Here is a 57671-nt window from a genome sequence, read left to right as displayed (position 1 = left end):
ATACTACCTGCACTTCATCACTGGCAATCCACGCCGAAACCTGCGCGCGTATGGCGTAGCAGTTCTCTTTGACAATCGCTTTATCGATGATCTGATGTCCCGCTTCCTGCGCGGCATCACGCAGGAAATGGCCGGAGGTATCGTCCTCTTCGCCACGACGATTCGATACCGTCAAAATAGCAATGCGGGTCGGGATAAATTCAGCGCTTACCTGACTCATGGCAAACTCCTTGTTCAAAGCGGTGTTAACCGCCTATGTATGAGAGGTTCTGGGTAATACCCGTATTGTTCTGGTGCAGGAAATGGGTCTGCTTTTTCTCACGCAACGCCAGCGAGATACGCTCTTCCAGCGCGTCTTGCTGCGCATCGTCTTCCAGCAGATCGCGCAGGCTGACGCCACCTTCACCGAACAGGCAGAGATGAAGTTTACCCACGGAGGAGACGCGCAGACGGTTGCAGGTGGCGCAGAAGTCTTTTTCATACGGCATGATGAGGCCGATCTCACCCTCATAATCGGGGTGGCAGAAGACCTGCGCCGGGCCATCGCTGCGCTGGCGTAGCTGGTGGATCCAGCCGCGACGCAGCAGTTCATCACGCAGCACCTGACCGGAGATATGGTGTTTACGGAACAGCTCGCTGCCCTCGCCCGTCTCCATCAGTTCAATGAAGCGCAGTTGAATGGGACGCGTCTGGATCCAGTCGAGAAAAGTATCGAGCTGATGGTGGTTCACATCGCGCATCAGCACGGTGTTCACTTTGACCTTTTTAAAGCCGGCATCAAACGCAGCGTCAATACCCGCCATCACCTGCTGGAATTTATCCTGCCCGGTAATCGCGTGGAATTGACGCGCATCGAGGCTGTCGACGCTAACGTTAATGCCGGTCAGGCCAGCATCGCGCCAGTGGGCAGCATCACGCGCCAGACGGTAGCCGTTCGTGGTCACCGCCAGCTGACGAATCGCGTCGTTTTCACGCACGGCGGCAATGATGTCAGTAAAGTCGCGACGCAGGGAGGGTTCGCCACCGGTCAGGCGCACTTTTTCAGTGCCCAGGTTGGCAAAGGCGCGTGTCACCCGACGAATTTCATCGACGGTGAGAAAACCTTTATTAGTGACGCCGCCGGGCTTGTAGCCATCCGGCAAGCAGTATGTGCAACGAAAGTTACACACGTCGGTAATCGACAGACGCAAGTAGTAAAACTTGCGCGCGAAAGCATCGGTCAGTTGTGAGGCCATGTACACCTTTCCAAATATGGGAGGCGAAGTCATTTCTTCCTGCGCCCTGGTGGCAATGCGTTTGCATTGTCACGGCCAAAGCACCGTATCATTTGACCCAGGTGCAGAGGCTAGAGTGTTTACTGTGGTTATGCCGATACTAGCGTGTAAACGCGCATTATGCCATTCACACTTAACGCTGTATAATCATGTATATAGCGTCATGATCGTGCTATTTCGCTACAGAATAAGCGAAAATAGCACTTTTGCATTGATGTACATCATTTCGCTGTCAGGCGCGCATCACCATAAAGAGGTAGTGTGGCAGAATTTATTTTCTCAACTCGCCGCTGGCGAATTGCTGAAAAGCCCCTGTTTGCGCTACTGTAGCGCGGTAAATCTGACTTCAGGAATTTTTATGCGCAATCGTACGCTGGCTGACCTGGATCGTGTCGTTGCTCTCGGCGGAGGGCATGGATTAGGACGCGTTCTCTCTTCCCTCTCTCCCCTGGGTTCGCGCCTTACCGGTATCGTGACTACCACCGATAACGGCGGCTCGACGGGCCGTATTCGCCGTTCAGAAGGGGGAATCGCCTGGGGCGATATGCGCAACTGTCTTAATCAACTGATTACCGAACCGAGCGTCGCCTCCGCCATGTTTGAATACCGTTTTGGCGGTAATGGCGAACTTTCCGGCCATAACCTCGGAAATCTGATGTTAAAGGCGCTCGATCACCTGAGCGTGCGGCCTCTGGAAGCCATCAATTTAATTCGTAATCTGCTGAAGGTAGATGCACATTTAATCCCCATGTCGGAGTTGCCTGTTGACCTGATGGCGATCGACGATCAGGGGCATGAAGTGTACGGTGAAGTGAATATCGATCAACTCACCTCACCGTTGCAGGAGCTGATGCTGTCGCCGAAGGTACCGACCACCCGGGAAGCGGTGCAGGCGATTAACGACGCCGATCTGATTATTATCGGCCCGGGCAGCTTTTACACCAGCCTGATGCCGATCCTGCTGCTGGATGATCTTGCGCAGGCGCTACGGCGCACACAGGCGCCCATGGTCTATATCGGTAATCTGGGTCGGGAACTGAGCATCCCCGCCGCGAGCCTCACGCTTCTCGATAAGCTAACCATTATGGAGCAGTATGTTGGCAAGAAAGTCGTTGATGCGGTGATCGTGGGGCCGAAAGTGGATATCTCTGCGGTCAGTGATCGGGTGGTGATTCAGGAAGTGCTGGAGGCCAGCGATATTCCCTATCGCCATGACCGCCAGTTATTACACAGCGCGCTGGAGAAAGCAGTGCAAACTTTGGGATGAGTATTTTATTGCCGGATGGCGCTTCGCTTATCCGGCCTACAAAGCCTGGCCTGGACTACGACGCGGCGATAAACAGTTCACGCAGCTGATGCAGTTGATCGCGGATCTGCGCGGCCTCTTCGAACTCCAGGTTCTGCGCATGCTGCATCATCTGCCCTTCCAGCTCGTGAATCTTCTGCTGCAGCGCTTTTGGCGTCATGTCCAGTTCGACCACATCCGACTTCGCCGCGGAACGCGACTTGCCTCTGCCCTTCGCCTTGGTTTTCGCGATGTTCTGCCCCAGCGCCAGAATATCGACCACTTTTTTATTCAGGCCCTGCGGGATAATGCCGTGCTCTTCGTTGTACTGCTGCTGTTTCTCGCGACGGCGTTCGGTTTCGCTAATCGCCTTCGCCATTGAGGCCGTGATTTTGTCGCCGTAGAGAATCGCCTTCCCGTTGATGTTACGCGCCGCACGACCGATGGTCTGAATCAGCGAACGTTCGGAACGCAGGAACCCTTCCTTGTCGGCGTCGAGAATCGCCACCAGCGACACCTCAGGCATATCGAGACCTTCGCGCAACAGGTTGATCCCCACCAGCACGTCAAACTCGCCCAGACGCAGGTCACGAATGATTTCCATACGCTCCACGGTATCGATGTCCGAGTGCAGATAGCGCACCCGCTCGCCGTGCTCTTCCAGATATTCGGTAAGATCTTCCGCCATCCGTTTGGTCAGCGTGGTCACTAGCACACGCTCGTTGATCTGCGCGCGCTTGCGGATCTCAGAAAGCAGATCGTCCACCTGCGTTGCCACCGGACGCACTTCAATCACCGGATCCAGTAACCCTGTCGGACGCACCACCTGATCAACCACATCGCCGCCGGATTTCTCCAGTTCGTAATTGCCCGGCGTCGCAGAAACGTAGATGGTCTGCGGTGCCAGCGCTTCAAACTCTTCGAACTTTAACGGCCGGTTATCCAGCGCCGACGGCAGACGGAAACCGTACTCCACCAGCGTCTCTTTACGCGCGCGGTCGCCACGATACATCCCACCAATCTGCGGGATAGTCACGTGGGATTCATCCACCACCAGCAAACCGTCGGCGGGCAGATAGTCAAACAACGTCGGCGGCGGCTCACCCGGCCCGCGTCCTGAGAGAAAGCGCGAGTAGTTTTCAATCCCCGAGCAGTAGCCCAGCTCGTTCATCATCTCCAGGTCAAACTGGGTACGTTGGCTCAGACGCTGCTCTTCCAGCAGTTTGTCATTAGCGAGCAGGACTTTACGTCGTTCAGCCAGTTCGACTTTGATCTCTTCCATCGCCTGCACAATGCGCTCACGCGGGGTCACGTAGTGCGTTTTCGGGTAGATGGTGTAGCGCGAAATGGTGGACTCCACCTGCCCGGTCAGCGGGTCAAACAGCGACAAACGCTCCACCTCTTCGTCAAACAGCTCAACGCGCAGCGCAATGTCGTCGGATTCCGCCGGGAAGATGTCGATCACTTCACCGCGCACGCGGAAGGTCCCGCGCTGGAAAGCCTGATCGTTGCGGGTATATTGCAGTTCGGCCAGTCGACGCAGAATGGCGCGCTGATCGATGATCATCCCTACCGTCATATGCAGCATCATCTTCAGGTATAAATCCGGATCACCCAGACCATAGATGGCAGAAACGGATGCCACGACGATCACGTCACGGCGCTCCAGCAATGCTTTGGTGGCAGACAAACGCATTTGCTCAATGTGTTCGTTCACCGACGCATCCTTTTCGATGAAGGTATCAGAGCTGGGAACGTACGCTTCCGGCTGATAGTAGTCGTAGTAGGAGACGAAATACTCGACGGCGTTATCCGGGAAAAACTCTTTCATTTCGCCATAAAGCTGCGCCGCCAGCGTTTTGTTGGGTGCCAGCACCATCGTCGGGCGCTGTAGATCGGCAATCACATTGGCGATGGTGAAGGTTTTCCCTGACCCCGTTACGCCAAGCAGCGTCTGATGCGCCAGGCCGTCCTCCAGTCCCTCTTCCAGACGTCGTATCGCCTCGGGCTGATCGCCGGAAGGTTTAAATGCGGAATTCAGTTTGAACGGTTTACTCATGAGCAGCTACCTGAAGGAATGGGCGGGCAGGTGTGTAATTTTACTCGCAGAGGATAATATTGCCAGTAAAATATACTGGATGAAAAAACAGTAACGCCTCATAATATTTGTGTTACGCGTGATAAAATCGGTTCGCAGGCGGCTAAAATTTCATCGCAGACAAGATATTATACCAGGAAGCGGGTTTATCCCCAGACCAATGACTTCGTTAACATTGTCAAGATGTGTTATGAAAGTTTTATTGCATTCAATGACCGCAATATGACAGCCATTGATTTTATCTAACGAGCTGTAAAACAACGACTATTTCGTAAAGCCGTCTTTCGCGCCAATTCAGCTGGAAGCCGCGTATTCTCTCGCTTGCCTTGTGTTTTCTAACTCTAATACACAAGGTTATCCACAGGAATAGTGGATAACTGCCTGCAGGCCGTATGGCCTGCCGCCTGGCAAATTCCCGGTCCGGCCCACCAGGACGCACATAAAAAAAAATTATCGCTAAATTTTGATTTTTATCAGCTAACGAAGCGCCCCTGGCAGGCGAGATCTTGCTCGCAATTTCGCCTCTTACTCGTCCACGAGCAAAGCGAGATCCAGATATTGTCCTGTGACCGCGTTTTCGGCTCCACCGTCAAGCCACGGGATTTCGCCCAACAGCGGCGCAGGGATGACCCGCTGAAGCGTCGTCATATACTCGTGGTGGCGTTTCCCCGGCGGCGTGACGTCATTCGCCACCCATCCGGCAAGCCGGAGTCCTGCCTGCTGTACCGCCTGCGCTGTCAGCATGGCATGGTTAATACATCCCAACTTTACGCCGACGACCAGGATAACCGGCAACCGCTCGCGCTGCACCCAGTCGGCGAAGGTCAAATCCTCCGCAAGCGGGGTAAACCAGCCGCCTGCGCCTTCGACCAACAGCCACTCCGCCTGTGCATCCAGCGCGCGTAATCCCTCTGACATCACGTCAGCATGAATCGGCCTCCCTTCATCGGCGCTGATGATATGCGGTGAGGTGGGTTCCGCGAAGGTGTAAGGATTCACCGCCGCATAGTCCAGCGCCAGACTGCTGTTGCGCTGAAGCGCCAGGGCATCGCTGTTGCGCAGTCCTTCTGGCGTCATTTCACTGCCTGAGGCGACGGGTTTATAGCCAGCCGTCCGGTAGCCCAGACTGCGCGCCGCCTGTAGCAGTGCACAGCTGGCGACGGTTTTACCGACTTCCGTGTCGGTGCCGGTGACAAAATAACGTTTAGTCACGTGTAATCACTCCTGCAAAAAGATGGTAGGTCAGAGGATATTTCCCCTGCCGCTGGGGCCAGGCCAGTTGAAGCTGCTGCAACTGCGAGCGGGTTAAGACGCGCGACGTGCGCCCCTCGTGCAAATGGGTCGCGCCGATACCTTTCAGCGAGCGCATGGCGCTCAGAGCGTCATCAAATTCCAGCGTCAGGGAGATCGATTGATGATGCCCCTGCCAGCCGCGCATCGCGTCACACAGCGCCTCACGGGATAAAAACCGGTTGCCATGCGCCCGGTCATCCACCGCGCGCCAGGCCTGATGAAGCTCCGGCAGCGAGTCCTGGGCCAGCGTGGTGAAGGCCACACGCCCGCCGGGACGCACGACCCGGTAAAGCTCGCTTAGCGCATGATGCAGACTGTCACACCACTGCACGGCCAGATTGCTCCAGGCCAGGTCGAACGACGCGGTGGCTAACGGCAGCGATTCGATGTCTCCGGCGAGATAGTGATGCGCCACATTCTGGCGACGCGCCTCGTCCAGCATCCGGGCAGAGAGATCCAGCGCGGTAACCTGGCTGCCCTGCTCGCGCCAGTAGCGACTCAGACGACCCGGCCCGCAGCCGGCATCCAGCACCTGCGAAAACGGGCGTTGCGGCAGTTGCGCCAGCAAGGCGTCTGCGCTCAGACGCTGCAATGTGGCGTGCTGTTCATAGTGCGCTGCCGCACGGCCAAACGCCGCTGCGACAGCCTGCTTATTCACTTGCCCCATGCAGCACCTCCAGCAAACGATCGATGTCCTCGGGCTCATGCGCCTGGGTTAACGTCAGGCGCAGACGGGCCGTCCCGGCGGGCACGGTCGGTGGACGGATAGCCGTGACCCAGCATCCCTGACGGCGCAGGGTGTCCGCCAGCCGTAACGCGCGTGCATTTTCGCCGACAATCAGCGGCTGGATGGCACTGTGCGACTGCGCCAGGGTGAAATCGGCGTGATTGACTGATGAACGAAAGCGCTGGATAAGCGCAGCCAGTTTCTCCCTGCGCGCGTCACCTTCCTGACTGCGAATCACCGAAAGCGACGCCTGTAGCGCCATCGCCTGCGCGGGCGGCATGCTGGTGCTGTATATCAGATGACGGGCGAACTGCAGCAGATAATCGGCAACGCTTTCGGAGCACAGGATCGCCGCACCGCTGACGCCAAACCCTTTGCCAAACGTCACCACCAACAGCGCCGGTTTTACCCGCTGCTGCCAGCAGCTCCCACGCCCCTCGTCCCCGCACACGCCAACACCGTGGGCGTCATCCACCAGCAGCCAGGCCTTTCGCGTCTGGGCAGCGCGCTGAATTTCCGCAAGCGGCGCGCTGTCGCCATCCATGCTGAACACCCCCTCGGTCACCACCAGCTGTCGCCCCGAACAGGGGACATCAAGCAGGCGCGTGAGATGCGACGCGTCGTTATGGGTAAAGCGGCGAAGCTGCGCCGGGCTTAGACTGGCCGCTTCCAGTAGCGAAGCATGGCTGAGGCGGTCAGCGACAATCCGGTCATCCTTTTCCATCAGCGCGGTAATCACCGCCTGGTTTGCGGCGAAACCGGAGATAAACAGCAGCGCGCGCGGATAGCCCAGCCAGTCGGCCAGTTCTTCTTCCAGTTGCTGATGGGCGATGGAATAACCGCTGACGTGACCCGAGCCGCCGCTGCCGACGCCAAACCGTTCCGATCCCTGCTGCCAGGCGCGAACGATGCGTGGATGGTGGCTTAAGCCCAGATAATCATTGCTGGAGAAATTGAGATAGCGCTGGTCGTTCGCCTCCAGCCAGCGACCGGCCCCCTGCACGACCGCGTAACGGCGGCGCAGAGTATCCGCCGAACGACGCGCCGTCAGCGCATCGTCGATTTTCCGTTGCCAGATCATACGGCAGCCGCGTTGTAGTAATTGTCGGTATCCGGCGTCAGCAGCGCCTGCTCCAGACGCGCACGCTGCTCGTTATCCCCCGCAAGCACCGACGTCTGCTGTGGATTCAGTCCCAGCTTATGGAAGAGCTGGAGATCTTTGTCCTCTTCCGGGTTTGGCGTGGTGAGCAGTTTGCAGCCGTAGAAAATGGAGTTGGCCCCGGCCATAAAGCACATGGCCTGCGTTTGCTCATTCATCTGCTCGCGACCGGCGGACAGACGAACATAAGAGGTCGGCATCATGATGCGCGCCACGGCAATGGTGCGAATAAAATCAAACGCGTCAACGTCATCGTTATCCGCCAGCGGCGTGCCCTTCACCTTCACCAACATGTTGATCGGCACGCTTTCCGGCGGGGTCGGCAGATTTGCCAGTTGCAGGAGCAGCCCGGCGCGGTCTGTCACCGTCTCGCCCAGACCGACGATGCCGCCAGAACAGACTTTGATCCCGGCTTCGCGCACTTTGTCCAGCGTATCGAGACGCTCCTGGTAGGAACGGGTGGTGATGATGTTGCCGTAGAATTCCGGCGACGTATCGAGGTTGTGGTTGTAATAGTCCAGCCCCGCCTCCGCCAGTCGCTGTGCCTGCGATTCATCGAGCGTGCCGAGCGTCATGCAGGCTTCCAGCCCCAGCGCTTTCACCCCCTGAACCATTTGCTGCAAATACGGCATATCACGCTCGTGCGGGTTCTTCCACGCCGCCCCCATGCAGAAACGGGTGGAACCCGCGTTTTTCGCTTTGCGCGCCGACTCCAGCACCTGCTCGACTTCCATCAGCCGCTCAGATTCAAGGCCCGTTTTATAGCGCGAACTTTGCGGGCAATATTTGCAGTCTTCCGGGCAGGCACCGGTCTTGATCGACAACAGCGTGCTGACCTGTACCTGACGAGGGTCAAAATGCTGACGGTGAATTTGCTGTGCCTCGAACAACAGATCCAGCAGCGGTTTTTCAAATAATTCGGTGACTTGCGACAGCGTCCAGCGAGAATGAGTGGTCATAATTTTATACTTTTTGTGGTGATAAGGGTGTAGACTTGTAAACCTAAAACTTTTTAATTTGGTTTACAAGTCGATTATGACAACGGACGATATCACTTTTGATCAGCGCCACATTTGGCACCCCTACACCTCGATGACGTCCCCGCTGCCGGTCTATCCCGTTGAACGGGCTGAAGGCTGCGAACTGATTTTATCCAGCGGTGAGCGCCTGATTGATGGCATGTCGTCATGGTGGGCCGCGATTCACGGCTACAATCACCCACAGCTCAATGCGGCGATGAAAACGCAGATTGACGCCATGTCACACGTGATGTTCGGTGGGATCACGCATGCCCCCGCCGTCAACCTGTGCCGTAAACTGGTCGCCATGACGCCCGCGACGCTTGAGTGCGTATTTCTCGCCGATTCCGGTTCCGTCGCGGTGGAAGTCGCGATGAAAATGGCGCTGCAATACTGGCAGGCGTTGGGTGAATCACGTCAGCGCTTCCTGACGTTCCGTAACGGCTATCACGGCGATACTTTCGGCGCGATGTCGGTCTGCGATCCGGACAACTCTATGCACAGCCTGTGGAAGGGCTATCTGCCGGAAAACCTGTTTGCCCCTGCGCCGCAAAGCCGGATGGATGGCGAGTGGGATGAGCGTGACATGGTGGCCTTCGCGCGCCTGATGGCTGCGCATCGTCATGATATCGCGGCAGTTATTCTTGAGCCGATCGTCCAGGGAGCGGGCGGTATGCGCATGTACCATCCCGAGTGGCTGCGCCGTATTCGCAAAATGTGTGACCGGGAAGGCATTCTGCTGATTGCCGATGAAATCGCGACCGGATTTGGCCGCACGGGCAAACTGTTTGCCTGCGAACACGCCGGGATCGCGCCTGATATTCTGTGTCTGGGTAAAGCGCTGACCAGCGGGACGATGACTCTCTCCGCCACCCTGACCACCCGCCAGGTGGCGGAAACCATCAGCGACGGCGAAGCGGGCTGTTTCATGCACGGCCCCACGTTTATGGGCAATCCGCTGGCCTGCGCGGTGGCAACCGCCAGTCTGTCTCTGCTGGAATCCGGCGACTGGCAGGCACAGGTATCGGCCATTGAAACCCAACTCCGTCAGGAACTCGCCCCGGCGCGGACGTCGCCGTGGGTGGCGGATGTTCGCGTGCTGGGGGCGATCGGCGTGGTGGAAACGACGCATCCGGTCAACATGGCGGCTCTGCAAAAATTCTTTGTGCAACAGGGCGTGTGGATCCGTCCGTTTGGCAAGCTCATCTACCTGATGCCGCCGTATCTCATTGAGCCAGCGCAACTGCGCCGTCTGACACAGGCAGTGAACGACGCTGTGCGCGAAGAAACGTTTTTTAACGCATAATTAACGGTAAGCTGTGGAGTTTCTGGCGACACTTTTTGGCAAGAATGAAGGAGAGTGCATGAAATTAATCAGCAACGATCTGCGCGACGGGGAAAAGCTTCCCCAGCGCCATGTCTTCAACGGTATGGGCTATAACGGCGATAACCTTTCTCCGCATCTGGCCTGGGACGAGGTGCCTGCCGGAACGAAGAGTTTCGTGGTGACCTGTTTTGACCCGGATGCGCCAACCGGTTCCGGCTGGTGGCACTGGGTAGTGGCCAATATTCCAGCCGACACCCGGATGCTGCCACAGGGCTTTGGCTCCGGCCTGGTCGCGCTGCCAGACGGCGTTATCCAGACGCGTACCGACTTCGGTAAAGCGGGCTACGGCGGCGCCGCGCCGCCAAAAGGGGAAACCCACCGCTATATCTTTACCGTTCACGCGCTGGATGTGGACAAGATTGACGTCGATGAAGGTGCCAGCGGCGCGATGGTAGGATTTAACGTCCATTTCCACTCGCTCGCCAGCGCGTCGATTACCGCGATGTTCAGTTGATCGTATTGTGCCGGATGACGACGCTCACGCGTCTTATCCGGCCTACGGGAGGAATTCGTAGGCCGGATAAGCGTCAGCGCCATCCGGCGCTGTTCAAAGAAACTCCGGCACAAGCTGCAACAAGGTCCCCTGCGCAAGCAATTCTGTCGCACGCTCAATATCCGGGGCGAAAAAACGGTCCTGGGTATAATGCGCGACCTGCTCACGTAATGCGGTTCGCGCCTGCTCCAGTAGCAGACTTGACGTTAACCCTTCGCGTAAATCAATCCCCTGACAGGCTGCCAGCCACTCGACGGCCAGTACGCCGCGAGTATTCGCCGCCATTTCCCACAACCTGCGTCCCGCCGCCGGTGCCATCGATACATGATCTTCCTGATTCGCCGACGTTGGCAGACTGTCCACGCTGTGCGGATGCGCCAGTGCTTTGTTCTCACTGGCGAGCGCTGCCGCCGTCACCTGGGCAATCATAAAGCCCGAGTTCACCCCACCGTTTTTGACGAGGAAAGGCGGCAGTTGCGACATGTGTTTATCCATCATCAGCGCAATACGGCGTTCGGAAAGCGCGCCTATCTCGGCAATGGCCAGCGCCAGATTATCCGCCGCCATCGCCACCGGTTCGGCGTGGAAGTTACCGCCGGAGATAACGTCCCCCTGCTCAGCAAAAACCAGCGGGTTATCGGAGACCGCATTGGCTTCCGCCAACAGCACGTCCATCACCTGGCGCATCTGCGTCAGGCACGCGCCCATCACCTGCGGCTGACAGCGCAAAGAATACGGATCCTGCACCTTTTCACAATTGTGGTGTGACGCCGACAGCGCGCTGGTCTCCGTCAGTACGTGGCGATACAGCGCCGCCGCGTCAATCTGCCCACGCTGCCCGCGCGCGGCGTGAATGCGCGCATCAAACGGTCGGCGTGACCCCAGCACCGCTTCGGTGGTTAACGATCCGCACACGATGGCGGACGCGAACAGCTCCTGCACCTCAAACAGCCCGCGCAGCGCAAACGCCGTCGACGCCTGCGTGCCGTTAAGCAGCGCCAGCCCTTCTTTCGCCGCCAGCGTAATCGGCTCCAGCCCGGCTTTTTTTAACGCTTCCGTCGCGGGTAGCCATTCGCCCTGCCAGCGCGCCTTCCCTTCACCTAACAGCGTGAGCGACATATGGGCCAGCGGTGCCAAATCACCTGATGCGCCCACCGACCCTTTCGCCGGAATGTGCGGCCAGACTTCGGCGTTAACCAGCGCAATCAGCGCGTCTATCACGCTAAGACGAATGCCGGAGAAACCGCGCGCCAGGCTGTTTATCTTCAGCACCATGATCAGGCGCACCAGTGCGTCATCTAACGCGTCGCCCACGCCTGCCGCATGCGACAGCACCAGCGAACGCTGCAGGTTTTGCAGATCGTCATCGGCAATGCGCGTTTGCGCCAGCAGGCCAAAACCCGTGTTAATGCCGTAGGCCGTACGCCCTTCAGCGACAATCGTGTTGACGCAGGCCACGCTGGCGTTAATGCCGTCGATGGCGCTGGCGTCGAGGCTCAGTTTAACCGGCCGCTGCCAGACTTCGCGCAGCTGTGAAAAGCTCAGATGGCCCGGCGTTAAGGTCATGGTGTTCATATCAGCGTTTCCCCTGCGTTGCCGCAACCATCGGTAGATTCAGACCTTGTTCCACAGCGCACTCCACGGCGATGTCGTAGCCCGCATCCGCATGACGCATCACGCCGGTCGCCGGATCGTTATGCAGTACCCGGGCAATTCGCTCGGCCGCTTCATCGCTGCCGTCGCAGACAATGACCATCCCGGCGTGCTGCGAGAAGCCCATTCCTACGCCGCCGCCGTGGTGCAGCGATACCCAGGTGGCTCCGCTCGCCGTGTTGAGCAGCGCATTGAGCAGCGGCCAGTCGGACACCGCGTCAGAACCGTCGCGCATCGCCTCGGTTTCGCGGTTCGGACTGGCGACAGAGCCGGAATCCAGATGGTCACGACCGATCACAATCGGTGCTGAGACTTCGCCACTGCGCACCATTTCGTTGAACGCCAGGCCGAGTTTTTGCCGCCATTCAAGACCCACCCAGCAGATACGCGCCGGCAGCCCCTGGAAATTAATCCGCTCCCGCGCCATGTCCAGCCAGCGATGGAGGTGCTCGTCATCCGCCACAATCTCTTTCACTTTGGCATCGGTTTTATAAATATCCTGTGGATCGCCGGAAAGCGCCACCCAGCGGAACGGCCCGATGCCGCGACAGAACAGCGGGCGAATATAAGCCGGTACGAAGCCTGGAAAGGCAAAGGCGTTTTCCACACCCATCTCTTTTGCCATCTGACGGATATTGTTGCCGTAATCAAACGTAGGTACGCCCATGTCGTTGAACGCCAGCATGGCCTCGACGTGTTTCGCCATCGAACGCTTCGCTGCTTCTACGGTTCCCTGCGGATCGGAGAGCGCTTTCTGCTGATAGGTCTCCCAGTCCCAGCCGGAAGGCAGATAGCCATGCAAGGGGTCGTGGGCGCTGGTCTGGTCGGTGACCATGTCCGGGCGTACGCCGCGTTTCACCAGCTCGGGCACGACGTCCGCCGCATTGGCGCACAGGGCAATCGAAACGGCTTTGCCTTCGCGAGTATATTTTTCGATACGCGCCAGCGCGTCATCAAGGGACGTCGCCTGTTCATCGACATAGCGGGTGCGCAGGCGGAAATCGATGCGGCTCTGTTGACATTCAATGTTCAGGGAACAGGCGCCAGCCAGCGTTGCCGCCAACGGCTGCGCGCCCCCCATGCCGCCGAGTCCGGCGGTTAACACCCAGCGCCCGCGCAGATTGCCGTCGTAATGCTGGCGTCCCGCTTCGACAAACGTTTCATAGGTGCCCTGCACAATCCCCTGACTACCGATATAGATCCAGCTTCCGGCCGTCATCTGGCCGTACATCGCCAGCCCTTTTGCATCCAGTTCGTTGAAATGCTCCCAGGTCGCCCAGTGCGGGACGAGGTTGGAGTTGGCGATGAGCACGCGCGGGGCGTTCTGATGGGTTCTGAATATGCCAACCGGTTTGCCGGACTGAACCAGCAGCGTTTCATCCGCTTCCAGTTGAGTCAGGGCATTGACAATCGCGTCATAGCACTCCCAGTTACGGGCCGCGCGCCCTATACCACCGTACACCACCAGCTCATGCGGGTTTTCGGCGACATCGGGATCCAGGTTATTCATTAACATGCGCAGCGGCGCTTCGGTCAGCCAGGATTTGGCCGTCAGCGTTGTCCCTCGCGGGGCGCGGATATCTTGCTGGCGATACTTGCTATGAGACATAACAACGACTCCTCACGGACGTGCCGGATACTGTTTATCCGGCATAATGGAATGATAGGGTGTGAGGTAAATATATACTTGTCTATACAAGACATAACAAGGCAGCAATTAACAAAAAAGATACATTTTTGTTATATTGCGTCAGCAATCACGCTTTTCAGTTCGCGTGATTCAGGAGGAGAAATGGCCCTGCAACCGGTAGCGAGACCCCGGGAAGAGCAGTCGCGCATGGGAAACGATCTGCGTGGCGGACCAGGTGGTACGACGAATCAGCAGACAAGGATCGGTCTCGCCAATATCCAGTAAGGCACACTCTTGCGCCGTAGCGCGCACTGCTTCAACAATGTGCTCCCCTTCCGTCAGCGGGGCAATCAACGACAGATAGGCATGTGGCGTGGTCTGACTGTAATCCTGCGCCAGATACGCCGGGACAATGTCGGCATTCACACAGCGATCTTCTATCTGTACCGGCTGGTCGTTTTCAAAATGTACCATCACAGAGTGGAAAATCGTCGTCCCTTCACTGACCTTCAGCACCGCCGCCTGTCGCGCATTGGCCGGTTTTTTTTCCAGAATCAGCACCTCGCAGTGATGCCGATGCCCCCGTGAGGCGATTTCGTCGGCAATACTGCGAATTTCAAACAGTGCAGACTGGCCTTTCGGCTCCGCGACAAAGGTTCCCACCCCCTGCAGGCGCACCAGCATCCCTTCGTCGGTCAGTTCGCGCAGCGCCCGGTTGATGGTCATCCGACTGAAGCCGTACTGCGCCACCAGCTCCGCCTCCGACGGAATGCGATCGTGCGGCTGCCAGACGCCGCTGGCGATCTTTTCGCTAATCTCGCGTTTAACCGTCTCATAAAACGGCGCGGGAGCAGAACGAGGGCGAGAGAGTGTCATGGGAATGTTTTACCTTATCAATCGATTACTGCCACCAATGGGCGATTTGCCAGCCAAGCCGCGCAGCCACGCGTGCCGACCTGCCATCATTATCAAAGCGAGGATTAAATTCAACCATATCCACCGCCTGGAGCTTACCGCTGCGACAAACAGGCTCAATCACCGTCAGCAGGGTCGCCAACGGCACGCCCAGCGCCGCCGGAGCCGACACCGCGGGCATCTCGGCAACAGGCAGTACGTCGAGATCGACCGTCAGATAGAGTTTATCTACCTCGCTGATAAACGCCGCCAGCCGGGCGTGGGCTTCGCTGCACTGCAAATCTTCAACCACCAGCACGTTGCGCTTTTGCGCCTCGTCCCACAGCGCCTGAGTATTTGCCGCCCGACTGACGCCGATGCAGGCGTAGCGGAACTCGCGCTGCTGCTGGTCGCAAAGCTGTGCCAGTTGGCGAAACGGCGTACCGGAAGTCGCCCGCCCGGCGTTGCGCAGATCCAGATGTGCGTCGAGGTTAACGATCCCTACCCGCTCGCCGGGGAACGCGTCGAAAATACCCGCCCCGTGGCCGAATGCCGTCTCATGTCCGCCGCCAAGAACGAAGGTGCGCATCCCGGCCTGATGACATCGAGAGACCGCATCACGCAGCGCCTGTTGCGCCCCTTCCAGATCCGCCGTCGGGGCCAGTAGATTCCCCATATCCACCAGTCGCTCATGCCCCGCGTGGCTCGCCAGGTTCGCCAGCGCACAACGCAGCGCGTCCGGCGCGCCGGCGGCACCGGGACGCCCTTGATTACGCTTAACCCCCTCATCGCAGGCAAAGCCGAGCAGCGCTATTTTGTCGCGATAATGCTCTGGCGAAAACGTCTGGCTGCGCGCTGTGGTCTGAAACAGACGCAGCGCGTTTGCGGCTTCACCGCTGTCATCTCGCCCCTGCCACAGGTCAGGGGCAGCAGCTTCCCATTGCGTCATGTCATTTCTCCTCGAAATATGCGTTGATACAGCGGGTTGCGCCCTGGTTCATAAAGGATCTCCACCGGGTTTTGCGCATCCCAGACGTTAAAATCGGCAACGTAGCCCGCTTTTAGTTGTCCGTGCGTCGTCTGGCGTCCCAGCGCCTGAGCGGCATGACGGGTGACGCCCGCCCACGCCTCTTCCGGTGTCAGTCCAAACTGAACGCAGGCCATGTTCATCGCCAGGTGCAGGCTGATAAAGGGACTGGTGCCGGGGTTGAAATCGGTCGCTACGGCCATTGGGATCTGGTAGCGACGCAGCAATTCAACGGGCGGACGCTGTGTCTCTTTCAGAAAATAAAACGCCCCCGGAAGCAGTACGCCAACGGTGCCGCTGTGACGCATCGCCGCCACGCCTGCTTCATCAAGATATTCAATGTGATCCGCAGAAAGCCCGTGATAGCGACTGACCAGCTGCGCCCCGCCAAGCAGAGACAATTGCTCAACATGCCCTTTGACCGGGATGCCCGCTGCCTGCGCCGCGCGCAGTACCCGCTCGCTCTGGGCCAGGGTAAACCCTACGCTCTCGCAAAACAGATCGACCGCTTCAAACAGCCCCTTTTCCCATAACTGCGGCAGTATCGTTTCGCAGACGTGGGTGATATAACCGTCAGGATTGTCCCGATATTCAACCGGTACGGCATGCGCCGCCAGCAGCGTGGGGCTGATTTCGATGAGATTCTCTTCGGCCAGGCGGGCCGCAACGCGCAGCATCTTTTCTTCTGCTGCCACATTCAGACCGTAGCCGGATTTTACTTCCAACAGGGTCACACCCTCGCGTATCAGACGCGCGATCCGCGCCTGTGCAGAGGCAAAGAGCGTCTCCTCTGTTGCGGCACGCGTTGCCGACACCGTAGCGTTAATACCGCCGCCCTGCGCGCTGATCTGCTGATAAGAGACACCGTTCAGCCGTTGTTCCCATTCGCTGGCGCGGTTGCCGCCAAACACCAGATGCGTGTGGCAGTCAATCAGCCCGGGCGTCACCAGACGCCCCTGCAGGTCATGTGTATTGGCGTGCGCTGTCGGGAGTGATGTCTCCGGCACAATCGCCAGCACGCGCCCCTCGCGGATAATCAACGCATGACGGTCCAGCATGCCATACGGCGTCGGCTGCTCCGGGTCGAGCGTCGCCAGACGGAGGTTTCGCCAGAGCGTATCATCAGGTAACAGGTGTTGCATGCCCTCTCCCACTTGTCTTAGGTTGTATAGACATTTATTTGAGATCGCGCGCGGGAAGTCAATCATCCAGGGCAAAAATGTTACTTAATTGTGACGTTCGCGGTATCAGGATCCGCGAGGAGTGGTTTAAAAAACAACTTTTTAGCTTTTCACCTTCCCGTTTTGCTCAACTTAGTATAAAAAAGCAGGCTTCAATGGATACTTTTATAGCCCGGAGCAACTCGTGAACACATCATCAGTTTCCCGTCTGGCGCTGGCACTGGCTTTTGGCGTGACGCTGACCGCCTGTAGCTCTACCCCGCCGGATCAAATTCCTTCCGATCAAACCGCGCCTGGAACCTCCTCGCGCCCCATTTTGTCGGCGAATGAAGCGCAGAATTTTGTCGCTAAAAACTATTTTTCTTCCCTGACGCCGAACACCGCGCCGTGGACGCCGTCCTCAATTTCTCTGCCCGCGCAGCCTGACTTTGTCGTCGGCCCGGCCGGTACGCAGGGCGTGACCCACACCACCATTCAGGCGGCAGTGGATGCAGCGATCACCACGCGCACCAACAAACGTCAGTACATTGCCATTATGCCGGGTGAGTATCAGGGAACTGTCTATATCCCTGCGGCACCGGGCAGCCTGACGTTATACGGAACGGGTGAAAAACCGTTAGACGTGAAGATTGGCGCGGCGATTGACGGTGAAATGAGCACCGCTGACTGGCGTCATACGGTGAACCCGGGCGGGAAATATATGCCTGGTAAACCGGCCTGGTACATGTTTGACAACTGCCAGAGCAAACGCGGCGCGAATATTGGCGTGATGTGCTCAGCCGTACTGTGGTCACAGAACAATGGCCTGCAGTTGCAGAATCTGACCGTTGAAAACAATCTCGGCGACAGCGTGGATGCGGGTAACCACCCGGCCGTTGCGTTACGCACCGACGGTGACAAAGTTCAGATCGACAAGGTAAACATTCTGGGTCGCCAGAACACCTTCTTTGTGACCAACAGCGGCGTGCAGAACCGTCTGGAAAATGACCGTCAGCCGCGCACCCTGGTCACCAACAGCTACATCGAAGGTGATGTGGATATGGTTTCCGGTCGCGGCGCAGTGGTGTTCGATAACACCGATTTCCGCGTGGTGAACTCCCGTACTCAACAAGAAGCGTACGTCTTCGCACCGGCAACGCTGTCGAACATTTACTACGGTTTCCTCGCCACCAACAGCCGCTTCACCGCCGCCGGTGACGGCGTGGCGCAACTGGGCCGCTCACTGGATGTTGACAGCAACACCAACGGTCAGGTCGTGATCCGCGATAGCGTGATCAACGAAGGCTTTAACATGGCGCAGCCGTGGGCTGACGCGGTGGTCTCGAAGCGTCCTTTCGCGGGCAATACCGGCGCGAAAGATGATAAAGGCGAAACCCAGCGTAACCTGAACGACACCAACTTTAACCGCATGTGGGAATACAATAACCGCGGTGTGGGCAGCAAAGTGGTGGCGGCACCGAAGCAGTAAGCATAAAAAACCGGCATCCTGCGATGCCGGTTATTCTTTTTACTTGTGGGTTAAAAATCTACCCGAATTAATACGCGTTAACCACTACCCACATCGGGCCCTGGCCTACCGCATAACGTCCCTTTTCCGTCAACAACCCCTGCTCACCGGCAATCTCGTACACCGCAATATGGTGCGACTTCTGTCCGGCAGCAATCAGGTATTTCCCACTATGGTCAACGTTGAAACCGCGCGGCTGCGTTTCGGTTGGCTGGAAGCCCTCTTTGGTCAACACGCTGCCATCTTCTGAAACGCTGAATACGGTAATCAGGCTGGCGGTGCGGTCACAGGCATACAGATGACGACCATCGGGCGTAATGTGAATGTCCGCCGCCCAGCGGGTGTCAGAGAAATCAGCCGGCATCATATCCAGCGTTTGCACGCATTCGATGTCGCCGTGCGGATCTTTCAGCTCCCAGACGTCCACAGAACTGTTGAGCTCGTTGACGCAGTACGCATATTGCTGATTCGGATGGAACGCCATATGACGCGGACCAGCCCCTTCAACGGTGGTCACTTCTGCTGGCTCTTGCGCCACCAGCTTACCGTCATCGCTGAGGGTAAACAGGCAGATGCGATCCTGCTTCAGCGCAGGCACCCACAGGGTGCGGTTGTCCGGAGAGATATTGGCAGAGTGACAGCCATCCATCCCTTCCACCACATCCACAAGCCCGGCCGGCAGGCCGTCTTCCAGACGCGTCACGCTGACGTTGCCCGCATTATAGGAGCCGACAAAGACGAAACGCCCATGATGATCGGTTGAAATGTGCGTTGGGCTGCCCGGCAGTGCGGATTCTGCGGCAAACGTCAGCGCACCATCATCCGGCGCAATCCGGTAAGCCAGCACGCGGAATTCAGGACGCACGCCCACGTAGAGATAGCGTTTATCCGGGCTGACCACCATCGGCTGAACCTGCCCGGGCACATCAACCACCTGTACCAGCTTCAACGCGCCATCATGACCCAAGCTCCAGACGTGGATCTGTTGGCTTTCAGGGCTGGCGGTATAAACGGTTTGCTTCATGAATGCTCCTCTGCTTTAAGCAACTGGCTGCAATAATGGAATACAGCTTAACGTAGTCGCTTTTAACGGTGAATGCTGAATCTATATCCGTCATACTTCAAGTTGCAGCCAACGCACCTGCAACTCGAATTATTCAGGGTATACGTACTAAATTTTGCCTGCTCCCCGTCCCGGTGTACCATTCAGGCAGACAAAATTTTCAATGTTAATCGGGATGACGATATGACCGCTCGCGTGATTGCCCTGGATTTAGATGGAACCCTGCTGACCCCGCAAAAGACCCTGCTCCCCTCGTCTGTCGAAGCGCTGTCACGCGCCAGAGCGGCGGGTTACCAACTTATCATCGTCACCGGGCGTCATCACGTTGCGATTCATCCTTTTTATCAGGCACTGGCGCTGGATACACCTGCAATTTGCTGTAATGGCACTTATTTGTATGATTATCACGCAAAAAATGTTCTTGCGGCCGACCCCCTGCCAGTTGACCAGGCGCTGCAGCTTATTACATTGCTGGAATCGCATCAGGTTCATGGTCTGATGTATGTCGATGACGCCATGCTGTATGAGCATCCGACCGGCCATGTCATTCGCACATCAAACTGGGCGCAGACGCTGCCACCGGAACAGCGTCCGGTCTTCACTCAGGTGCCTTCACTGGCGCAGGCGGCGCGCGATGTCAACGCGGTCTGGAAATTCGCCCTGACAGACGACGATATCCCTAAACTGCAGCAATTTGGCAAACATGTCGAACAGCAACTGGGCCTTGAATGCGAATGGTCGTGGCACGATCAGGTCGATATCGCCCGTCAGGGTAACAGTAAGGGCAAACGCCTGACCCAGTGGGTCGAATCTCAGGGCGGTTCGATGGAAAACGTGATTGCCTTCGGGGATAACTACAACGACATCAGCATGCTGGAAGCGGCCGGTACCGGCGTGGCGATGGGCAATGCTGACGACGAGATCAAAGCACGTGCTAACGTCGTCATCGGCGACAACACCACCGACAGCATTGCGAAGTTCATCTATAGCCAACTGCTGTAATCAGGCGGTTATGGATACGCTCTTGATTTGCGCGTACAGCCACAGGCCAGGTTTGATCCCCAGTTCATCCCTGGCCCACGGGCTTATGCGCGCCCACAGCGTTTTGCCCCCGACCTCAAGCTGAACTTCCACCTGCCCGTTATCGTCGTAGCAGTGGGTCACCTTCGCGCGCAAAATATTGCGGATGCTGGTCTGCTGCGGCGGTTGTAGCACCAGTGAGACATCCGACGCCTGAATACGAATGCGCAACGAGGCTTGCAGCGGTTCATTGAGCTTATTGACCCACAAATGCTGGTCGCCCAGCGCCAGTGCCGTCATGGCGTAATGCGGATGATGCTCCAGCACGCTCACCTTCAGGATGCTGCTCTGCTGTTCTTTCGGCAGCCACGGATGCATCACGCTGCTGCTCCAGACCTCTTCGAGCGCACCAAACGCCTTCACCTGACCGTCTTCCAGTACCATCACGTTATCGGCCAGATGGAGAATCTCGTCGAGCGAGTGGCTGACGTAGAGCATGGGAATGTTGATCTCCCGCGCCAGGCGTTGCAGATAGGGCAACAGTTCGCGCTTACGCGGAATATCCAGCGAGGCGAGCGGTTCATCCAACAGCAGCAATTCCGGCGCGGTCAGCAGCGCCCGGCCAATCGCCACACGCTGTTTTTCACCACCGGAGAGGCCGCCCGGCAGTCTGTCGAGCAGGGGCTCAATACCTAACAACGCCACCAGCTTATCAAACTGACCGGCCATGCTTTTCGCCATGCCGTAACGCAGATTGCCGCGTACTTTATAATGCGGAAACAGGCGCGCATCCTGAAAAACGTAGCCTACCCGACGTTTTTCCGGCGTCAGACAAATATGTTTTTCCGTGTCGTTCAGCACCCGTCCGTTGAGCACAATGCGCCCTTTCTGCGGTCGCGTCAGGCCACTGATGGCATTGATGAGCGAGGTTTTTCCAGAACCGGAGACGCCAAAAATCGCGGTGATACCGCTGGCGGGCAGCGTTTCGTTGAGCGTGACACAATGGGTGCCCAGCGTCTGGGAGAAATTGAGTTCCAGCATGATTATCGCCCCGCCCGTTCGCGGCTGAGCCGCGCCAGCCATTCAGAAATCAACAGTGAAATCAGCGCCAGTACGATGGAGATAAGGCACAGTCGCGCCGCGGCGCTTTCACCGCCAGGCGTCTGGATCAGGGTATACATCGCCGAAGGAATGGTGCGCGTTTCTCCGGGAATGTTGGAGACAAAGGTAATCGTAGCGCCAAACTCGCCCAGCGAGCGGGCAAATGCCAGCACCGTGCCGACAATAATGCCAGGCAGCGTTAGCGGGAGAGTAATGGTGAAGAAGACGCGCCAGCGTCCAGCGCCCAGCGTCCGGGCGGCTTGTTCCAGCTTGATGTCCACCCCTTCCAGCGCCAGCCGGATGGCACGCACCATCAGTGGGAAAGACATCACTGCCGCCGCCAGTACCGCGCCGCGCCAGCTAAAGGCAAAGGTAATACCAAACCAGTCGTACAGCCACTGACCGATAAATCCGCGCCGTCCCATCGAGACCAGCAGCAGATAACCGACCACCACCGGCGGTAACACCAGCGGCAAATGCAGCACGCTATCCAGTAAGGCTTTGCCTGGGAAGGTGCAGCGCACCAGCAGCCAGGCAAAGAAAATCCCAAACGGCAAACTAAACAGCACGGCCAGGGAAGACACTTTCAGGCTCAGGAAAACGGCCTGCCATTCGGGATCGGTCAATATCATTACTTGGTCGTAAATCCGTAGCGTTTAAAGATTTCAGCAGCCTGCGGTCCTTTCAGGTAATCATAGAACGCGCTGACCGTGGCGTTTTTATGTCCATCGACAATCGCGATGGGGTATTCCACTTTTTTGTGCGAGTCTTCCGGGAAGGTGGCCACGACTTTAACCCCTTTGCTGGCAACCGCGTCAGAACCGTAAACGATGCCCAGCGGCGCTTCGTTACGCTCGACCAGCGCCAGCGCGCCGCGCACATCTTCTGCTGGCGCCAGTTTCGGTGACAATGTTTCCCAGGCACCCAGTTTCTGCAGCGCTTCTTTCGCGTAGATCCCCGCCGGAACGTGTTCCGGATCGCCCACCGCCAGACGTCCACCGTTCAGCAGCGTCGTCCAGTTGGTTTTACTGTCAATCGTAAAATCTTTCTGCTCACTGGCTTTTGGCGCAACCACCACAAGGCTGTTGCCCAGCAGCGTCTGACGCGATGCCGTATCAATCGACTTCTTATCTACCGCGTAGTCCATCCATTTCTGATCGGCAGAAATGAACAGATCCGCTGGCGCACCAGCTTCTATCTGGCGAGCCAGCGTCGAAGATGAAGCAAAAGAGGAGACCACGTCGACATTCTTCTCTTTTTTGTATTCTGCCGCGATATCCTGCATCGCGTTAGTCAATGACGCCGCTGCAAATACCGTGATTTTCCCTTCATCCGCCAGCGCATGTCCGGCAACAGTCAGTGATAATGTTGCCCCAGCAAACAGGCGTAACCATGTACGAGCCATCTGTAACTCCTTTCGAGTGTCGTTATGTAGACGCAAATATAACGACAAAGCAACGTTTTTCCCAGAAGTTATTGATACCTATAAGAGGTTACGCAAAGAAAATATCGGCAGGAATGAGGAGAACTTGAGAAACAATCCCCATTGGATTTCGGGTTGCATTAAGGCGGCAAATCGTTGAGCGATCGGGCGCGGCCAACAAAAATGCGGCCTGAAAGACGAAGGAGACAAAAACGCCCGACTGAGCGGGCGTTTGAAATCAGTGATTCTGTCTGGACTGGTCTTTCTGACCGATACCGGAGAAAATGTTGAACACTTCACCGAGACCGTAAATCAGACCCAGGATGATGGCCATCACCACAGGTACCATGATTACGGCGAATACCAGACTTTTCAATAACTCTAACATGGTCAACTCCTGATATAGTCCTTGTAGTATTCTAACCGCATCACTGAGAAAAGCACTCCCCTTTTGTGCGGTCGGCTTTGCGTCTCTGTGGTTTTCCGTCACAATAACCTTTTTACCAGGATCTTGTTATGCAAGCCGAAATCCTTCTTACCCTGAAACTTCAGCAAAAACTGTTTGCCGATCCCCGACGCATCTCTTTGCTCAAGCATATTGCACTTTCCGGTTCCATTAGCCAGGGCGCGAAAGATGCAGGCATCAGCTATAAGAGCGCCTGGGACGCCATCAATGAAATGAACCTCCTCAGCGAGCAGACGCTGGTCGACCGTGCGACAGGCGGCAAAGGCGGCGGTGGCGCAGTGTTGACCCGCTACGGGCAGCGCCTGATCCAGCTTTACGATCTGCTGGGGCAGATTCAGCAAAAAGCCTTCGATGTTCTAAGTGACGATGACGCGCTGCCGCTCAATAGCCTGTTAGCGGCGATCTCGCGTTTTTCCCTGCAAACCAGCGCGCGTAACCAGTGGTTTGGCACCATTACCGCCCGCGATCGCGATCAGGTGCAGCAGCATGTCGATGTGCTGTTAGCCGATGGTGAAACGCGGCTGAAAGTGGCGATTACCGCCCAGAGCGGCGAGCGACTGGGGCTTGATGAAGGCAAAGAAGTCCTCGTGCTGCTGAAAGCGCCGTGGGTGGGGATCACCCTGGACGACGCCATCGCCCAGGCGGCGGATAACCAACTCCAGGGCATTATCAATCATATTGAACGCGGCACAGAACAGTGTGAAGTATTAATGACGCTGCCGGACGGTCAGATACTGTGCGCCACCGTACCCGTGGATGATGCCGCATCGCTGTCCGAAGGCGCTAACGTTACAGCGTATTTCAATGCCGACAGAGTGATTCTCGCGACATTGTGCTGAGTATCACCGCAACGGTATAACGGCGGGAAGTTACCCGCCGTTATTTTTTCTTTGAAATTCATTACAAAATGAATAATCCCACCCGGCAAAAAACGACGCATCGTTGGCTATTTTTTGCTGGCGACAGGGGGCATTAAAAAGCTCATCGTACCCGCAATACCCTCTTTTTATTGCGGATTACGGAGCAAAAAATGTCAGACTTACCGGAGTGGCAGACACTCGCCAACAAGGAGCTCAGCCGACGGGGAAAAACCGTCGAGTCGCTGGTCAAACAGACAGCGGAAGGCATTGCCATCAAGCCGCTGTATACCGAAGCCGACCTCGATAAACTGGAAGTCACCGGCACCCTTCCCGGTCTGCCGCCTTACGTGCGTGGGCCACGCGCGACCATGTATACCGCGCAACCGTGGACCATTCGCCAATACGCCGGTTTCTCTACCGCCAAAGAGTCTAACGCCTTCTATCGTCGCAATCTCGCCGCCGGACAAAAAGGCCTTTCTGTCGCTTTCGATCTCGCCACCCACCGTGGTTATGATTCCGATAACCCACGCGTCGCGGGCGATGTCGGCAAGGCGGGCGTGGCTATCGATACCGTCGAAGACATGAAGGTACTGTTCGACCAGATCCCGTTGGATGAAATGTCGGTGTCGATGACCATGAACGGCGCGGTACTGCCGGTGTTGGCGTTTTATATCGTCGCGGCAGAAGAGCAAGGCGTGACGCCGCAACAGCTAACCGGAACCATTCAGAACGACATTCTGAAAGAGTACCTGTGCCGCAATACCTACATCTACCCACCAACGTCCTCAATGCGAATTATCGCCGACATCATCGCCTGGTGTTCGGGCAATATGCCTCGTTTTAATACCATCAGCATCAGCGGCTATCATATGGCCGAAGCGGGTGCCAACTGCGTGCAGCAGGTCGCCTTTACCCTGGCCGATGGTATTGAATACATCAAAGCAGCCCTTTCCGCCGGACTGAAAATTGATGACTTCGCGCCCCGCCTTTCGTTCTTCTTCGGCATTGGCATGGATCTGTTCATGAACATCGCCATGCTGCGCGCGGCGCGTTATCTGTGGAGCGAAGCGGTTAGCGGTTTCGGCGCAACCGATCCGAAATCGTTAGCGCTTCGCACCCACTGCCAGACCTCCGGCTGGAGCCTGACCGAACAGGATCCGTATAACAACGTGATCCGTACCACTATCGAAGCGCTCGGTGCCACGCTTGGCGGTACCCAGTCGCTCCACACCAACGCCTTTGACGAAGCACTCGGTCTGCCCACCGACTTTTCCGCCCGCATTGCACGTAACACGCAGATAATCCTTCAGGAAGAGTCAGAAATCTGCCGCACCGTGGATCCGCTTGCCGGATCATACTATGTGGAATCGTTGACCGATCAGGTAGTGAAACAGACGCGGGAGATTATCAGGCAGATCGACGAGGCCGGTGGGATGGCAAAAGCTATCGAGGCCGGGCTGCCGAAACGGATGATCGAAGAGTCCTCTGCCCGCGAACAGTCGCTGATCGACCAGGGCAAGCGCGTGATTGTCGGCGTCAACAAATACAAGCTGGAAAAAGAAGACGAAACGACCGTACTGGAGATAGACAACATTAAGGTGCGCAACGAGCAGATCGCCTCGCTGGCGCAGGTCCGCGCGACCCGCGATGATGCCGCCGTTAACGCCGCGCTGGCGGCGTTAACTCACGCCGCACAGCATCATGAGAATCTGTTGGCCGCCGCCATTCATGCGGCACGCGCACGCGCCACGCTGGGTGAAATCTCCGACGCGCTGGAATCCGCATTTGACCGTTATCTGGTGCCAAGCCAGTGCGTCACCGGGGTGATTGCGCAGAGCTACCATCAATCCGAGAAATCGGCCTGCGAGTTTGACGCCATCGTTGCGCAAACCGGGCAGTTCCTCGAAGACAATGGTCGCCGTCCCCGCATTTTGATCGCCAAAATGGGCCAGGATGGTCACGATCGCGGTGCGAAAGTGATCGCCAGCGCCTATTCCGATCTCGGATTCGATGTCGATCTCAGCCCGATGTTCTCCACCCCGGAAGAGATCGCCCGTCTGGCGGTAGAAAACGATGTACACGTCGTCGGCGCCTCATCGCTGGCGGCCGGTCACAAAACGCTCATCCCTGAACTGGTCGCCGCGCTGAAAAAATGGGGGCGTGACGATATCTGCGTGGTCGCCGGCGGCGTGATTCCTCCCCAGGATTATGTCTACCTGCAGGAGCGCGGCGTAGCGGCAATTTACGGCCCCGGCACGCCGATGCTGGACAGCGTACGCGATGTGCTGAGGCGGATAAGCCAACATCATGATTAACGAATCCACGCTGGCTGACACCGTGAGGCTATTACGGCAGGGAGAACGGGCCACGCTCGCCCAGGCCATGACGCTGGTGGAGAGTCAACATCCTCGCCATCAGGCGCTGAGCGCACAACTGCTGGATGCCATTATGCCTTTCACTGGCAACGCGCTGCGCCTGGGCATCACGGGCACGCCGGGTGCCGGGAAAAGCACGTTTCTGGAGGCTTTCGGTACGCGTCTTACCCGCGACGGACTGCGCGTGGCGGTGATTGCCGTCGATCCCAGCAGTCCTGTCAGCGGTGGCAGCATTCTTGGCGACAAAACGCGAATGACCGAACTGGCGCGATCGGATGCGGCCTTTATCCGCCCGGCGCCCTCGCGTGGTCATCTGGGCGGTGCCTGCCTGCATGCCCGGGAACTGGTGCTGCTGTGCGAAGCGGCGGGGTTCGACGTTGTGATCGTTGAAACCGTCGGCGTTGGACAGTCGGAAACGGAAATCGCTCACATGGTGGACTGCTTTGTGTCGTTACAAATAGCCGGTGGCGGCGACGACCTGCAGGGCATCAAAAAAGGGATCATGGAAATGGCGGATTTGATTGTCATCAACAAGGATGACGGCGAAAACCACAACCACGTCGCCATCGCCCGCCATATGTACGAAAGCGCACTGCATATTTTGCACCATAAATATGCCGAATGGCAGCCGCAGGTGCTGAGCTGTAGCGCACTGGAAAAGCGCGGTATTGACGAGGTCTGGCAGGCCATCTGCGATTTCAGAACCCAGTTAACCGCCAGCGGACGACTGCAGCAGGTGCGCCAGTTGCAGGAAATTAACTGGTTGCAAAAACAGACAGAAGCCGAGGCGCTGCGGCTCCTGTTCTCCCGTGACGACTTCGACCGCTATTACAACCTGACGCAGCAGGCCGTCAAAAATAACCGTCTCTCGTCACGCGCCGGTCTTCAGCAAATCCGCGAATACCTTCTGAATCATTACTTTGAATAAAGAGAAAAATATGTCTTATCAATACGTTAATGTTGTCATTATCCGAAAAGTGGCAGTCATTGAGTTCAACTATGCCCGCAAGCTGAACGCCCTGAGCAAAGTGTTTATTGACGATCTCATGCTGGCGCTCAGCGATCTCAATCGCCCGGATATTCGCTGTATTATCCTGCGCGCACCAGCCGGTGCGAAGGTATTTTCTGCCGGTCACGATATTCATGAGCTCCCCGCTGGCAGGCGCGATCCGCTCTCTTATGACGATCCGCTACGCCAGATCACCCGCATGATTCAGAAGTACCCAAAACCGGTTATCTCCATGGTCGAGGGCAGCGTCTGGGGAGGCGCATTTGAGATGATCATGAGTTCCGATCTGATCATCGCAGCCAGTACCTCCACGTTCTCTATGACTCCGGTCAACCTCGGCGTTCCGTACAATCTGGTCGGTATCCACAACCTGACTCGCGATGCGGGTTTCCATATCGTCAAAGAGCTGATCTTCACCGCCTCCCCTATTACCGCACAGCGTGCGCAGGCGGTCGGTATCCTCAACCACGTTGTCGCCGTCGAAGAGCTGGAGGATTTCACGTTGCAGATGGCGCACCATATCTCGGAAAAAGCGCCGCTTGCCATCGCGGTGATAAAAGAAGAGCTACGCGTGCTTGGCGAAGCGCACACCATGAATTCCGACGAGTTCGAACGTATTCAGGGAATGCGCCGTGCCGTTTATGACAGCGAAGATTATCAGGAAGGGATGAACGCGTTTATGAATAAACGTAAACCCAATTTTGTCGGCCACTGATACCGGGAAGGGACACAATATGAAAGACCCCTGGGCACGGATGAGCGCCGACGACGCGGCGCAGATTATTGAACATAATGCGATGGTTGCCTTCAGCGGCTTTACCCCCGCGGGTTCTCCCAAAGCACTCCCCGCGGCTATCGCCCGCCGCGCCAGCGAGTTTCATCAGGCGCAAAAACCGTTTCAGATTAGGCTGCTGACGGGGGCGTCTATTAGTGCTGCCGCCGATGATGTACTGTCCGAGGCTGACGCCATCTCATGGCGCGCGCCGTATCAGACGTCAGGTAGCCTACGGCAAAAAATCAATCAGGGTCAGGTACGCTTTGTTGACTTACATCTGAGCGAAGTGGCACAGATGGTTAACTATGGCTTCTTTGGTGATATTGACGTTGCGGTAATTGAAGCCTCGGCCATTACGCCTGACGGACGGGTCTGGCTTACCAGCGGGATCGGCAATGCCCCCACCTGGCTGCTGCGGGCAAAAAAAGTCATCATTGAGCTGAATCACTACCACAACCCACGCGTCGCTGAACTGGCTGATATCGTCATTCCCGGCGCGCCGCCGCGTCGCAACAGCGTGCCCATTTATCATGCGATGGATCGCGTTGGCACCCGGTATGTGCAAATCGATCCTGACAAGATTGTGGCGGTGGTTGACACTGAACTGCCCGACAGCGGAAACGTACTGGATAACGCCAACCCTGTCAGCCAGCAAATCGCCGATAACGTCGTGACGTTTCTGCTGGAAGAGATGGCGCGCGGGCGCATTCCACCCGAGTTTCTGCCGCTGCAAAGTGGGGTTGGCAATATCAATAATGCCGTGATGGCGCGGCTTGGGGAGAACCCGGACATTCCGCCCTTTATGATGTATTCAGAGGTGTTGCAGGAGTCGGTCGTCCATCTGCTGGAAACGGGAAAAATCACCGGAGCCAGCGCCTCCAGCCTGACGGTATCCGCCGATTCCTTGCTGAAGATTTACGACAATATGGACTTCTTCGCCAGCCGTATTGTGCTCCGCCCGCAGGAGATCTCCAATAATCCGGAGATTATCCGTCGTCTTGGGGTGATAGCCCTGAACGTGGGGCTGGAATTTGATATCTACGGTCACGCCAACTCGACACACGTGGCCGGTGTGAATCTGATGAACGGCATTGGCGGCAGCGGTGATTTTGAGCGCAACGCCTATCTGTCTATCTTTATGGCACCGTCCATCGCCAAAGGCGGCAAGATTTCCACCATCGTCCCGATGTGCAGCCACGTTGACCACAGCGAGCACAGCGTGAAGGTGATCGTCACCGAACAGGGGATCGCCGATCTTCGCGGGCTCTCACCGCTGCAACGGGCGCACACGATCATCGACAACTGTGCCCATCCACTCTACCAGGACTATCTACACCGCTATCTCGATAGTGCGCCTGGCGGGCATATTCACCACGATCTCAGCCACGTGTTCGATCTGCACCGCAATCTGATTGAACACGGTTCGATGCTCGGCTAATTCACCTCTGTGCCACGATCTTCCGCAATTTGCTGAAGCATCGTGGCGGTATAGCGGTGGTTTTTCAACGAGTACAGGTATTCCTGCATATACATCGGACGGCCGGGCGCATCGAAATACTTCAGTGTCGCCGGGTTCACCAGACGCCACGCAAAGTATGGGATCACGGTCAGAAACTGCCCGCGCTCCACCGCGCTGATCTTCGCCATAAAACTGTAAGGGCGGTAGATAATCGTCGGGTTAATGCCGCATGGCCGCATGTGTGCTTCCAGTATCGCCTCAAAATTGGCCCGATTCTGAAAACGCATTTGCAGCCAGGGCAGTTCACGTAGCAGATCCTGCGGCTGTTTATCCTCGTAGCGACGGGAAACGAGGAACCCCAGACGCAGCGGCTTCAACTCACTGATGGTCAGATTATCCAGTTCCTGCACGCGGGCCGAAACATACTGCGGCGAAATGATAAAATCGAGTTGACGGCCAAACAGGTTATCAATGACTTCGTTTTCGCTGAACTCAACAGACTTAACGGTCACGCCGTCGTACTTGTCGCCCAGGCTAATCAACTGGTCGAAAATAATCGTCGGATAGGTGTTGTCTACGCCAATCACAATATTGCGCGAACCGCGCACAGAGTGATGAATTTCATTATCGATCGCCGACAAGGACTGATAAATCGGAAACAGTTTTTGATACAACTCCTGCCCGGCCTTGTTCAGACTTATGCTGTTATCCTTGCGGGTAAACAGCGTATAGCCAATCTGATCTTCCAGCGCCGAAATACTTTTGCCAAACGGCGATGCCGTCATGTGTATTTTTTCAGCCGCTCTGGCGATATTATTGGTTTGCGCCAACAGGATGAAATTACGCATTTTTTTCGAGATAAAAATATCCACAAAACACTCCATCATTAATCGCCATGACATCTCTACTGGCTGCGAAAAAATACTGGATAACGCGTCGCCCTTTTTTGGCGTGGTTCACAAAATAGCGATAGTTCTGTCGCCGTAACCGCCACATGGCACAGATACCTACATCGATTTTAAAGCGCCGTTTTTTTACCCGCAGTCGCGCTAATCACATTGACATTCCTTCCCGGAACACGTATCCCTGTAATTCATTGCTGCAAAAAATGGGATACAAAATGTCATCGTTGCATATTTCGCAAGGCACGTTTCGTCTTAGCGATACAAAAACGCTTCGCCTGGATTCCGTGACATTAAACGCGGGTGAGAGTTGGGCGTTTGTCGGCTCGAACGGAAGCGGGAAATCGGCGCTGGCGCGCGCGCTGGCCGGCGAGTTACCGCAGCTCAAAGGCGAACGCCAGTGCGCATTCTTGCGAATGACCCGTCTTTCATTTGAGCAACTGCAGAAGCTGGTCAGCGATGAATGGCAACGCAATAACACCGATATGCTCAGCCCCGGCGAAGAGGATACCGGACGCACCACGGCTGAGATCGTTCAGGACGAGGTGAAAGACCCGGACCGCTGTGCGACGCTGGCGCGGCAGTTTGGTATCACTCATCTGCTCGATCGCCGCTTTAAATACCTCTCTACCGGCGAAACGCGCAAAACATTACTCTGTCAGGCGCTAATGTCTGAGCCTGATTTGTTGATTCTCGATGAGCCATTTGACGGCCTGGATGTCGCCTCCCGCCAGCAGTTAGCAGCACTGCTTGAAACGCTGCACCAGTCCGGCATCACGCTGGTGCTGGTGCTGAACCGCTTTGATGAAATTCCGGCGTTCGTTCAGTATGCCGGCGTGCTGGTTGACTGCACCTTAACGGAAATCGGATCGAAAACGGACTTGCTCCAGCAGGCGCTGATCGCCCAACTTGCCCATAGCGAGCGACTGGAAGGGGTGGCGCTGCCTGAAGCAGACGAACCTGCTGCCCACCCCGCCCTGTCTGCCGAGACGCCGCGGATCATCCTCAAGAATGGCGTCGTGTCGTACAACGATCGTCCAATTCTCGATCGTCTGAGCTGGCAGGTGGATCCTGGTGAGCACTGGCAGATTGTCGGCCCCAACGGTGCCGGAAAATCCACATTGCTCAGCCTGATAACCGGCGACCACCCACAGGGATACAGTAACGATTTGACGCTGTTTGGCCGTCGTCGTGGCAGCGGTGAAACCATCTGGGATATCAAAAAACACATTGGCTATGTCAGTAGCAGCCTGCATCTCGACTACCGGGTGAGCACCACGGTGCGCAATGTGATTTTGTCGGGATATTTCGACTCTATTGGGATCTATCAGGCCGTGTCAGATCGTCAGCAGAAACTCGCACAACAGTGGCTGGATATTCTGGGACTCGATAAACGTACCGCCGACGCGCCGTTTCATAGCCTCTCCTGGGGACAACAGCGTCTGGCACTGATCGCCCGGGCGCTGGTTAAGCACCCGACCCTGCTGATTCTGGACGAACCTTTACAGGGGCTGGACCCGCTGAACCGCCAGCTCATCCGTCGTTTTGTCGACGTGTTGATTAGCGAGGGCGACACGCAGCTACTGTTTGTTTCCCATCACGCTGAAGATGCGCCAGCCTGCATTACCCACCGTCTGGAATTTGTGCCAGAGGGCGAGACCTATACCTATCTGCAAACGCTGTTGCGTTAGTTTTCATCCGTGGGTGCGAAAGCGCCCTTTTTTTTCGGATAAAAGGCGCAATCATTCTTAAAGCTTATGATTTATAATTAAATAATTGATGGCTCAGCGAGAGAATTCGCGAGTGTAAACGATTCCACTATTTTATTCCATGTCACACTTTTCGCATCTTTGTTATGCTATGGTAATTCCATACCATAAGCTTAACGGAGCGAATTATGAGAGTTCTGGTCACCGGTGGTAGCGGTTACATAGGAAGTCATACTTGTGTGCAGTTACTGAAAAACGGTCATGACGTCATCATCCTTGATAACCTCTGTAACAGTAAGCGCAGCGTACTGCCTGTTATTGAACGTCTGAGCGGCAAACATCCGACGTTTATCGAAGGCGATATCCGCAACGAAGCGCTGATAACCGAAATCCTGCACGATCACGCGATTGACACCGTCATCCATTTTGCCGGGCTGAAGGCCGTCGGCGAATCTGTCGCAAAGCCGTTGGAATACTATGACAACAACGTCAACGGAACGCTGCGACTGATTAGCGCCATGCGCGCCGCCGGTGTCAAAAACGTCATTTTCAGCTCGTCGGCAACCGTCTACGGCGACCAGCCGAAAATCCCTTACGTCGAAAGCTTCCCGACCGGTACGCCGCAAAGCCCTTATGGCAAAAGCAAATTGATGGTCGAGCAGATCCTCACCGATCTGCAAAAAGCGCAGCCGGAATGGAGCATCGCGCTGCTGCGCTATTTCAACCCGGTTGGCGCACATCCATCAGGTGACATGGGCGAAGACCCGCAGGGCATCCCGAATAACCTGATGCCGTACATCGCGCAGGTGGCGGTGGGCCGTCGCGACTCCCTGGCCATTTTTGGCAACGACTACCCGACCGAAGACGGCACTGGCGTACGCGATTACATCCACGTGATGGATCTCGCTGACGGTCACGTTGCCGCGATGGAAAAACTGGCGGACAAACAGGGCGTCCATATATACAACCTCGGCGCGGGGGTCGGCAGCAGCGTGCTTGACGTGGTCAACGCCTTCAGCAAAGCCTGCGGTAAACCGGTTAACTATCACTTTGCTCCGCGCCGTGATGGTGATCTGCCGGCCTACTGGGCGGATGCCAGCAAAGCCGACCGTGAACTGGACTGGCGCGTGACGCGCACGCTTGATGAGATGGCACAGGACACCTGGCACTGGCAGTCGCGTCATCCGCAGGGATACGAGGATTAAGAAACCATCATGAGTCAATTCAACCCCGTCGATCATCCGCATCGCCGCTTTAATCTCCTCACCGGACAGTGGATTCTGGTCTCGCCGCATCGTGCTAAACGCCCCTGGCAGGGGGCGCAAGAAACGCCTTCTAACGACGCGCTGCCAGCACACGATCCGGACTGCTTCCTGTGTGCAGGCAATACCCGCGTCACTGGCGATAAGAACCCGGATTACCGCGGGACGTTCGTCTTCACCAACGACTTCGCGGCGCTGATGACCGACACGCCCGACGCGCCGGACAGTCACGATCCGCTGATGCGCTGCCAGAGCGCACGCGGCACCAGTCGCGTTATTTGCTTTTCGCCGGATCACAGCAAAACCCTGCCGGAGCTTAGCGTTCCCGCCCTGACAGAAATTGTGAAAACCTGGCAAGAGCAAACCGCAGATCTCGGGAAACACTATCCCTGGGTGCAGGTTTTTGAAAACAAAGGCGCGGCGATGGGGTGCTCGAACCCCCACCCCCACGGACAGATTTGGGCCAACAGTTTCCTGCCAAACGAAGCCGAACGCGAAGATCGTCTGCAAAAAGCCTGGTTGGCTGAGCAGGGGTCACCGATGCTGGTCGACTACGTACAGCGCGAACTGGCTGACGGCAGCCGTACGGTAGTGGAAACCGATCACTGGCTGGCGGTGGTGCCTTACTGGGCGGCCTGGCCGTTCGAAACGCTATTGCTGCCGAAAGCGCATGTACTACGCATCACCGATTTGACCGACGAACAGCGTGCAGACCTGGCGCTGGCGTTGAAAAAACTGACCAGTCGTTATGACAATCTCTTCCAGTGCTCTTTCCCGTATTCGATGGGCTGGCACGGCGCGCCGTTTAACGGTGAAGAGAATGGCCACTGGCAGTTGCACGCGCACTTTTATCCGCCGTTACTGCGCTCCGCGACCGTCCGTAAATTTATGGTCGGTTACGAAATGCTGGCAGAGACCCAGCGCGATCTCACAGCGGAACAAGCGGCAGAACGTCTGCGCGCGGTCAGCGACATCCATTTTCGCGAATCCGGAGTATAAAAATGAGTCTGAAAGAGAAAACACAATCTCTGTTTGCAGAAATTTTCGGCTACCCTGCGACCCACACTATTCAGGCACCAGGCCGCGTCAACCTTATCGGTGAGCATACCGATTATAACGACGGCTTTGTGCTACCCTGCGCCATTGACTATCAAACCGTCATCAGTTGCGCTGCCCGCAACGACCGCCTGATCCGCGTTATTGCTGCCGATTACGATAATCAGACTGACGAGTTCTCCCTTGATGCCCCCATCGTGACTCACGACAGCCAGCAATGGTCAAACTATGTGCGCGGCGTGGTGAAACACCTGTTAAAACGTGACAGCAGCTTTGGCGGCGCGGACCTGGTCATCAGCGGTAATGTTCCGCAGGGCGCGGGCCTGAGCTCTTCCGCCTCGCTGGAAGTGGCGGTCGGTACTGTGTTCCAGCAGCTCTATCATCTGCCGCTGGACGGCGCACAGATTGCGCTTAACGGTCAGGAAGCGGAAAACCAGTTTGTCGGTTGTAACTGCGGAATTATGGATCAGCTCATCTCCGCGCTGGGTAAGAAAGATCATGCCCTGCTGATCGACTGCCGGACGCTGGGCACCAAAGCGGTCTCGATGCCAGAAGGCGTGGCGATTGTGATCATCAATAGCAACTTTAAGCGCACGCTGGTCGGCAGCGAGTACAACACACGCCGTCAACAGTGCGAAACGGGCGCACGTTTCTTCCAGCAACCGGCATTGCGCGATGTCAGCCTCGAGGCTTTTAACGCCGTGGCGAATGAACTGGACCCACTGGTTGCCAAACGCGTCCGTCACGTGTTAACTGAGAATGCGCGGACGGTAGAAGCTGCCAGCGCGCTGGAAAAAGGCGATCTGCACCGCATGGGGCAACTGATGGCGGAATCGCACGCATCAATGCGTGATGATTTCGAAATCACCGTGCCGCAGATTGATACGCTGGTTGACATCGTCAAAGCCACGATTGGCGACAAAGGCGGCGTGCGCATGACCGGCGGCGGGTTTGGCGGCTGCATCGTCGCACTGATGCCGGAAGCGCTGGTCCCAGCGGTCCAGCAGGCCGTCGCCGAGCAGTACGAAGCCAAAACCGGTATCAAAGAAACTTTCTATGTGTGCAAACCATCACAAGGAGCAGGACAGTGCTGAATGAAACACCTGCACTGGCACCCGATGGTCAGCCGTACCGCCTGTTAACCCTGCGTAATAGCGCAGGGATGGTGGTCACGCTGATGGACTGGGGTGCTACATTACTCTCGGCCCGCATTCCCCTTTCCGACGGCTGTGTGCGTGAAGCGCTGCTGGGCTGTGCCAGTCCGGAACATTATCAGGAGCAAGCGGCGTTTCTGGGTGCCTCAATTGGTCGTTACGCCAACCGTATCGCCGACAGTCGCTACGTCCTCAACGGGGAAACGGTGACCCTGCAACCAAGCCAGGGCGTCAACCAGTTGCACGGTGGGCCGGACGGATTTGATAAACGCCGCTGGCAAATCGTTAACCATAACGAGCGTCAGGTTCTGTTTGCCATAAGCTCAGACGATGGCGATCAGGGGTTTCCGGGCAACCTTTGCGCCACGGTGCAGTATCGTCTGACCGATGACAACCGCATCTCCATTACCTATCGCGCGACGGTGGACAAGCCGTGTCCGGTGAATCTGACCAACCACGTCTACTTCAACCTCGACGGCGATCAGACCGACGTGCGCAACCACAAGTTGCAGCTTCTGGCGGATGAGTATCTGCCGGTTGATGAAGGCGGGATCCCACGCGATGGTCTGAAACCGGTCGCCGGAACCTCATTTGATTTCCGCACCGCGAAGGTTATCGCCAGTGAGTTTCTTGCCGATGACGACCAGCGCAAAGTGAAGGGTTACGATCACGCCTTCCTGTTGCAGGCACAAGGCGACAGTAAAAAGCCGGTAGCCCTGCTCTCTTCAGAGGACGGGAAGTTGCAGATGGAGGTCTACACGTCGGCTCCGGCGCTACAGTTCTACTCCGGTAACTTTCTCGGTGGCACCTCTTCGCGCGGACCGAACGCCTACAGCGACTATCAGGGTCTGGCGCTGGAGAGTGAATTCCTGCCGGACAGCCCGAACCATCCGGAATGGCCGCAGCCAGACTGCGTTCTGCGCCCCGGCGAAGAGTACACCAGCCTGACGGAATATCGCTTTATTCCTGTTTGACGTAACATGTAACATGCCCGATGGCGCAAGCTTATCGGGCCTACAGAATCTGTTTTGTTCAAATCCCCACCACTCAAAGACAAAATCGCAACTCAGAGTTCACAAGAACCTTACACTGCTGCACTATTTTCGCTATGGTTATGCGTAAGCATTGCCGCTGACCTGCCACGGCAATATAATGAGAATTATTATCATTCGATAAAGCTTGAGGAGTGAGAGTATGGCTGTAACTAAGCTGGTTCTGGTACGCCACGGCGAAAGCCAGTGGAACAATGAAAACCGCTTCACCGGTTGGTACGACGTTGACCTGTCCGAAAAAGGCGTGGGCGAAGCGAAAGCGGCAGGCAAACTACTGAAAGCTGAAGGCTATAGCTTCGATTTTGCTTATACCTCCGTGCTGAAACGTGCCATCCACACGCTGTGGAACGTACTGGATGAACTGGATCAGGCCTGGTTGCCGGTGGAGAAATCCTGGAAGCTGAACGAACGTCACTACGGGGCGTTGCAGGGTCTGAATAAAGCGGAAACCGCTGAAAAGTACGGTGACGAGCAGGTTAAACAGTGGCGTCGTGGTTTCGCGGTGACCCCGCCGGAACTGACCAAAGATGACGAGCGCTATCCGGGCCACGATCCGCGTTATGCCAAACTGACCGAAAAAGAGCTGCCGCTGACCGAAAGCCTGGCACTCACTATCGATCGCGTTATCCCTTACTGGAACGACACCATTCTGCCACGCATGAAGAGCGGCGAGCGTGTAATCATCGCGGCACACGGTAACTCCCTGCGCGCGTTGGTAAAATACCTCGATAACCTGAGCGAAGAAGAAATCCTCGAATTAAACATCCCAACCGGCGTACCGCTGGTGTATGAATTCGACGAAAACTTCAAGCCGCTCAAGCGCTACTATCTGGGTAATGCTGACGAGATCGCCGCGAAAGCCGCTGCCGTCGCCAACCAGGGTAAAGCGAAGTAATCTGAATGGCCCGGTGGCGAATGCTGACCGGGTCATTTTTCTTAAACTCCAGTCACCCCATCCAGCACCACCTGCGCCCTGCCCTGCGAGCAACGCTCCACGCGAGCCTGTACGTTATACACTTCCGCCAGACTTTCCGTGGTGATGACCTTTTCCGGCTCGCCGCTGGCGACCCGCTTTCCGGCTTTCAGCATCAGCACATGTTCACAATGGCGTAGCGCAATATTGATGTCATGTACTACCACCACCGTGACCATATTACGTAGCCGGGTTTCACGGCGAACGAGATCCATCACATGAAACTGGTAGTTCAGATCCAACGCGCTCAAAGGTTCATCGAGCAACAACAGCTCTGGACGGCGGATCAGCGATTGCGCCAGCCCCACAAGCTGCCGTTGCCCTCCCGAAAGCTGATCAAGATAGTGCAATGCCAGATGGGCAATCCCCAGTTGTTCGAGAATCGCCAGCACCTGTTCATCATCGCGTTTACCCAGCGCCCGCTGCGCGACATGGATCGACTCCAGAACATGCAAATGTACCCCTTGCGGCAGTGACTGGGGCAAAAACACGACGTTGGCGGCCCGCTCAGCCAGCGACAGCGCCGACAGGTTTTTTCCCCCAAGCATCATCTCACCCTGCGCTTTACTCAATCCGGCCAGCGCGCGTAACAAGGTGGACTTCCCGCAGCCGTTCGGCCCCAGCAGCGCGGTAATTTTACCGCGCGGCAGTTCGTCGACATGAAGATCGTCAATCACCGGTCGTTTTGGGTAGCCCGCAGTGACGCCCCGCAGGATCAAGCCACTCATGACATGCTCCCCCGGTGGCGCAAAATAATGCTCAGAAAGAACGGGACGCCCACCAGCGAGGTGACAATGCCCACCGGAATGATGATACCGGGAAGGATGTTCTTCGAGGCAACAGAGGCCAGAGAGAGCACCAGCCCGCCCGTCAGGATGCTGCCAGGCAGATAGAAGCGGTGATCTTCACCAAACAGCAGACGTGAGATGTGCGGTGCCACCAGGCCGATGAAGCCAATCGGGCCGACGAAGGCCACTGAAAGTGCGGACAGCAGGCTGATGCGCAACAGCGACGACAGGCGTAAGCGGCGTACGTCGATGCCAAAACTCATCGCCCGATCCTCCCCCAGTCGCAGCGCGGTCAGTTGCCAGGCGCTGCGCATTGACCACGCGCCGACGCAGATAAACGCCAACGCCAGTACGGCCAGCTTTTCCCACGACGCCCGCGCCAGACTGCCCATTGTCCAGAACACCAGCCCCTGTAACGTATCCTCATCGGCCACAAACTGCATCATCGACACCAGCGCATTAAAGGTAAACACCAGTGCAATACCAAACAGCACCACGCCAGAGGTCGCCACGCGGGTCCAGCGGGTTATGCCGTCGAGCAACAGTGCAGAGAGCAACGCAAAAATGAAGGCATTTGCTGGAATGAACCACGCGTCAGGAATACCAGGAATGCCGATCCCCAGCACAATCGCCAGCGCCGCGCCAAATGCCGCTGCCGAAGAGACGCCCAACGTGAACGGACTCGCCAACGGATTATTGAGGATGGTCTGCATCTCAGCCCCGGCCAGCCCCAGCGCCATGCCCACCAATAGTGCCATGAGGGCGTAAGGCAGGCGGATTTCCCAGACGATAACCCGGGTGCCGCCGCTGGCGCTCATTGGATGAATCAGCGTTTGCCAGAGCTCGCCGATTGGCAAACCTGACGGGCCAAGCGTGAAATCCAGCAACAGCGAGCCGACAATCGCCAGTACGCTCATCAGCACCAACAACACACGCGTGCGGATGATCCTGCGATATTGCGCATTAATGGCATCATCAATGGGTGTCTGAGAAAGAAGAGACATAGCGAGTAACGGGAGTTGGCGAATGAAGGCCGAATTATAGCGCACTTGCCACACGCTATATAAGAAATTATATCTCGATAGATTGTTAGACGACGAAGAGACAAAAAAGCCGACTCCAGGAGTCGGCTTTTCAGGTTTAGGACGTTTTATCCGCGACGCGCTTTTACCGCATCCGCGAGTTGGCGCAGGATAGTGTCGGTATCTTCCCAGTTAATACAGGCATCGGTAATGCTTTTACCGTACACCAGCGGTTCACCACTGTCCGGATTCTGATTACCTTCAACCAAATGGCTTTCAATCATCACGCCCATAATGGCTGTCTCACCGTTGGCGATTTGCTGACACACATCGGCCCCGACTTCCATCTGCTTTTTAAACTGCTTACAGGAGTTGGCATGGCTGAAATCAATCATGATTTGCGCGGGCAGACCCGCTTTCGCCAGACCTTCTTTCACCGCCGCTACGTGTGCAGCGCTGTAGTTCGGCTCTTTGCCGCCGCGCAGAATGATATGGCAGTCGCCGTTACCGCTGGTGTTCACAATGGCGGAGTGACCCCATTTGGTGACCGAGAGGAAGCAGTGTGGCGCACCGGCAGCGTTGATGGCATCAATCGCCACTTTGATGGTGCCATCGGTACCGTTCTTGAAGCCAACCGGACAAGAGAGACCCGACGCCAGCTCACGGTGAACCTGAGATTCTGTGGTACGCGCGCCAATCGCGCCCCAGCTCATCATGTCCGCCAGATATTGCGGGGTAATCATATCGAGGAATTCACCAGCCGTCGGCAGGCCGCTGTCATTGATATCCAGCAGCAGCTTACGCGCAATACGCAGACCGTCATTAATCTGGAAGCTGTTATCCATGTGCGGATCGTTAATCAGCCCTTTCCAGCCAACGGTCGTACGCGGTTTCTCAAAGTAGACACGCATGACGATTTCCAGCTCGCCTTTCAGCGCTTCGCGCAGCGCCAGCAGTCGACCCGCGTACTCTTTCGCCGCGACGGGATCATGAATTGAGCACGGCCCAATCACCACCAGCAGGCGATCGTCATTCCCTTTCAAAATTTTGTGAATGGCTTTACGCGCATGGGCAACCGTGTTGGCGGCATTTTCTGTAGCGGGGAATTTTTCCAGCAGTGCGACAGGGGGTAATAACTCGTTGATCTCTTTAATACGTAAATCGTCGTTCTGATAATTCATGATTATTCCAGCGTTGCCATACTTATATAAATGAATGCAATCCCTCCAATCTATATCCTCAGTCTAAAAGTGTAAACGGGCTTTTACACTTCGGACGGATTAATCCTGGAATTTAGCTGAAAAACGCCAGAAAGTAGCGGAAAACGAGATCTAACCTACAATTTTTAACTGCAACCACTCTGTTTGTGAATTTTTTCAAGATTCTCTACTGAGCTATTGCGCTCATCTGGGATCTTCAACCATTGCCTGACCCTTTGACTGGCATATGCACTGTTGGAAGACGTTATCCGACATCTCAACCAAAACAGGAGCATCTTATGAAAATGACAAAATTGGCTTCACTTTTTTTGACCGCCACGCTCAGCCTCGCCAGCAGCGCTGCACTGGCCGCCGAATCCAACACCCAGAGCAATAATGGCCAGGCGAACGCCGCCGCCGACGCCGGCCAGGTTGCCCCGGATGCAAAAGAAAACGTCGCCCCGAATAATGTCGATAACGACAACATCAATTCTGGCGGCACGATGCTGCATCCAAATGGCTCATCCATGAATCAGGAGGGAATGACCCAGGATGAAGTACACAAAAACACAATGTGTAAGGACGGGCGCTGCCCGGACATGAACAAAAAAGTGGAAACCGGTGATGGCATGAACAACGATGTTGATAGCAAAACCGATGGTACCACCCAGTAAAACTGAAAACCGGACTAATCCGGACTAATAATGGGAGAGCCCAGGCTCTCCTTTTTATTTTATTCGTCCAGAAACGGTATGATGTCATACAGTTAAGATAAGAATAACCAAGGGATGACATTATGGCGCACTCACACTCTCATTCTGCCCCGCACCTGCCCGAGGATGGCAACGCCCGCCGACTGCTGCTCGCATTTTGCATCACTGCGGGCTTTATGTTGCTGGAGGTGGTGGGAGGAATTTTATCCGGATCGCTGGCGCTACTCGCCGATGCCGGACATATGCTGACCGATGCCGCCGCGCTGTTGTTTGCACTACTGGCCGTCCAGTTTGCCCGCCGACCACCAACTATCCGCCACACCTTCGGCTGGCTGAGGCTGACAACGCTGGCCGCCTTCGTCAACGCGATTGCGCTGGTGGTCATTACGATTTTAATCGTCTGGGAGGCGATTGAGCGCTTCTACACGCCGCGTCCGGTGGCAGGCGGTATGATGATGATCATCGCCGTCGCTGGCTTGCTGGCAAACATCTTTGCCTTCTGGATCCTGCATCGTGGCAGCGAAGAAAAGAACCTCAACGTACGCGCCGCGGCACTGCATGTGATGGGCGATTTACTGGGGTCGGTCGGGGCTATCATCGCGGCGGTAATTATTATCTGGACCGGCTGGACGCCCGCTGACCCGATTCTGTCAATACTGGTCTCGCTGCTGGTTCTGCGGAGCGCGTGGCGCTTATTGAAAGATAGCGTGAATGAGTTACTGGAAGCTGCCCCGGTTTCGCTGGATATCGCTGCCCTGCAACGCCACCTCAGCCGGGAGCTTCCCGAAGTGCGTAATGTCCATCACGTGCACGTGTGGATGGTGGGTGAAAAACCGGTCATGACCCTGCATGTACAGGTGATTCCGCCGCACGATCATGACGGGCTACTGGAACGCATCCAGCACTTTCTGATTCATCATTACCAGATTGAACACGCCACCATTCAGATGGAATATCAGCCCTGTCACGGACCGGACTGCGATCTGAATCAGAAGGCATCCGGTCATTCACATCATCACCACTAATGGGACAGCGCGTGCGAGCCTCGTTCGCGTGCGCTGTTAATCCACATCCTGCTGCCGTTGAGCGCAATGAAGGTCAGGATCAAGTACTCCAACGACATCGCATAAACCCCCTGCAGGGCAAAGATCACGACGCTAATCACATTGATAACCACCCACAGCAGCCAGTTCTCGACGTATTTGCGAGTCATCAGGATCATCGCCACAATCGATAGCACCATCATACAGGAATCCCAGAACGGGAAGGCATCTGGCTGCAATTCCGGGACGGCGACCTGCAAGCCCAGCATCTGCATGAGCGTCACCGCAATGCGGGTCAAAAAGGCAAAAACCGGGTCGATATAAACCGTCATCAAACCGATCGCCACCACGCAAACCGCCAGCCAGCCCAGCGCCTTAGGCAGGGGCAGCCAGCGAATTTTGAGTTCCGCCTCGTTCTGCGTGGTCTGCCGCGACCAGGCGTACCAGCCGTAAATGTTGGCAGCGAAGAAGAAAAGTTGCAGCAGCAGGCTGGCGTAGAGTTGGATCTGAAAAAAGATGATCGCAAACAGCGTGACGTTAATCAGGCCGAAAGCGTAGTTGCTGATCTTCTCCATGCTGGCAAGGCCAATACACAGCAAACCGGCGATGGTGCCCACCGCTTCGATCCATGACAGATCGTACCCCCCTGCGCCGATTGGAATATGTACCAGAATGTTCTGCGTGCTAAAAAAGTCCATCTTTTCCCCCAGAGCGTTTGATTATCTACGCACGTAGTGTAGCCGCAAATTTCAGCATGCGGTTTAACGGCACGAGTGCGCCTTCTCGCAGCGCCTCATCAACGTGTATCTCATGGGTCTTCCCACCCTGCTCCAGGCCTTCAGCGATCGCTCTGAGGCCGTTCATCGCCATCCACGGACAGTGCGCACAGCTGCGGCAGGTGGCCCCTTCACCGGCTGTGGGGGCTTCCAGCAACTCTTTGCCCGGTACCGCCTGCTGCATTTTGTAGAAAATACCCCGATCGGTGGCGACAATAAGTTGCTGATGCGGCAGGGTTTTAGCTGCATTAATGAGCTGACTGGTCGAACCGACGGCATCGGCCATGTCCACTATCGACTGTGGTGATTCCGGATGAACCAGGATCGCGGCATCCGGGTATAGCCCTTTCATGCGGCTCAGCGCCTGCGTTTTGAACTCATCATGGACGATGCATGCTCCCTGCCAGCAGAGGACATCCGCCCCCGTCTGCTTCTGGACATATTTCCCGAGATGGCGATCCGGTGCCCAGATGATTTTTTCACCCAAACTATCCAGATGCTCAATCAGTTCAACCGCAATGCTGGACGTCACCACCCAGTCGGCGCGGGCCTTAACCGCCGCGGAGGTATTCGCGTAGACCACGACAGTGCGATCCGGATGGGCATCGCAGAACGCGCTGAACGCGTCAATCGGACAGCCGAGATCTAACGAGCATTCCGCCTCAAGGGTTGGCATTAAAATGGTTTTTTCCGGGCTGAGGATTTTGGCCGTCTCGCCCATAAAGCGAACCCCTGCGACAAGCAGCGTGGAGGCGGGATGATTCGCGCCAAAGCGGGCCATCTCCAGTGAATCAGAGATACAACCGCCGGTCTCTTCAGCCAGTTGCTGGATTTCAGGGTCGGTGTAATAGTGCGCAACCATCACTGCATCACGCTCCTTCAGCAGGCGCTTGATCTTTTCGCGGTAGAACGCCTTTTCATCGGCGCTCAGCGGTACCGGCTTCGGGGGAAACGGATAGATTGCGGCTTCAGGGTCAAACATCACGCTCATCATGCTTTCTCGTTTTACTGGCTTAACGAAACAACCGACTTAAGGCGCGATGCATGCCATGTTCGGTCATATTTGTTTTATATGCTAAACAAGATAGCGGATTGAGCGGCAAAAGTCACAACAATTGCGCTTGCTAACGCCGGATGGCGACTGACGTCTTATCCGGCCTACAAGGGCGTAGCCATTGACCAGATCAATCATTGTAGGCCTGATAAGCGAAGCGCCATCAGGCATGACACAGGTTCGAATCATCAAATTCTGCGCATAGCAAAAAGGCGCCGCCAGCGCCCTCTTTACACTGGTGGGTCGTGCAGGATGACTCGCTTCGCTCGCCCTTCGGGCCGTCGCCGCCAGCGGCTCCGTTGTTTCGCTACGCTCAACACCGAACCTGCTGCAGGTTCGAATCATTAAATTCTGCGCATAGCAAAAAGGCGCCTTTAGGGCGCCTTTTTACACTGGTGGGTCGTGCAGGATTCGAACCTGCGACCAATTGATTAAAAGTCAACTGCTCTACCAACTGAGCTAACGACCCATATGGGGTTTACTGCTTTATTCTTTTCAGGAACCCACTTTGATATTGGTGGGGCGTGCAGGATTCGAACCTGCGACCAATTGATTAAAAGTCAACTGCTCTACCAACTGAGCTAACGCCCCATTCGGGTGTTACCTGAAAGATTTTTTACTCGGCACCAATTCGATATTTAATATTAAATTGGTGGGTCGTGCAGGATTCGAACCTGCGACCAATTGATTAAAAGTCAACTGCTCTACCAACTGAGCTAACGACCCGAGTGGTGGGTGATGACGGGATCGAACCGCCGACCCCCTCCTTGTAAGGGAGGTGCTCTCCCAGCTGAGCTAATCACCCGATACTACGCTGGATACTACTGACTAACTTTACCAGTGATGGTCATGCAGGATGACTCGGCTTCGCCTCGCCCTACGGGCCGTTGCTGACGCAACGTTATCCTTCACGTTTAACTATCGCTTTCCACCGTAACGATTGGTGGGTCGTGCAGGATTCGAACCTGCGACCAATTGATTAAAAGTCAACTGCTCTACCAACTGAGCTAACGACCCACTTTTGCGTTGTTTTCAGGATGTTTGATATCCCGTGGCAACGGCGGCATATATTACTGATTTCAGAATTGAGCGCAACAAAAATTTCGATGCAGATCACTCAACTGCTTAGGAATCGCACGACACGACCAGAAATAATTCAATTTCTGGTCGCATGCTGTGCATTACATCGCACCAAGACGTTTCTGCGCTTGTTTCGCGCCTTCGGTGCCTGGGTATTTGCTGATAACCTGCTGATATACCGCTTTTGCTTTCGCACTGTCACCTTTGTCCTGCATGATCACGCCGACTTTATACATCGCGTCTGCAGCCTTAGGTGACTTCGGGTAGTTCTTCACCACCGAAGCAAAATAAAACGCGGCATCATCTTTTTTACCCTTGTTGTAATTCAACTGACCGAGCCAATAGTTGGCATTCGGCTGATAGGTCGAATCAGGGTACTTTTTGATGAAGTTCTGGAATGCCACAATCGCATCATCCTGGCGGGATTTGTCCTGTACCAGGGCAATTGCTGCATTGTAATCGGTATTCGCGTCACCGCTTTGTACCGGCGCTCCCGACGTCGCAGCACCCGCATCAGGCGCAGGTGTCGCTGCCCCCGCGGCTGCTCCGCTCTGATCGCCGCTTGCAGGCTGCGCGGCAGCGCCACCGCTGCTCAAACTGTCCATCTGCAGCAGGATCTGCTTCTGACGTTCAACGACCTGATTCAGTTGATACTGACTTTCCTGAATTTGACCACGCAGGGAGTCGATATCGGCCTGATTATCAGAGAGTTGCTGCTGGAGTTGGGTTAAAAGCTGGCTGTGAGCGTTAGAAATACGCTCGAGTTGAGTGACACGGTCTTCGACCGAGCCTGAGCCGACACTACTGATTGGCGCCTGAGCAAAAGCGGCCCAGGGGGCCGCTATGCCAACCAGTAACGACAGACTCAACAGATGATGTCTGAAGTTACTGCTCATGCAATTCTCTTAGTAAACCAGTACGGCACGACGGTTTTTGGAGTAAGCCGCTTCGTCGTGACCCAGTACTGCAGGTTTTTCTTTACCGTAAGAAACGATGGAGATCTGGTCAGCAGAAACGCCTTTACCCTGCAGGTACATCTTAACAGCGTTCGCACGACGTTCACCCAGGGAGATGTTGTACTCAGGAGTACCACGTTCGTCCGCGTGACCTTCTACGGTGACTTTGTAAGACGGGTTGCTACGCAGGAAGTTAGCGTGTGCATCCAGCATTGCAGCGAAGTCAGAACGGATATCGTACTTGTCCAGATCGAAGTAAACGATGTTGTTCTGCTGCAGTTGTTGCATCTGCAGACGCGCTTGCTCTTCGGAGGACATGTTGCCGCTGCCGTTTGCATCCATACCAGTGCCGGCACCCAGCATGCCTTCGCTGCCGTCATTGCTGGCGTTCTTGTTAGAAGAACATGCCGCAATAGCCATAACAGGCAGAGCAATCATCAGCCCTTTCAGCACTTTGTTCAGTTGCATTTCAATGATTCCTTTATTAATCAATTATTTATTATCACAGATACGGCGACCAGGCAGGGAATTTAACCTGTCCATCAGTTGCCGGAAGACGCGCTTTGAAACGCCCATCTGTAGAAACCAAATTCAGCACGGATCCCATCCCCTGAGAAGAGCTGTAGATTACCATAGTGCCGTTAGGTGCCAGACTTGGCGTTTCGTCCAGGAACGTTGACGACAGAACTTGTACGCCACCCGCTACCAGATCTTGTTTGGCAATGTGTTGTTGCCCACTATTTGAGCTTACCATTACCATAAATTTGCCGTCGCTGCTGACATCAGCATCCTGGTTTTGTGAACCTTCCCAGGTAATACGCTGCGGAGCACCGCCGTTAACATTAACTTTATACACTTGCGGACGACCCGCCTGATCCGACGTAAAGGCCAGGTTCTGGCTGTCCGGGAACCAAGTCGGCTCCGTATTGTTGCTGCGACCATCCGTCACCTGACGGATCTGACCAGAGCCGATATCCATCACATACAGGTTCAGGCTCCCGGTTTTAGACAGGGCAAACGCCAGTTTGCTGCCATCCGGAGAAAACGCCGGCGCACCGTTGTGACGCGGGAATGACGCAACCTGACGCACCGCCCCGTTAGACAGCGTCTGGATAACCAGCGCAGAACGGCCACTTTCGAAGGTGACATACGCCAGTTTTGAACCGTCCGGAGACCAGGCCGGAGACATCAACGGCTGCGGTGAACGGTGAACCACAAACTGGTTGTAGCCATCATAGTCAGACACGCGCAGTTCATACGGGAACTGGCCGCCGTTAGTCTGGACAACATACGCGATACGGGTACGGAATGCGCCTTTAATGCCGGTCAGTTTCTCAAACACTTCGTCACTGGCAGTATGGCCGGCATAACGCAGCCACTGCTTGTTCACTTTGTAGGAGTTCTGAGCCAATACCGTACCTGGTGCGCCACCGGTATCCACCAGTTGATACGCGACATTGTAGGAACCGTCCGGATTCGGCGTCACCTGACCGACCACAACCGCATCAATCCCCAGTGCAGACCAGGCAGCAGGTTGTACTTCCTGCGCAGTCCCTGGTTGCTGTGGCAAACGAGACCGGTCTAACGGATTGAATTTACCGCTGTTGCGCAGGTCTGCGCCAACGATACCACCAATATCTTCAGGTGCAGCACCCGGCCCTGCCCACTGGAATGGCACAACGCCAATCGGGCGCGCCGAGTCCACCCCCTGGGTTATCTCGATACGAACTTCTGCGTGCAGCACCGCTGCCCACAGCATTAGAAAACCAAATGCTACTCGTAATGCCTGCTTCATCATATCTCCCTTATCCAGGCGATCAGCCCACGATAATTTAGCAGAATGTTAACAAACTCAAATACACAAAACTACCAGAACCCAGCGACTACCGCAGACTGTTTTCCCCGCCGTGACGGGGAAAGTTTAGCTTACGGTTTAAAGTCCAGAGGTGCGTTTTTAAACACTTCATATACCGCCTGGCTCGGTGGTTTTGGAATCTTCGCTTGTCGGGCTGCAGCAAGCGCTGCCTGACAAAGCGCGGGATCGCCACCTTCAGACTGGATATCGAGCAGCATACCGTCAGAAGCCAGTTTTATCCGCAGCGTACAGGTTTTACCTGCATAAGACGATGCGTCGTAGAACTTACTCTCAATGGCAGATTTAATCTGCCCGGCATAGTTGCTGATATCTGCGCCTGATGCGCCATTATTTTTAGTATTACCACTCCCCGCAGGAGAAGCGTTGTTCCCTTTTGCTCCACCGCCGGTTTTCGGCGCATTCTTACCGGAGCTGAGATCGCCAAGCAGATCGTCAACGCCAGATGCCGCAGCCGCTTTTTCCGCCGCTGCCTTTTTGGCCGCTGCGGCTTTTTCTGCTGCTGCTTTCTTATCGGCAGCGGCTTTCTCGGCTGCAGCTTTTTTATCAGCGGCGGCTTTTTCGGCTGCTGCTGCTTTGGCCGCTGCGGCTTTTTCTGCTGCTGCTTTCTTCGCAGCGTCCGCCTGAGCCTGCTTAGCGGCCTCTGCCTCGGCTTTCTTCTTCGCGTCGGCGACAGCCTTAGCCGCTTCTGCTTCCGCTTTCTTCTGTGCATCCGCCGCCGCTTTCTTCGCGGCTTCGGCAGCTTCTTTCACCTGCGCGTCAGCTTTCGCTTTGGCATCCGCTGCGGCTTTCTGCGCCGCTTCTTCTGCCTGTTTCTGCTGTTCCTGCGCTTTCTTCGCGTCAGCTTCAGCCTGCTTCTGCTGTTCCTGAGCCGCTAAACGTTCTTTCTCAATCTGCTTAAGCCGTTCCTGTTCGGCAGCCTGCTTCTCACGAAGCTCTTCCGCCTGCTGCTGCTCCAGTTTTTCACGTTGCTCTTTGGCACGCTGCGCACTTGACTGTTGCTGCTGCTGACGTTCGTACTGCTGAACCACGGCGCCAGGATCAACCATCACGGCATCGATGGAGGAACCACCGCCGCCGCCGGCTGAAGCCTCTATATGCTCATCGAACGAACTCCAGATCAGGACTGCAAATAGAATGACATGCAGTACCGCTGAAATAATTATCGCCCGTTTGAGCTTGTCGTTTTGTTCGGTTGCCTTTGACACTCTCGGTTCCCAAAAACTGTTCGCCTGTTACACGCTCTCTTTCAAACCAGAGACGCAAATGATCAGATAGGCTGCGTCATTAAGCCAACCGACTTCACACCCGCACTGTGCAACAAGTTCAGCGCTTTAATTATTTCATCGTAAGGCACGTCTTTCGCGCCTCCGATCAAGAAGACCGTTTTCGGATTGGACTCCAGGCGGCTTTTCGCTTCGGCGATCACCTGTTCCGGCGGCAGTTGATCCATACGATCTTTCTCAACCACCACGCTGTACTGCCCCACTCCGGAAACTTCAATAATAACCGGCGGATTGTCGTTACTGCTCACAGCCTGCGACTCGGTCGCATCCGGCAGATCAACTTCCACGCTCTGCGTAATAATCGGCGCTGTCGCCATGAAGATCAGCAGAAGCACCAGCAGGACGTCGAGCAACGGTACGATGTTGATTTCGGACTTGAGTTCGCGACGACCTCGTCCACGCGATCTGGCCATGGTTTACCCCTTGTTACTCTCGGTGCTGGTAAACGCCTGACGGTGCAGAATCGCGGTGAACTCTTCCATAAAGTTGTCGTAATTCAGTTCCAGCTTGTTAACACGCTGATTCAGGCGGTTGTAAGCCATGACCGCCGGGATTGCGGCGAACAGACCGATAGCGGTCGCGATCAGTGCTTCTGCGATACCCGGTGCAACCATCTGTAACGTCGCCTGTTTTACCGCCCCGAGAGCGATAAACGCATGCATGATCCCCCACACGGTACCGAACAGACCGATATACGGGCTGATAGACCCCACGGTGCCGAGGAACGGAATATGCGTTTCCAGTGTTTCAAGTTCACGGTTCATTGAGATCCGCATCGCACGAGATGCACCTTCAACCACCGCTTCCGGCGCATGGCTGTTTGCCCGATGCAGTCGCGCAAACTCTTTGAACCCGCTATAGAAGATTTGTTCCGAACCCGACAGATTATCACGGCGTCCCTGGCTTTCCTGATACAGACGAGACAGTTCGATACCGGACCAGAATTTGTCTTCAAACGCTTCGGCTTCACGCGCTGCAGCGTTAAGAATACGGGTCCGCTGGATAATAATGGCCCAGGATGCGATTGAAAAACCAATCAAAATCAACATGATAAGTTTAACCAGAAGGCTTGCCTTCAGGAACAAATCAAGGATATTCATGTCAGTCACTGCTTAAACTCCGCGACAATAGACTTGGGAAGCGCACGAGGCTTCATTTTGAGTGGGTCAACGCAAACAATCAGAACCTCAGCTTCATTGAGCACGGTGTTCTCTGCGTTGACAATGCGTTGCGTGAAAACCAAAGCGGTCCCACGCATTGACGTAATTTCTGTTTGGATTTCGAGCATATCGTCGAGTCGCGCAGGCGCATAATATTCCAGCGTCATTTTACGCACCACGAAAGCAACTCGCTCAGCCAACAGTACCTGCTGGCTGAAGTGATGATGACGCAGCATCTCTGTGCGTGCTCTTTCATAAAAAGCGACGTAACTGGCGTGATAAACCACACCACCGGCGTCGGTGTCTTCGTAGTAGACACGTACCGGCCATCGAAACAGCGTTGTATTCACTTTACATCCCGGTAATGCAATTAAGTTGTGGCCTGCCATTGTTCACGGATGGCGCTGAGCACAATGGCAGGCCACAACCTCAAGTTAGTGCTTTTAAACGTTGCTACTATACGCGCGCGATTGAGGCTTGGGAATGGGAAGAGGTTAAGGGAGAGTAAAAATTTATGGGCTTATGCAAGCCCATAGATCATTAAGGATGTTTCTTATTCAAAAGAAGAAGAAAATCAGACCGACAATAAGCACGATATCGGCGATAAGAGGCGAGAAAATCCCCTGCCAGTGTGCGGCTCGAGGACGAAAACCCACGCCATGAATGATGCCCGCACAGACCGCCCACATCAGCAGCAGACCATGCCAGATCTCCAGCCCGCTGGTTTTAGCCGCGAAGCGGGAGGGATCCCAAAACATACATCCTGCTAACACTAACGCCATCAGCAAAGAAAGCGCCCGTAACGGGCGCTTGTCCATCGCGTTATATTGCATCGCGATAAGGCTGGTCATCAGTGTTCTTCTTGACCGTCTTTGCTTGCCTCGACGTGCTCAAGGGCCAGCGCGGTGATGATCCCAAATGCACAGGCAAGAAGCGTTCCCAGAATCCAGGCGAAATACCACATAGTTTTGCTCCTTACTTAGTACAGAGAGTGGGTGTTGCTTTCAATATGTTCTTTGGTGATGCGGCCGAACATTTTCCAGTAACACCAGGTGGTGTAGATGAGAATGATCGGTACAAACACCGCAGCAACCCAGGTCATCACATTCAGCGTCAACTGACTGGAGGTCGCATCCCACATGGTCAGGCTCGCGTTCATCATGGTGCTTGAAGGCATCACGAACGGGAACATCGCGATACCGGCAGTCAGAATGATGCAGGCCAGCGTCAGAGAAGAGAACAGGAATGCCCATGCCCCTTTCTCCATACGGGAAGTCAGAATGGTCAGCAGCGGCAGCGCCACACCCAGTGCCGGAACCAGCCACAGGATCGGTGCATTGTTAAAGTTGACCATCCAGGCACCCGCTTCACGCGCGACTTCTTTGGTCAGCGGGTTAGATGCCGCATGATGATCAACCGCAGAGGTCACCACGTAACCGTCGATACCGTACATCACCCAGACACCCGCCAGCGCGAAGCAGACCAGAGTGACCAGCGCTGCAATCTGCGATGTCGCACGGGCACGCAGGTGCAGTTCACCCACGGTACGCATCTGCAGATAGGTCGCGCCCTGAGTAATGATCATTCCTACGCTCACTACGCCTGCCAGCAACCCAAACGGGTTCAGCAGTTGGAAGAAGTTACCGGTGTAGTAAAGACGCAGATACTCATCGATATGGAACGGTACGCCCTGCAACAGGTTGCCAAATGCCACGCCGATCACCAGCGGCGGCACAAAACTCCCCACGAAGATGCCCCAGTCCCACATGTTACGCCAGCGAGTGTCTTCAATCTTGGAGCGGTAATCAAAACCGACCGGACGGAAGAACAAGGACGCCAGCACGAGGATCATCGCCACATAGAATCCGGAGAACGCCGCGGCATAGACCATCGGCCAGGCAGCAAACAGCGCGCCGCCCGCGGTGATAAGCCACACCTGGTTTCCGTCCCAGTGCGGGGCGATGGAGTTAATCATAATTCGACGCTCGGTGTCGTTACGACCGAGGAAACGGGTGAGCATGCCCACCCCCATGTCGAAGCCATCGGTGACCGCAAAACCAATCAGCAGAATGCCAACCAGCAGCCACCAGATAAAACGTAGTACTTCATAATCGATCATTTGACGACTCCTGTCTTAGCGTGCCGGCTGAGTAGTCGCGGTGGACTGCTCAAAGTGATAGCGACCGGTTTTCAGGCTGCTTGGGCCAAGGCGTGCGAACTTGAACATCAGGAACAGTTCAGCCACCAGGAACAGGGTATACAGGCCACAAATCAGGATCATGGAGAACAGCAGGTCACCGACGGTCAGCGACGAGTTCGCCACTGCGGTTGGCAACACTTCACCGATCGCCCACGGCTGACGGCCATACTCGGCGACAAACCAGCCGGCTTCTACAGCAATCCACGGCAGTGGAATACCGTACAGCGCGGCGCGCAGCAGCCATTTTTTCTCACCGATGCGGTTACGAATCACGCTCCAGAAGGAGAGCGCAATGATCGCCAGCAGCAGGAAGCCACATGCCACCATGATACGGAATGCGAAATACAGCGGCGCAACGCGTGGAATCGAATCCTTCGTCGCCTGCTGAATCTGAGCTTCAGTCGCATCAGAGACGTTCGGGGTATAGCGTTTCAGCAGCAGACCATAACCGAGGTCTTTCTTCATGTTGTTGAACTGATCGCGAACCGCCTGGTCGGTCGAACCGGCACGCAGTTGCTCCAGCAGCTCATACGCTTTCATCCCGCTACGGATACGCGCTTCATGCTGCACCATCAGGTCTTTCAAACCGATAACCGGCGTATCAACAGAACGCGTGGCAATAATGCCCAGTGCGTAAGGGATCTGAATCGCCAGTTTGTTTTCTTGCGACTCCTGGTCCGGAATACCGAACAGAGTAAAGGCAGCCGGAGCAGGCTGAGTCTCCCACTCTGCTTCAATTGCCGCGAGTTTGGTTTTCTGCACGTCGCCCATTTCGTAACCGGATTCATCACCCAGAACAATAACAGACAGTACGGCAGCCATACCGAAACTGGCAGCAATAGCGAAAGAGCGTTTTGCAAAAGCAATGTCGCGGCCTTTCAGCAGGTAGTACGCGCTGATACCGAGCACGAACATCGCACCAGTCACATAGCCAGACGCCACGGTGTGCACAAATTTCACCTGAGCGACCGGGTTAAGGACCAGTTCAGAGAAGCTCACCATCTCCATACGCATGGTTTCGAAGTTGAAATCCGATGCGATAGGGTTCTGCATCCAGCCGTTGGCGACCAGGATCCACAACGCTGACAGGTTAGAACCTAAAGCGACCAGCCAGGTGACCGCCATGTGCTGAACTTTGCCCAGACGATCCCAGCCGAAGAAGAACAGACCTACAAAGGTGGATTCGAGGAAGAAGGCCATCAGACCTTCGATCGCCAGCGGCGCACCGAAGATATCCCCAACGTAGTGGGAATAGTAAGACCAGTTTGTCCCGAACTGGAACTCCATGGTCAGCCCGGTTGCCACACCCAGAGCGAAGTTGATACCAAACAACTTGCCCCAGAACTTAGTCATATCTTTATAAATCTGTTTGCCGGAAAGGACGTAGACCGTTTCCATAATGGCCAGCAAAAACGCCATACCGAGCGTCAGTGGCACAAAAAGGAAGTGGTACATCGCGGTCAAGGCAAACTGTAAGCGCGACAGTTCGACTATATCTAACATCATGACTCCTTGCTCATCGCATGAAGACTCCGAGAGTGACCCCGTTAGAAAGGGTCACACGCATGCCCCAATACAAATTTATCTGCACACTCTCACCGTTAACCGTTTTCCTGAAGAAGGAAACAGAAAGTGCGAAAGGTTACAAACATGTTAATAAAAAACTCAAATTGATCCCGCAATTATATTACGCCGCAAAATCCTTACAATAAACAGGTTTTTATTGAGGAAGATTTGCATTTTTCGACAGTGATCAATTTATAGCGAATTTATCACCTTTCCACCAATTTGATCGGCGACAATTTAACGTGTTTCACACGCTTTTACCAACGTTTAAACATTGATTTAAATCAAAAACAGTGCTTTTTGTTAATCGTGTTTAAATTGAGTGATCGTAGTGAAAAACATGTTGCTAACATGTGTCTTTGCGGGTGGGGATGGTTACTAAGTGAAAATGTCTATATAAAAAGACAGTGCTTTAATTAACGCGGTAACGGCATTTTCCGTGGCCCTGACCCGCTCAATTTAGCGTAGTCAATTTTCAGTTATTTTCCAGAGACGAAGAATCTGCACGTTGTTATTCACAATTATTTTACTTTTACAGAAAAATGAATTAACACCACATTGTTATTATTCCGTTAACAATAAAATGACGCTGTGAGCAGCGCCGATCTGTTTGCTGATTATTCCGCCAGGCATGCTACTGCCCGTCCAGCAGGTTGACGAAGAATCGTTCTCCTCCCCTGGCATGAACTCTCATTTAGCCAGGTTCAGCGCCCCGTCAATCCGACATGATACGTTTGCGGAACTGACTCACCTGAAACAACAAGAAATGACCAGAATGTGACACGGTGTTGCCTGGAATGGTGTACAGCTTAATTGAATAATACAAACGCACTCGGAACAAATTATTATCTTTTCATTAACAGTTATTTTTATGTCTATATTAAGGGTTCAGTTAATTCCGTTATCTATCTCACACTTCTTCTTCTGAAATTATTTAAAGACGCCTTTCACTAACAGACAAATAAACAGGATTCAGATCACAAACATGAAACTCCGTTTAATAGATAGCTTTTTATTAAAATATTAATGCGTTGAAATTACAATCACAACCATATGAAAATAAAGGGGTTTTAATTTTACTTCATAGAACAGTCATTTTTCGAAAGATATTTTGAAAATAGATCAATTGCATCCATCGCGCCTCCCCACGACACTCCGTCCCTATTAAAACATTCAAAAACATTTTATTTCTTACCCTGAGTCCTGGAGAGGATTACCCATGAAAAAATCAACACTCGTTATTGGCGTCATTGGTGCTGACTGCCATGCAGTAGGCAATAAAGTTCTGGACCGCGTTTTTACTGCCCATGATTTTCGCGTAATCAATCTGGGCGTAATGGTGAGCCAGGATGAATATATCGATGCCGCGATCGAAACCGGCGCCGATGCCATTGTCGTCTCCTCTATTTATGGCCATGGCGACATTGACTGCCTGGGGCTGCGCGAGCGCTGCATCGAACGCGGCATTGGCGATATCCTGCTTTACGTCGGCGGCAACCTGGTGGTCGGAAAGCATGATTTCGCAGACGTCGAAGCCAAATTTAAAGAGATGGGCTTCCAGCGCGTCTTCGCGCCAAGCCACGATCTCGAAGATGTTTGTCAGTTGATGGCAATGGATATCAACAAGCGCCACGGTATCGAACAGCGTTGTCTGGAAGAGGCTATCTGATGCAAACCGTCTCTGTCGATATCGGCTCGACGTGGACCAAAGCTGCCCTCTTCGCAAAGGAGGGGGATGCGTTAACACTGGTTAACCACGTTCTGACTCCGACGACGACCCATCATCTGGCGGACGGTTTTTTCGCCAGCCTGAACCAGGTGCTGAACGTTGCCGATGCGCGCCCACTGCTCAACCGCGGTGAAGTGACACTGAAATACTCCTCATCGGCAAAAGGCGGCCTTGCCGTCGCCGCAATGGGACTGGTGCCGTCGATCACTCTGGAATCGGCAAAAGTCACGGCGCATTCCGCCGGGGCCAAAATCGCCCAGTACTACTCGTATAAGCTGAATCGCCATGACATTAAGGCGCTGGAAGCCACGCCGCCGGACATTCTGTTGTTTACCGGCGGAACCGATGGCGGTGAAGAGAGCTACGGTCTGGCCAACGCGCATGCGCTCGCAGAGTCCAGTCTCGACTGCGCCATTATCTACGCTGGAAACCGCGACATTCAGGACGATGTCCAGGCGATTCTGGGACACAAAGATCTGATCACGGTAGACAACATTCTGCCCGACCTCGATCACCCGAATCCCTTCGCCGCCCGCAAGGCGATTTGTGATGTATTCCTGTCCCGCATCGTGAAAGGCAAAGGACTGGATGTGATTGTCGGTGAAACCGGCGAAGAGCCCATGCCGACGCCCTGGACGGTGTACGAACTGGTCAAAGCCATCAGTGAAGTCGACAGCGCGTGGAAAGAGTTCATGCTCATCGACATGGGCGGCGCGACCACCGACGTCTATTCCGCCAGCGCCAATACCCTCTCGCCCGACACCGTACTGCACGGCGTCCCGGAGCCGTTCGTTAAGCGCACAGTGGAAGGCGATCTCGGCATGCGCGTCTCCGCTGTGGTGGTAGGCGAAAGCACCCATGAACTGGTGAAGGTGGTATTCGCTCAGCAGCCGGCGCGCCAGGAGGCCTTTTATGGCTACCTGCGCCATCTGGTAGCACA

The 57671-nt window shown here is 55.4% G+C and carries 54 protein-coding genes, 5 tRNA genes, 1 other RNA gene and 1 riboswitch (2 of these 61 cut by a window edge); of the genes, 20 read left to right on the top strand and 40 right to left on the bottom strand.

What is annotated here, in order from left to right; all coding sequences use genetic code 11:
• Positions 1-220 carry the 5' end (the start) of a molybdenum cofactor biosynthesis protein B gene (gene moaB / locus ACERJC_RS02685; RefSeq protein ID WP_373670951.1) on the bottom strand. The gene continues 293 nt to the left of window position 1, outside the view, so only the first 220 of its 513 coding nucleotides appear in the window; the start codon lies at positions 218-220; the stop codon falls past the left edge of the window.
• Positions 221-245: 25 nt separating this feature from the next.
• A complete protein-coding gene (moaA, locus tag ACERJC_RS02680; RefSeq protein ID WP_152405375.1) occupies positions 246-1235 on the bottom strand; it encodes a GTP 3',8-cyclase MoaA in 990 nt (329 codons plus the stop codon).
• A riboswitch (molybdenum cofactor riboswitch) is annotated at positions 1223-1365 on the bottom strand. Its footprint overlaps the gene before it by 13 nt.
• Before the next feature lie 267 nt (positions 1366-1632).
• On the opposite strand from moaA, the gene yvcK reads away from it, so the two are divergent.
• The gene (gene yvcK, locus ACERJC_RS02675; RefSeq protein WP_373670950.1) at positions 1633-2541 is read left to right on the top strand and encodes a uridine diphosphate-N-acetylglucosamine-binding protein YvcK; all 909 of its coding nucleotides are present in this window, start codon (positions 1633-1635) and stop codon (positions 2539-2541) included.
• A 55-nt stretch (positions 2542-2596) separates the two neighbouring features.
• Here yvcK and uvrB read toward each other — a convergent pair whose 3' ends face one another.
• From uvrB to bioB, 5 genes are all read right to left on the bottom strand, one after another.
• Positions 2597-4618 (bottom strand): excinuclease ABC subunit UvrB, encoded by a 2022-nt coding sequence (gene uvrB / locus ACERJC_RS02670; RefSeq protein ID WP_152405377.1) that lies wholly within the window; start codon positions 4616-4618, stop codon positions 2597-2599.
• Between the two features lie 564 nt (positions 4619-5182).
• Positions 5183-5869, bottom strand: a complete 687-nt coding sequence (gene bioD / locus ACERJC_RS02665) for a dethiobiotin synthase (protein ID WP_373670949.1) — start codon at positions 5867-5869, stop codon at positions 5183-5185.
• A complete protein-coding gene (gene bioC / locus ACERJC_RS02660; protein WP_152405379.1) occupies positions 5862-6617 on the bottom strand; it encodes a malonyl-ACP O-methyltransferase BioC in 756 nt (251 codons plus the stop codon). Before bioC ends, bioD begins: the two co-directional genes overlap by 8 nt.
• Positions 6601-7758, bottom strand: a complete 1158-nt coding sequence (bioF, locus tag ACERJC_RS02655) for an 8-amino-7-oxononanoate synthase (RefSeq protein ID WP_373670948.1) — start codon at positions 7756-7758, stop codon at positions 6601-6603. Before bioF ends, bioC begins: the two co-directional genes overlap by 17 nt.
• Entirely contained in the window at positions 7755-8795 is a 1041-nt protein-coding gene (gene bioB, locus ACERJC_RS02650; protein WP_373670947.1) for a biotin synthase BioB, read from the bottom strand. Before bioB ends, bioF begins: the two co-directional genes overlap by 4 nt.
• Positions 8796-8871: 76 nt before the next feature.
• Between bioB and bioA the strand changes: the two genes are divergently transcribed.
• The gene (bioA, locus tag ACERJC_RS02645; RefSeq protein ID WP_373670946.1) at positions 8872-10161 is read left to right on the top strand and encodes an adenosylmethionine--8-amino-7-oxononanoate transaminase; all 1290 of its coding nucleotides are present in this window, start codon (positions 8872-8874) and stop codon (positions 10159-10161) included.
• Between the two features lie 58 nt (positions 10162-10219).
• Positions 10220-10696 carry a kinase inhibitor gene (locus ACERJC_RS02640; RefSeq protein WP_373670945.1) on the top strand — a complete coding sequence of 159 codons (477 nt, stop codon included), beginning with the start codon at positions 10220-10222 and terminating at the stop codon, positions 10694-10696.
• Positions 10697-10789: 93 nt separating this feature from the next.
• On the opposite strand, the gene hutH is transcribed toward ACERJC_RS02640, so the two are convergent.
• From hutH to hutI, 5 genes are all read right to left on the bottom strand, one after another.
• A complete protein-coding gene (hutH, locus tag ACERJC_RS02635; RefSeq protein WP_373670944.1) occupies positions 10790-12310 on the bottom strand; it encodes a histidine ammonia-lyase in 1521 nt (506 codons plus the stop codon).
• A gap of 1 nt (position 12311) precedes the next feature.
• Complete coding sequence (gene hutU / locus ACERJC_RS02630; protein WP_373670943.1) at positions 12312-13997, bottom strand: urocanate hydratase; 1686 nt, start codon at positions 13995-13997, stop codon at positions 12312-12314.
• Between the two features lie 171 nt (positions 13998-14168).
• A complete protein-coding gene (locus tag ACERJC_RS02625) occupies positions 14169-14894 on the bottom strand; it encodes a histidine utilization repressor (protein ID WP_152405386.1) in 726 nt (241 codons plus the stop codon).
• Positions 14895-14919: 25 nt separating this feature from the next.
• Entirely contained in the window at positions 14920-15861 is a 942-nt protein-coding gene (hutG, locus tag ACERJC_RS02620) for a formimidoylglutamase (RefSeq protein WP_371895685.1), read from the bottom strand.
• Positions 15858-17081 carry an imidazolonepropionase gene (gene hutI, locus ACERJC_RS02615; protein WP_373670942.1) on the bottom strand — a complete coding sequence of 408 codons (1224 nt, stop codon included), beginning with the start codon at positions 17079-17081 and terminating at the stop codon, positions 15858-15860. The genes hutG and hutI overlap by 4 nt, the downstream gene beginning before the upstream one ends.
• A 223-nt stretch (positions 17082-17304) precedes the next feature.
• Between hutI and ACERJC_RS02610 the strand changes: the two genes are divergently transcribed.
• Positions 17305-18588, top strand: a complete 1284-nt coding sequence (locus ACERJC_RS02610) for a putative acyl-CoA thioester hydrolase (protein ID WP_373670941.1) — start codon at positions 17305-17307, stop codon at positions 18586-18588.
• A gap of 67 nt (positions 18589-18655) precedes the next feature.
• Here the strand turns inward: ACERJC_RS02610 and pgl are convergent, their stop codons facing one another.
• Positions 18656-19651 (bottom strand): 6-phosphogluconolactonase, encoded by a 996-nt coding sequence (gene pgl, locus ACERJC_RS02605; RefSeq protein ID WP_152405390.1) that lies wholly within the window; start codon positions 19649-19651, stop codon positions 18656-18658.
• A 222-nt stretch (positions 19652-19873) separates the two neighbouring features.
• Between pgl and ACERJC_RS02600 the strand changes: the two genes are divergently transcribed.
• Positions 19874-20692, top strand: a complete 819-nt coding sequence (locus tag ACERJC_RS02600; RefSeq protein ID WP_373670940.1) for a pyridoxal phosphatase — start codon at positions 19874-19876, stop codon at positions 20690-20692.
• Here ACERJC_RS02600 and modC read toward each other — a convergent pair whose 3' ends face one another.
• The 4 genes from modC to ACERJC_RS02580 form a co-directional block, all read right to left on the bottom strand.
• Positions 20693-21751: a molybdenum ABC transporter ATP-binding protein ModC gene (gene modC / locus ACERJC_RS02595; RefSeq protein WP_152405392.1), complete on the bottom strand. Its 1059-nt coding sequence runs from the start codon at positions 21749-21751 to the stop codon at positions 20693-20695.
• Between the two features lie 2 nt (positions 21752-21753).
• Positions 21754-22443 carry a molybdate ABC transporter permease subunit gene (gene modB / locus ACERJC_RS02590; protein ID WP_152405393.1) on the bottom strand — a complete coding sequence of 230 codons (690 nt, stop codon included), beginning with the start codon at positions 22441-22443 and terminating at the stop codon, positions 21754-21756.
• Positions 22443-23216 (bottom strand): molybdate ABC transporter substrate-binding protein, encoded by a 774-nt coding sequence (modA, locus tag ACERJC_RS02585; RefSeq protein ID WP_042320522.1) that lies wholly within the window; start codon positions 23214-23216, stop codon positions 22443-22445. Before modA ends, modB begins: the two co-directional genes overlap by 1 nt.
• 256 nt (positions 23217-23472) lie before the next feature.
• Positions 23473-23622, bottom strand: coding sequence for an AcrZ family multidrug efflux pump-associated protein (locus tag ACERJC_RS02580; RefSeq protein WP_003023026.1), 150 nt, complete (start codon positions 23620-23622; stop codon positions 23473-23475).
• 128 nt (positions 23623-23750) lie between these two features.
• On the opposite strand from ACERJC_RS02580, the gene modE reads away from it, so the two are divergent.
• The 5 genes from modE (at position 23751) to scpC (ending at position 30157) form a co-directional block, all read left to right on the top strand.
• Entirely contained in the window at positions 23751-24539 is a 789-nt protein-coding gene (gene modE, locus ACERJC_RS02575) for a molybdenum-dependent transcriptional regulator (RefSeq protein ID WP_373670939.1), read from the top strand.
• A 191-nt stretch (positions 24540-24730) separates the two neighbouring features.
• Positions 24731-26875 (top strand): methylmalonyl-CoA mutase, encoded by a 2145-nt coding sequence (gene scpA / locus ACERJC_RS02570; protein ID WP_373670938.1) that lies wholly within the window; start codon positions 24731-24733, stop codon positions 26873-26875.
• A complete protein-coding gene (gene meaB / locus ACERJC_RS02565; protein ID WP_373670937.1) occupies positions 26868-27863 on the top strand; it encodes a methylmalonyl Co-A mutase-associated GTPase MeaB in 996 nt (331 codons plus the stop codon). The genes scpA and meaB overlap by 8 nt, the downstream gene beginning before the upstream one ends.
• Before the next feature lie 10 nt (positions 27864-27873).
• Positions 27874-28659 (top strand): methylmalonyl-CoA decarboxylase, encoded by a 786-nt coding sequence (gene scpB, locus ACERJC_RS02560; protein WP_080950047.1) that lies wholly within the window; start codon positions 27874-27876, stop codon positions 28657-28659.
• 19 nt (positions 28660-28678) lie between these two features.
• Positions 28679-30157, top strand: a complete 1479-nt coding sequence (scpC, locus tag ACERJC_RS02555) for a succinyl-CoA:acetate CoA-transferase ScpC (RefSeq protein WP_373670935.1) — start codon at positions 28679-28681, stop codon at positions 30155-30157.
• Here scpC and srsR read toward each other — a convergent pair.
• On the bottom strand, positions 30154-31050 hold the full coding sequence (srsR, locus tag ACERJC_RS02550; RefSeq protein WP_178826107.1) for a LysR family transcriptional regulator SrsR: 897 nt from the start codon (positions 31048-31050) through the stop codon (positions 30154-30156). The two genes, scpC and srsR, sit on opposite strands and share 4 nt — an antisense overlap.
• Before the next feature lie 248 nt (positions 31051-31298).
• Between srsR and modF the strand changes: the two genes are divergently transcribed.
• The 6 genes from modF to gpmA all read left to right on the top strand — a co-directional run bounded on the left by modF (position 31299) and on the right by gpmA (position 38208).
• Positions 31299-32771, top strand: a complete 1473-nt coding sequence (gene modF, locus ACERJC_RS02545; protein ID WP_373670934.1) for a molybdate ABC transporter ATP-binding protein ModF — start codon at positions 31299-31301, stop codon at positions 32769-32771.
• A 206-nt stretch (positions 32772-32977) separates the two neighbouring features.
• A complete protein-coding gene (gene galE, locus ACERJC_RS02540; protein WP_152405400.1) occupies positions 32978-33994 on the top strand; it encodes a UDP-glucose 4-epimerase GalE in 1017 nt (338 codons plus the stop codon).
• Between the two features lie 9 nt (positions 33995-34003).
• Positions 34004-35050: a galactose-1-phosphate uridylyltransferase gene (gene galT, locus ACERJC_RS02535; RefSeq protein WP_373670932.1), complete on the top strand. Its 1047-nt coding sequence runs from the start codon at positions 34004-34006 to the stop codon at positions 35048-35050.
• Positions 35051-35052: 2 nt separating this feature from the next.
• A complete protein-coding gene (gene galK, locus ACERJC_RS02530) occupies positions 35053-36201 on the top strand; it encodes a galactokinase (protein ID WP_286632913.1) in 1149 nt (382 codons plus the stop codon).
• Complete coding sequence (galM, locus tag ACERJC_RS02525; protein WP_373670931.1) at positions 36195-37235, top strand: galactose-1-epimerase; 1041 nt, start codon at positions 36195-36197, stop codon at positions 37233-37235. The genes galK and galM overlap by 7 nt, the downstream gene beginning before the upstream one ends.
• A gap of 220 nt (positions 37236-37455) precedes the next feature.
• Entirely contained in the window at positions 37456-38208 is a 753-nt protein-coding gene (gpmA, locus tag ACERJC_RS02520; protein WP_042320535.1) for a 2,3-diphosphoglycerate-dependent phosphoglycerate mutase, read from the top strand.
• Positions 38209-38249: 41 nt separating this feature from the next.
• Here gpmA and ACERJC_RS02515 read toward each other — a convergent pair whose 3' ends face one another.
• From ACERJC_RS02515 to aroG, 3 genes are all read right to left on the bottom strand, one after another.
• Positions 38250-39014, bottom strand: a complete 765-nt coding sequence (locus ACERJC_RS02515; protein WP_152405404.1) for an ABC transporter ATP-binding protein — start codon at positions 39012-39014, stop codon at positions 38250-38252.
• A complete protein-coding gene (locus ACERJC_RS02510) occupies positions 39011-40078 on the bottom strand; it encodes a FecCD family ABC transporter permease (protein ID WP_373670930.1) in 1068 nt (355 codons plus the stop codon). Before ACERJC_RS02510 ends, ACERJC_RS02515 begins: the two co-directional genes overlap by 4 nt.
• 146 nt (positions 40079-40224) lie before the next feature.
• Positions 40225-41277, bottom strand: a complete 1053-nt coding sequence (gene aroG, locus ACERJC_RS02505; RefSeq protein ID WP_043001333.1) for a 3-deoxy-7-phosphoheptulonate synthase AroG — start codon at positions 41275-41277, stop codon at positions 40225-40227.
• 317 nt (positions 41278-41594) lie between these two features.
• Between aroG and ACERJC_RS02500 the strand changes: the two genes are divergently transcribed.
• Both ACERJC_RS02500 and zitB read left to right on the top strand, forming a co-directional pair.
• Positions 41595-41969, top strand: a complete 375-nt coding sequence (locus ACERJC_RS02500; RefSeq protein ID WP_152405407.1) for a YbgS-like family protein — start codon at positions 41595-41597, stop codon at positions 41967-41969.
• 122 nt (positions 41970-42091) lie between these two features.
• Positions 42092-43033: a CDF family zinc transporter ZitB gene (gene zitB, locus ACERJC_RS02495; RefSeq protein ID WP_373670929.1), complete on the top strand. Its 942-nt coding sequence runs from the start codon at positions 42092-42094 to the stop codon at positions 43031-43033.
• Here zitB and pnuC read toward each other — a convergent pair.
• The 19 genes from pnuC to cydA form a co-directional block, all read right to left on the bottom strand.
• Complete coding sequence (pnuC, locus tag ACERJC_RS02490; protein WP_152405409.1) at positions 43030-43749, bottom strand: nicotinamide riboside transporter PnuC; 720 nt, start codon at positions 43747-43749, stop codon at positions 43030-43032. The two genes, zitB and pnuC, sit on opposite strands and share 4 nt — an antisense overlap.
• 25 nt (positions 43750-43774) lie before the next feature.
• Positions 43775-44818 (bottom strand): quinolinate synthase NadA, encoded by a 1044-nt coding sequence (gene nadA, locus ACERJC_RS02485; RefSeq protein ID WP_152406369.1) that lies wholly within the window; start codon positions 44816-44818, stop codon positions 43775-43777.
• Positions 44819-45117: 299 nt separating this feature from the next.
• Positions 45118-45252, bottom strand: a non-coding RNA gene (locus ACERJC_RS02480) — RtT sRNA.
• A gap of 22 nt (positions 45253-45274) precedes the next feature.
• Positions 45275-45350: transfer RNA gene (locus tag ACERJC_RS02475), tRNA-Lys, on the bottom strand.
• Positions 45351-45396: 46 nt separating this feature from the next.
• Positions 45397-45472, bottom strand: a tRNA-Lys gene (locus tag ACERJC_RS02470).
• A 59-nt stretch (positions 45473-45531) separates the two neighbouring features.
• Positions 45532-45607 (bottom strand) — tRNA-Lys (locus ACERJC_RS02465).
• 3 nt (positions 45608-45610) lie between these two features.
• Positions 45611-45686: transfer RNA gene (locus tag ACERJC_RS02460), tRNA-Val, on the bottom strand.
• A 136-nt stretch (positions 45687-45822) separates the two neighbouring features.
• Positions 45823-45898: transfer RNA gene (locus tag ACERJC_RS02455), tRNA-Lys, on the bottom strand.
• A 164-nt stretch (positions 45899-46062) separates the two neighbouring features.
• Positions 46063-46857 carry a cell division protein CpoB gene (gene cpoB, locus ACERJC_RS02450; RefSeq protein ID WP_152405410.1) on the bottom strand — a complete coding sequence of 265 codons (795 nt, stop codon included), beginning with the start codon at positions 46855-46857 and terminating at the stop codon, positions 46063-46065.
• A 9-nt stretch (positions 46858-46866) separates the two neighbouring features.
• The gene (pal, locus tag ACERJC_RS02445; protein ID WP_006685431.1) at positions 46867-47385 is read right to left on the bottom strand and encodes a peptidoglycan-associated lipoprotein Pal; all 519 of its coding nucleotides are present in this window, start codon (positions 47383-47385) and stop codon (positions 46867-46869) included.
• A gap of 34 nt (positions 47386-47419) precedes the next feature.
• Entirely contained in the window at positions 47420-48712 is a 1293-nt protein-coding gene (gene tolB, locus ACERJC_RS02440) for a Tol-Pal system beta propeller repeat protein TolB (protein WP_152406370.1), read from the bottom strand.
• A gap of 131 nt (positions 48713-48843) precedes the next feature.
• A complete protein-coding gene (gene tolA / locus ACERJC_RS02435) occupies positions 48844-49998 on the bottom strand; it encodes a cell envelope integrity protein TolA (protein ID WP_373670928.1) in 1155 nt (384 codons plus the stop codon).
• A 62-nt stretch (positions 49999-50060) separates the two neighbouring features.
• Positions 50061-50489 carry a colicin uptake protein TolR gene (gene tolR / locus ACERJC_RS02430; RefSeq protein ID WP_046477596.1) on the bottom strand — a complete coding sequence of 143 codons (429 nt, stop codon included), beginning with the start codon at positions 50487-50489 and terminating at the stop codon, positions 50061-50063.
• Positions 50490-50492: 3 nt separating this feature from the next.
• Positions 50493-51185 carry a Tol-Pal system protein TolQ gene (tolQ, locus tag ACERJC_RS02425; protein WP_178823566.1) on the bottom strand — a complete coding sequence of 231 codons (693 nt, stop codon included), beginning with the start codon at positions 51183-51185 and terminating at the stop codon, positions 50493-50495.
• Entirely contained in the window at positions 51182-51586 is a 405-nt protein-coding gene (gene ybgC / locus ACERJC_RS02420) for a tol-pal system-associated acyl-CoA thioesterase (protein ID WP_152405413.1), read from the bottom strand. The genes tolQ and ybgC overlap by 4 nt, the downstream gene beginning before the upstream one ends.
• Positions 51587-51793: 207 nt before the next feature.
• On the bottom strand, positions 51794-52087 hold the full coding sequence (gene ybgE, locus ACERJC_RS02415; RefSeq protein WP_178826188.1) for a cyd operon protein YbgE: 294 nt from the start codon (positions 52085-52087) through the stop codon (positions 51794-51796).
• Entirely contained in the window at positions 52087-52200 is a 114-nt protein-coding gene (gene cydX, locus ACERJC_RS02410; RefSeq protein WP_042320599.1) for a cytochrome bd-I oxidase subunit CydX, read from the bottom strand. Before cydX ends, ybgE begins: the two co-directional genes overlap by 1 nt.
• Positions 52201-52215: 15 nt before the next feature.
• Positions 52216-53355 carry a cytochrome d ubiquinol oxidase subunit II gene (cydB, locus tag ACERJC_RS02405; protein WP_152405415.1) on the bottom strand — a complete coding sequence of 380 codons (1140 nt, stop codon included), beginning with the start codon at positions 53353-53355 and terminating at the stop codon, positions 52216-52218.
• Between the two features lie 15 nt (positions 53356-53370).
• The gene (gene cydA, locus ACERJC_RS02400) at positions 53371-54939 is read right to left on the bottom strand and encodes a cytochrome ubiquinol oxidase subunit I (RefSeq protein ID WP_152406371.1); all 1569 of its coding nucleotides are present in this window, start codon (positions 54937-54939) and stop codon (positions 53371-53373) included.
• 1282 nt (positions 54940-56221) lie between these two features.
• Between cydA and glmS the strand changes: the two genes are divergently transcribed.
• A complete protein-coding gene (gene glmS / locus ACERJC_RS02395) occupies positions 56222-56671 on the top strand; it encodes a methylaspartate mutase subunit S (protein WP_152405416.1) in 450 nt (149 codons plus the stop codon).
• On the top strand, positions 56671-57671 hold the 5' portion of the coding sequence (gene glmL, locus ACERJC_RS02390; RefSeq protein WP_152405417.1) for a methylaspartate mutase accessory protein GlmL. It continues 388 nt past the right edge of the window; 1001 of the gene's 1389 nt are visible here — the first part of the coding sequence; it begins with the start codon at positions 56671-56673; its stop codon lies off the right edge, out of view. Before glmS ends, glmL begins: the two co-directional genes overlap by 1 nt.

Origin of the sequence: Citrobacter telavivensis (assembly GCF_041807075.1) — a bacterium.
Taxonomy (GTDB): domain Bacteria; phylum Pseudomonadota; class Gammaproteobacteria; order Enterobacterales; family Enterobacteriaceae; genus Citrobacter_A; species Citrobacter_A telavivensis.
Note: the sequence above shows the minus strand (reverse complement) of the source record. Positions and strands in the feature narration are given on the sequence as shown.

Coding starts and splice junctions, on each gene's coding strand:
- moaA (WP_152405375.1), bottom strand. CDS start 1,235: ATGGCCTCACAACTGACCGATGCTTTCGCGCGCAAGTTTTACTACTTG.
- yvcK (WP_373670950.1), top strand. CDS start 1,633: ATGCGCAATCGTACGCTGGCTGACCTGGATCGTGTCGTTGCTCTCGGC.
- uvrB (WP_152405377.1), bottom strand. CDS start 4,618: ATGAGTAAACCGTTCAAACTGAATTCCGCATTTAAACCTTCCGGCGAT.
- bioC (WP_152405379.1), bottom strand. CDS start 6,617: ATGGGGCAAGTGAATAAGCAGGCTGTCGCAGCGGCGTTTGGCCGTGCG.
- bioF (WP_373670948.1), bottom strand. CDS start 7,758: ATGATCTGGCAACGGAAAATCGACGATGCGCTGACGGCGCGTCGTTCG.
- bioB (WP_373670947.1), bottom strand. CDS start 8,795: ATGACCACTCATTCTCGCTGGACGCTGTCGCAAGTCACCGAATTATTT.
- bioA (WP_373670946.1), top strand. CDS start 8,872: ATGACAACGGACGATATCACTTTTGATCAGCGCCACATTTGGCACCCC.
- ACERJC_RS02640 (WP_373670945.1), top strand. CDS start 10,220: ATGAAATTAATCAGCAACGATCTGCGCGACGGGGAAAAGCTTCCCCAG.
- hutH (WP_373670944.1), bottom strand. CDS start 12,310: ATGAACACCATGACCTTAACGCCGGGCCATCTGAGCTTTTCACAGCTG.
- hutU (WP_373670943.1), bottom strand. CDS start 13,997: ATGTCTCATAGCAAGTATCGCCAGCAAGATATCCGCGCCCCGCGAGGG.
- ACERJC_RS02625 (WP_152405386.1), bottom strand. CDS start 14,894: ATGACACTCTCTCGCCCTCGTTCTGCTCCCGCGCCGTTTTATGAGACG.
- hutG (WP_371895685.1), bottom strand. CDS start 15,861: ATGACGCAATGGGAAGCTGCTGCCCCTGACCTGTGGCAGGGGCGAGAT.
- hutI (WP_373670942.1), bottom strand. CDS start 17,081: ATGCAACACCTGTTACCTGATGATACGCTCTGGCGAAACCTCCGTCTG.
- pgl (WP_152405390.1), bottom strand. CDS start 19,651: ATGAAGCAAACCGTTTATACCGCCAGCCCTGAAAGCCAACAGATCCAC.
- ACERJC_RS02600 (WP_373670940.1), top strand. CDS start 19,874: ATGACCGCTCGCGTGATTGCCCTGGATTTAGATGGAACCCTGCTGACC.
- modC (WP_152405392.1), bottom strand. CDS start 21,751: ATGCTGGAACTCAATTTCTCCCAGACGCTGGGCACCCATTGTGTCACG.
- modB (WP_152405393.1), bottom strand. CDS start 22,443: ATGATATTGACCGATCCCGAATGGCAGGCCGTTTTCCTGAGCCTGAAA.
- modA (WP_042320522.1), bottom strand. CDS start 23,216: ATGGCTCGTACATGGTTACGCCTGTTTGCTGGGGCAACATTATCACTG.
- ACERJC_RS02580 (WP_003023026.1), bottom strand. CDS start 23,622: ATGTTAGAGTTATTGAAAAGTCTGGTATTCGCCGTAATCATGGTACCT.
- modE (WP_373670939.1), top strand. CDS start 23,751: ATGCAAGCCGAAATCCTTCTTACCCTGAAACTTCAGCAAAAACTGTTT.
- scpA (WP_373670938.1), top strand. CDS start 24,731: ATGTCAGACTTACCGGAGTGGCAGACACTCGCCAACAAGGAGCTCAGC.
- meaB (WP_373670937.1), top strand. CDS start 26,868: ATGATTAACGAATCCACGCTGGCTGACACCGTGAGGCTATTACGGCAG.
- scpB (WP_080950047.1), top strand. CDS start 27,874: ATGTCTTATCAATACGTTAATGTTGTCATTATCCGAAAAGTGGCAGTC.
- scpC (WP_373670935.1), top strand. CDS start 28,679: ATGAAAGACCCCTGGGCACGGATGAGCGCCGACGACGCGGCGCAGATT.
- modF (WP_373670934.1), top strand. CDS start 31,299: ATGTCATCGTTGCATATTTCGCAAGGCACGTTTCGTCTTAGCGATACA.
- galE (WP_152405400.1), top strand. CDS start 32,978: ATGAGAGTTCTGGTCACCGGTGGTAGCGGTTACATAGGAAGTCATACT.
- galT (WP_373670932.1), top strand. CDS start 34,004: ATGAGTCAATTCAACCCCGTCGATCATCCGCATCGCCGCTTTAATCTC.
- galK (WP_286632913.1), top strand. CDS start 35,053: ATGAGTCTGAAAGAGAAAACACAATCTCTGTTTGCAGAAATTTTCGGC.
- gpmA (WP_042320535.1), top strand. CDS start 37,456: ATGGCTGTAACTAAGCTGGTTCTGGTACGCCACGGCGAAAGCCAGTGG.
- ACERJC_RS02515 (WP_152405404.1), bottom strand. CDS start 39,014: ATGAGTGGCTTGATCCTGCGGGGCGTCACTGCGGGCTACCCAAAACGA.
- ACERJC_RS02510 (WP_373670930.1), bottom strand. CDS start 40,078: ATGTCTCTTCTTTCTCAGACACCCATTGATGATGCCATTAATGCGCAA.
- aroG (WP_043001333.1), bottom strand. CDS start 41,277: ATGAATTATCAGAACGACGATTTACGTATTAAAGAGATCAACGAGTTA.
- ACERJC_RS02500 (WP_152405407.1), top strand. CDS start 41,595: ATGAAAATGACAAAATTGGCTTCACTTTTTTTGACCGCCACGCTCAGC.
- zitB (WP_373670929.1), top strand. CDS start 42,092: ATGGCGCACTCACACTCTCATTCTGCCCCGCACCTGCCCGAGGATGGC.
- pnuC (WP_152405409.1), bottom strand. CDS start 43,749: ATGGACTTTTTTAGCACGCAGAACATTCTGGTACATATTCCAATCGGC.
- nadA (WP_152406369.1), bottom strand. CDS start 44,818: ATGAGCGTGATGTTTGACCCTGAAGCCGCAATCTATCCGTTTCCCCCG.
- cpoB (WP_152405410.1), bottom strand. CDS start 46,857: ATGAGCAGTAACTTCAGACATCATCTGTTGAGTCTGTCGTTACTGGTT.
- pal (WP_006685431.1), bottom strand. CDS start 47,385: ATGCAACTGAACAAAGTGCTGAAAGGGCTGATGATTGCTCTGCCTGTT.
- tolB (WP_152406370.1), bottom strand. CDS start 48,712: ATGAAGCAGGCATTACGAGTAGCATTTGGTTTTCTAATGCTGTGGGCA.
- tolR (WP_046477596.1), bottom strand. CDS start 50,489: ATGGCCAGATCGCGTGGACGAGGTCGTCGCGAACTCAAGTCCGAAATC.
- ybgE (WP_178826188.1), bottom strand. CDS start 52,087: ATGACCAGCCTTATCGCGATGCAATATAACGCGATGGACAAGCGCCCG.
- cydX (WP_042320599.1), bottom strand. CDS start 52,200: ATGTGGTATTTCGCCTGGATTCTGGGAACGCTTCTTGCCTGTGCATTT.
- cydB (WP_152405415.1), bottom strand. CDS start 53,355: ATGATCGATTATGAAGTACTACGTTTTATCTGGTGGCTGCTGGTTGGC.
- cydA (WP_152406371.1), bottom strand. CDS start 54,939: ATGTTAGATATAGTCGAACTGTCGCGCTTACAGTTTGCCTTGACCGCG.
- glmS (WP_152405416.1), top strand. CDS start 56,222: ATGAAAAAATCAACACTCGTTATTGGCGTCATTGGTGCTGACTGCCAT.